The sequence below is a fragment of the Vibrio harveyi NBRC 15634 = ATCC 14126 = KCTC 12724 genome (assembly GCF_001591145.1).
In the GTDB taxonomy this organism is placed as follows: Bacteria; Pseudomonadota; Gammaproteobacteria; order Enterobacterales; family Vibrionaceae; genus Vibrio; species Vibrio harveyi.
In genome coordinates this window covers 1-57,671 of sequence record NZ_BCUF01000021.1, presented here as the reverse complement: position 1 = coordinate 57,671, position 57,671 = coordinate 1, and the positions used below count along the sequence as shown (strand labels likewise).

The 57,671-nt window shown below is 45.7% G+C and carries 44 protein-coding genes and 1 pseudogene (1 of these 45 running past the window's edge); 32 read left to right on the top strand and 13 right to left on the bottom strand.

The annotated features are described in order from the left end of the window. The 5 genes from VHA02S_RS12575 to VHA02S_RS12555 form a co-directional block, all read left to right on the top strand. Positions 1-854: the 3' portion of an isochorismate synthase gene (locus VHA02S_RS12575; protein WP_050567809.1), read on the top strand. It extends 367 nt beyond the left edge of the window; 854 of the gene's 1,221 nt are visible here — the last part of the coding sequence; the start codon falls outside the window, past its left edge; its stop codon occupies positions 852-854. Next, complete coding sequence (locus VHA02S_RS12570) at positions 851-2,470, top strand: (2,3-dihydroxybenzoyl)adenylate synthase (protein ID WP_038898582.1); 1,620 nt, start codon at positions 851-853, stop codon at positions 2,468-2,470. Before VHA02S_RS12575 ends, VHA02S_RS12570 begins: the two co-directional genes overlap by 4 nt. Positions 2,471-2,536: 66 nt before the next feature. Further along, on the top strand, positions 2,537-3,427 hold the full coding sequence (locus VHA02S_RS12565; RefSeq protein ID WP_009703624.1) for an isochorismatase: 891 nt from the start codon (positions 2,537-2,539) through the stop codon (positions 3,425-3,427). Between the two features lie 33 nt (positions 3,428-3,460). Further along, a complete protein-coding gene (locus tag VHA02S_RS12560; RefSeq protein ID WP_038898581.1) occupies positions 3,461-7,408 on the top strand; it encodes an enterobactin synthase subunit F in 3,948 nt (1,315 codons plus the stop codon). Continuing rightward, entirely contained in the window at positions 7,401-8,342 is a 942-nt protein-coding gene (locus tag VHA02S_RS12555) for a hypothetical protein (RefSeq protein ID WP_038898580.1), read from the top strand. Before VHA02S_RS12560 ends, VHA02S_RS12555 begins: the two co-directional genes overlap by 8 nt. A 15-nt stretch (positions 8,343-8,357) precedes the next feature. On the opposite strand, the gene VHA02S_RS12550 is transcribed toward VHA02S_RS12555, so the two are convergent. Then, positions 8,358-9,230, bottom strand: coding sequence for a 4'-phosphopantetheinyl transferase family protein (locus VHA02S_RS12550; RefSeq protein ID WP_038898579.1), 873 nt, complete (start codon positions 9,228-9,230; stop codon positions 8,358-8,360). Here VHA02S_RS12550 and VHA02S_RS12545 point away from each other — a divergent pair. Further along, entirely contained in the window at positions 9,205-11,166 is a 1,962-nt protein-coding gene (locus VHA02S_RS12545; protein WP_029788631.1) for a TonB-dependent receptor domain-containing protein, read from the top strand. The two genes, VHA02S_RS12550 and VHA02S_RS12545, sit on opposite strands and share 26 nt — an antisense overlap. 62 nt (positions 11,167-11,228) lie before the next feature. On the opposite strand, the gene VHA02S_RS12540 is transcribed toward VHA02S_RS12545, so the two are convergent. Beyond that, positions 11,229-12,551 carry a hemolysin family protein gene (locus VHA02S_RS12540; RefSeq protein WP_038898578.1) on the bottom strand — a complete coding sequence of 441 codons (1,323 nt, stop codon included), beginning with the start codon at positions 12,549-12,551 and terminating at the stop codon, positions 11,229-11,231. Positions 12,552-12,748: 197 nt separating this feature from the next. On the opposite strand from VHA02S_RS12540, the gene VHA02S_RS12535 reads away from it, so the two are divergent. The 8 genes from VHA02S_RS12535 to VHA02S_RS12500 all read left to right on the top strand — a co-directional run bounded on the left by VHA02S_RS12535 (position 12,749) and on the right by VHA02S_RS12500 (position 24,627). Further along, on the top strand, positions 12,749-13,984 hold the full coding sequence (locus tag VHA02S_RS12535; protein ID WP_009702403.1) for a DEAD/DEAH box helicase: 1,236 nt from the start codon (positions 12,749-12,751) through the stop codon (positions 13,982-13,984). A 338-nt stretch (positions 13,985-14,322) separates the two neighbouring features. Beyond that, positions 14,323-14,985 (top strand): potassium channel family protein, encoded by a 663-nt coding sequence (locus VHA02S_RS12530; RefSeq protein ID WP_005446558.1) that lies wholly within the window; start codon positions 14,323-14,325, stop codon positions 14,983-14,985. Further along, on the top strand, positions 14,982-16,349 hold the full coding sequence (locus VHA02S_RS12525) for a TrkH family potassium uptake protein (RefSeq protein ID WP_005446560.1): 1,368 nt from the start codon (positions 14,982-14,984) through the stop codon (positions 16,347-16,349). Before VHA02S_RS12530 ends, VHA02S_RS12525 begins: the two co-directional genes overlap by 4 nt. A gap of 231 nt (positions 16,350-16,580) precedes the next feature. Then, complete coding sequence (locus VHA02S_RS12520; protein WP_038898596.1) at positions 16,581-19,574, top strand: M6 family metalloprotease domain-containing protein; 2,994 nt, start codon at positions 16,581-16,583, stop codon at positions 19,572-19,574. Positions 19,575-19,790: 216 nt separating this feature from the next. Further along, positions 19,791-21,260, top strand: a complete 1,470-nt coding sequence (locus VHA02S_RS12515) for a protein adenylyltransferase SelO (RefSeq protein WP_038898577.1) — start codon at positions 19,791-19,793, stop codon at positions 21,258-21,260. A gap of 214 nt (positions 21,261-21,474) precedes the next feature. Continuing rightward, on the top strand, positions 21,475-22,470 hold the full coding sequence (locus tag VHA02S_RS12510; RefSeq protein WP_005446563.1) for a TRAP transporter substrate-binding protein: 996 nt from the start codon (positions 21,475-21,477) through the stop codon (positions 22,468-22,470). 120 nt (positions 22,471-22,590) lie between these two features. Continuing rightward, positions 22,591-23,262 (top strand): TRAP transporter small permease, encoded by a 672-nt coding sequence (locus VHA02S_RS12505; protein ID WP_005446565.1) that lies wholly within the window; start codon positions 22,591-22,593, stop codon positions 23,260-23,262. Positions 23,263-23,265: 3 nt separating this feature from the next. Next, positions 23,266-24,627: a TRAP transporter large permease gene (locus VHA02S_RS12500; RefSeq protein WP_038898576.1), complete on the top strand. Its 1,362-nt coding sequence runs from the start codon at positions 23,266-23,268 to the stop codon at positions 24,625-24,627. Positions 24,628-24,684: 57 nt separating this feature from the next. On the opposite strand, the gene VHA02S_RS26350 is transcribed toward VHA02S_RS12500, so the two are convergent. From VHA02S_RS26350 to VHA02S_RS12485, 3 genes are all read right to left on the bottom strand, one after another. Next, positions 24,685-24,867: a hypothetical protein gene (locus VHA02S_RS26350; protein WP_026000132.1), complete on the bottom strand. Its 183-nt coding sequence runs from the start codon at positions 24,865-24,867 to the stop codon at positions 24,685-24,687. Between the two features lie 78 nt (positions 24,868-24,945). Then, on the bottom strand, positions 24,946-26,283 hold the full coding sequence (locus VHA02S_RS12490) for a sigma-54-dependent transcriptional regulator (protein WP_005446569.1): 1,338 nt from the start codon (positions 26,281-26,283) through the stop codon (positions 24,946-24,948). 15 nt (positions 26,284-26,298) lie between these two features. Further along, positions 26,299-28,092, bottom strand: coding sequence for a sensor histidine kinase (locus tag VHA02S_RS12485; protein WP_038898575.1), 1,794 nt, complete (start codon positions 28,090-28,092; stop codon positions 26,299-26,301). A 39-nt stretch (positions 28,093-28,131) separates the two neighbouring features. On the opposite strand from VHA02S_RS12485, the pseudogene VHA02S_RS26510 reads away from it, so the two are divergent. The 8 genes and pseudogenes from VHA02S_RS26510 (at position 28,132) to VHA02S_RS12450 (ending at position 37,474) form a co-directional block, all read left to right on the top strand. After that, positions 28,132-28,317, top strand: a pseudogene (locus VHA02S_RS26510) (hypothetical protein). 302 nt (positions 28,318-28,619) lie between these two features. Next, positions 28,620-29,924, top strand: a complete 1,305-nt coding sequence (gene tig, locus VHA02S_RS12480) for a trigger factor (protein WP_009698344.1) — start codon at positions 28,620-28,622, stop codon at positions 29,922-29,924. Positions 29,925-30,029: 105 nt separating this feature from the next. Further along, positions 30,030-30,656: an ATP-dependent Clp endopeptidase proteolytic subunit ClpP gene (gene clpP, locus VHA02S_RS12475; RefSeq protein WP_005430931.1), complete on the top strand. Its 627-nt coding sequence runs from the start codon at positions 30,030-30,032 to the stop codon at positions 30,654-30,656. 71 nt (positions 30,657-30,727) lie between these two features. Then, positions 30,728-32,008 (top strand): ATP-dependent protease ATP-binding subunit ClpX, encoded by a 1,281-nt coding sequence (gene clpX, locus VHA02S_RS12470; protein WP_038898574.1) that lies wholly within the window; start codon positions 30,728-30,730, stop codon positions 32,006-32,008. 130 nt (positions 32,009-32,138) lie between these two features. Then, positions 32,139-34,490 (top strand): endopeptidase La, encoded by a 2,352-nt coding sequence (gene lon / locus VHA02S_RS12465; RefSeq protein WP_005446574.1) that lies wholly within the window; start codon positions 32,139-32,141, stop codon positions 34,488-34,490. Positions 34,491-34,681: 191 nt separating this feature from the next. Then, positions 34,682-34,954, top strand: coding sequence for a non-specific DNA-binding protein Hbs (gene hbs, locus VHA02S_RS12460; RefSeq protein ID WP_005430934.1), 273 nt, complete (start codon positions 34,682-34,684; stop codon positions 34,952-34,954). Between the two features lie 215 nt (positions 34,955-35,169). Beyond that, entirely contained in the window at positions 35,170-37,029 is a 1,860-nt protein-coding gene (gene ppiD / locus VHA02S_RS12455; RefSeq protein ID WP_009698342.1) for a peptidylprolyl isomerase, read from the top strand. Between the two features lie 145 nt (positions 37,030-37,174). Beyond that, a complete protein-coding gene (locus tag VHA02S_RS12450) occupies positions 37,175-37,474 on the top strand; it encodes a ComEA family DNA-binding protein (RefSeq protein WP_005446580.1) in 300 nt (99 codons plus the stop codon). Positions 37,475-37,626: 152 nt separating this feature from the next. Here the strand turns inward: VHA02S_RS12450 and rrtA are convergent, their stop codons facing one another. Further along, positions 37,627-38,178, bottom strand: a complete 552-nt coding sequence (rrtA, locus tag VHA02S_RS12445; RefSeq protein WP_005446582.1) for a rhombosortase — start codon at positions 38,176-38,178, stop codon at positions 37,627-37,629. 3 nt (positions 38,179-38,181) lie between these two features. Between rrtA and VHA02S_RS12440 the strand changes: the two genes are divergently transcribed. Further along, positions 38,182-38,799 carry a tRNA-uridine aminocarboxypropyltransferase gene (locus VHA02S_RS12440; protein ID WP_038898573.1) on the top strand — a complete coding sequence of 206 codons (618 nt, stop codon included), beginning with the start codon at positions 38,182-38,184 and terminating at the stop codon, positions 38,797-38,799. Between the two features lie 36 nt (positions 38,800-38,835). Here VHA02S_RS12440 and VHA02S_RS12435 read toward each other — a convergent pair whose 3' ends face one another. From VHA02S_RS12435 to VHA02S_RS12425, 3 genes are all read right to left on the bottom strand, one after another. Next, positions 38,836-40,170, bottom strand: a complete 1,335-nt coding sequence (locus tag VHA02S_RS12435) for an anti-phage deoxyguanosine triphosphatase (protein ID WP_045490409.1) — start codon at positions 40,168-40,170, stop codon at positions 38,836-38,838. Positions 40,171-40,173: 3 nt separating this feature from the next. Then, positions 40,174-40,758, bottom strand: a complete 585-nt coding sequence (gene yfbR, locus VHA02S_RS12430; RefSeq protein ID WP_026000131.1) for a 5'-deoxynucleotidase — start codon at positions 40,756-40,758, stop codon at positions 40,174-40,176. A gap of 83 nt (positions 40,759-40,841) precedes the next feature. Next, the gene (locus VHA02S_RS12425) at positions 40,842-42,056 is read right to left on the bottom strand and encodes a pyridoxal phosphate-dependent aminotransferase (protein ID WP_005446588.1); all 1,215 of its coding nucleotides are present in this window, start codon (positions 42,054-42,056) and stop codon (positions 40,842-40,844) included. 217 nt (positions 42,057-42,273) lie between these two features. On the opposite strand from VHA02S_RS12425, the gene VHA02S_RS12420 reads away from it, so the two are divergent. The 6 genes from VHA02S_RS12420 (at position 42,274) to menE (ending at position 49,506) form a co-directional block, all read left to right on the top strand. After that, positions 42,274-43,581 carry an isochorismate synthase gene (locus tag VHA02S_RS12420; RefSeq protein ID WP_017188355.1) on the top strand — a complete coding sequence of 436 codons (1,308 nt, stop codon included), beginning with the start codon at positions 42,274-42,276 and terminating at the stop codon, positions 43,579-43,581. After that, on the top strand, positions 43,578-45,296 hold the full coding sequence (menD, locus tag VHA02S_RS12415; RefSeq protein WP_038898572.1) for a 2-succinyl-5-enolpyruvyl-6-hydroxy-3-cyclohexene-1-carboxylic-acid synthase: 1,719 nt from the start codon (positions 43,578-43,580) through the stop codon (positions 45,294-45,296). Before VHA02S_RS12420 ends, menD begins: the two co-directional genes overlap by 4 nt. After that, a complete protein-coding gene (gene menH, locus VHA02S_RS12410) occupies positions 45,283-46,077 on the top strand; it encodes a 2-succinyl-6-hydroxy-2,4-cyclohexadiene-1-carboxylate synthase (RefSeq protein ID WP_038898571.1) in 795 nt (264 codons plus the stop codon). The genes menD and menH overlap by 14 nt, the downstream gene beginning before the upstream one ends. Positions 46,078-46,103: 26 nt before the next feature. After that, on the top strand, positions 46,104-46,970 hold the full coding sequence (gene menB / locus VHA02S_RS12405) for a 1,4-dihydroxy-2-naphthoyl-CoA synthase (protein ID WP_005446595.1): 867 nt from the start codon (positions 46,104-46,106) through the stop codon (positions 46,968-46,970). A 128-nt stretch (positions 46,971-47,098) separates the two neighbouring features. Then, on the top strand, positions 47,099-48,088 hold the full coding sequence (gene menC, locus VHA02S_RS12400) for an o-succinylbenzoate synthase (RefSeq protein ID WP_038898570.1): 990 nt from the start codon (positions 47,099-47,101) through the stop codon (positions 48,086-48,088). Further along, on the top strand, positions 48,073-49,506 hold the full coding sequence (menE, locus tag VHA02S_RS12395; protein ID WP_038898569.1) for an o-succinylbenzoate--CoA ligase: 1,434 nt from the start codon (positions 48,073-48,075) through the stop codon (positions 49,504-49,506). The genes menC and menE overlap by 16 nt, the downstream gene beginning before the upstream one ends. 50 nt (positions 49,507-49,556) lie before the next feature. On the opposite strand, the gene nagE is transcribed toward menE, so the two are convergent. Continuing rightward, positions 49,557-51,011, bottom strand: coding sequence for an N-acetylglucosamine-specific PTS transporter subunit IIBC (nagE, locus tag VHA02S_RS12390; protein ID WP_009700394.1), 1,455 nt, complete (start codon positions 51,009-51,011; stop codon positions 49,557-49,559). 156 nt (positions 51,012-51,167) lie between these two features. Here nagE and VHA02S_RS12385 point away from each other — a divergent pair, with 156 nt between their 5' ends. Together VHA02S_RS12385 and VHA02S_RS12380 are read left to right on the top strand one after the other, a co-directional pair. Further along, entirely contained in the window at positions 51,168-52,052 is an 885-nt protein-coding gene (locus VHA02S_RS12385) for a LysR substrate-binding domain-containing protein (RefSeq protein ID WP_005446602.1), read from the top strand. Positions 52,053-52,407: 355 nt separating this feature from the next. Further along, positions 52,408-52,608, top strand: coding sequence for a hypothetical protein (locus tag VHA02S_RS12380; RefSeq protein WP_005446604.1), 201 nt, complete (start codon positions 52,408-52,410; stop codon positions 52,606-52,608). Here the strand turns inward: VHA02S_RS12380 and VHA02S_RS12375 are convergent. From VHA02S_RS12375 to VHA02S_RS12365, 3 genes are all read right to left on the bottom strand, one after another. Then, positions 52,594-53,526, bottom strand: a complete 933-nt coding sequence (locus VHA02S_RS12375) for a YeiH family protein (protein ID WP_086028798.1) — start codon at positions 53,524-53,526, stop codon at positions 52,594-52,596. The two genes, VHA02S_RS12380 and VHA02S_RS12375, sit on opposite strands and share 15 nt — an antisense overlap. A 133-nt stretch (positions 53,527-53,659) precedes the next feature. Next, complete coding sequence (locus VHA02S_RS12370; RefSeq protein WP_017188348.1) at positions 53,660-55,534, bottom strand: MFS transporter; 1,875 nt, start codon at positions 55,532-55,534, stop codon at positions 53,660-53,662. A gap of 13 nt (positions 55,535-55,547) precedes the next feature. Continuing rightward, positions 55,548-56,138: a TetR/AcrR family transcriptional regulator gene (locus VHA02S_RS12365; RefSeq protein WP_005446609.1), complete on the bottom strand. Its 591-nt coding sequence runs from the start codon at positions 56,136-56,138 to the stop codon at positions 55,548-55,550. 256 nt (positions 56,139-56,394) lie between these two features. On the opposite strand from VHA02S_RS12365, the gene VHA02S_RS12360 reads away from it, so the two are divergent. After that, positions 56,395-57,267 (top strand): Tim44 domain-containing protein, encoded by an 873-nt coding sequence (locus VHA02S_RS12360; RefSeq protein ID WP_005446611.1) that lies wholly within the window; start codon positions 56,395-56,397, stop codon positions 57,265-57,267. Positions 57,268-57,671: the final 404 nt, after the last annotated feature.

Sequence of the window (57,671 nt, the reverse complement as noted above, 5' to 3'; positions counted from 1 at the left end):
TCCCGACGCCTACTGAATACATGCATAGTGTTGAGCTTGCCACTCATCGTTGCAGCCAAGAAAATATCGCTCTTGATAAAGTGGTGTTGTCACGCACGATGCAAGTGGATACACAAGATGAAATCGATCGAGCTCGCTTCCTCAAAACCTTACTCAAGCAAAATCCTGGTGGTTATACCTTTTCTACTCGTATCGGCGGTGGTCATTCTGACGCTTATTTGATGGGATCCAGCCCTGAATTACTGGTATCCCGCAAAGGTCCTCATGTGTGCTCAAATCCTCTGGCAGGTTCTCGTCGACGTTGTGAAAATGCATCAATGAATCAGCAGCAAGGCGAGCTCATGATGGAGAGTAGCAAAGATCTTCATGAGCATGCGGTAGTGGTCGATGCGGTAGAAAAAGCGCTTCAACCTTGGTGTCATAACCTTTATGTGCCTATGGTGCCGTCGGTTATTGAAACCAAAGCCATGTTGCACCTTTCGACTCGTATTGAAGGGACGGTTTCCGATGCCAATACCAGCGTTCTGAAATTGGCGAGTGCGCTTCACCCAACGCCTGCCGTGTGTGGCTATCCTACGGCTCAAGCTTACGATTTCATCAGTCAAGTGGAGCCCTTTGATCGGGGCTATTTCACGGGTCTTGTTGGTTGGGTAGACGCTCGTGGTAATGGCGAATGGGTTGTTGTGATCCGCTGCGCTGAAGTTGAGAAGAAGCGTATTCGAGTTTATGCCGGAGCTGGGATCGTCTCCGGATCTGAGCCACAAAGTGAGCTTGAAGAAACAGGAAATAAAATGCGCACTGTATTGAACGCTCTGGGTATTGAAATCCGTGAGAATATGGAGGTGGTTCAATGACTTGCTTAAGCATGAATGCCTCTGGCTTTACACCTTGGTCAGAAGGTTTAGCAAAGCAATACCGCCAAGCGGGCTTTTGGACAGAGCAAACCATTCCAGAGATGCTTGAGGCAAGCGTCTCTATTTCTCCTAACCATGTTGCTCTAGTTGACGGGGAGCGACAGTGGACGTATCAATCGTTACTTGAGCATGTTGATAAGTTAGCTGCTGGTTTCCAATCGACTCTGAATCTTAAATCTGGCGACAAGGTCGTTTTGCATTTGCCTAACATAGGCGAGTTTTACATTAGCTTTTTTGCACTGCTTAAAATTGGCGTTCAACCTGTGCTTGCGTTACCCGCTCATCGTTATTCGGAGATTCGATACTTTTGTCATTTTACACAGGCAAAAGCGTTAATCACTGCTCCTCAACTCGGCGTCGATACGGCTGATATTGCGCTGCAAGTAGCGTCTGAATTACCAGGCTTAAAGAACATCGTTTGGGCGGGTGACATGAGTGCCATGCCGATTGGTTGCGTAGCCCTTAGAGCGCTCTTGCTAGACAATGTTGAACCTCAAGTTCATCGCGGTGAAGATTTTGCCTTTTTCCAATTATCGGGTGGTACGACTGGCACACCTAAGCTTATTCCTCGCACACATTACGACTATCTATACAGTGTGCGAGCGAGCAATGAGGTTTGCCAATTCTCGCCAAATACGCGTTACCTTTGTGTTTTACCGGCCGCCCACAATTTCCCATTGAGTTCTCCCGGTGCGTTGGGCTGTTTTATGGCGGGTGGCACCGTTGTACTTGCTCCAGACGCAAGCCCTCAAACTGCCTTTTCTTTGATTGAAAAGTACCGAATTACCGTAGCCGCTTTAGTGCCACCGTTGGCACTATTGTGGCTCGATGAAGCCGCAAGAACTCGACATGACCTTACTTCATTAGAAGTGCTGCAAGTTGGGGGGGCTCGTTTTAGTGAGGAAGCGGCAAAGCGTATCAAACCTGAACTTGGTTGTACCTTACAGCAAGTATTTGGCATGGCTGAAGGGCTAGTTAACTACACCCGTCTAGATGATCCTGAGTCCGTGATTGTCACGACGCAAGGTCGCCCAATGTCACCTGCTGATGAACTGTTGATACTCGATGAAATGGGTAACCCTGTCCCGCAAGGTACGGAAGGTATTTTGTTCGTGCGTGGACCTTATACCATTCAAGGTTACTACCGGGCTCCAGAGCACAATCAGCGTTCATTCACCGAGCAAGGCTACTACCGTACTGGCGATGTGGTACTGCTGACTGAAGAGGGCAATTTGAAAGTTGTTGGTCGCGACAAAGATCAGATTAACCGAGGGGGTGAAAAAATCGCAGCAGAAGAGGTCGAGAACCATTTGCTGGCGCACGATTGTGTCCATGATGCTGCTGTTATTGCCATCCCAGATGATTACCTTGGGGAGCGCAGTTGTGCTGCCTTAGTTTGCCCGCAGCAAGCCCCGAAACCGATCGAGATAAAGCGTTTCTTACGAGGGCGTGGGCTGGCTGATTTTAAGATCCCAGATATGGTCGTTTTTGTTGATGTATTACCCAAAACGCCAGTAGGTAAAGTGAATAAAAATAAATTACTCGAACTCGTTTAACCAAGGTCGAAACACCAAGGTTGATTTGGTGTGCTTGGCATTTTGATTACTTTGGAGATAAGCCCAATGGCCATTCCATCTATCTCTGGTTACTCACTAACGAAAGTGAAGCCAGAAAATCGCGTTAACTGGTCAGTAGAACCACATCGTGCCGTGTTGTTAATCCACGATATGCAGCAGTACTTTCTCAATTTCTACGATGCAGACAGCGAGCTGATTCAAACGTTGACTCGCAACATTCAAGAGATCAAACAAGCATGTATTGATGCCGGCATTCCAGTGGTTTATACCGCGCAGCCCGGTGACCAACGTCAAGAAGATCGCGCTTTATTGACCGATTTTTGGGGCCCCGGTTTAAAAGCGGATGACAACATTACTCGAATCTCCCCAGCACTTGCGCCAACGGAGCAGGACACCGTTTACACCAAATGGCGTTACAGTGCGTTTCAACGCACGCCACTTAAATCCATGATGGATGAAACGGGGCGTGATCAGCTAATTATCGTGGGTATTTATGCTCACATCGGTTGTTTACAAACAGCGGCAGAAGCGTTCATGACAGACATTAAAGCTTTCATGGTTTCCGATGCCGTTGCTGACTTCTCAGCGAGCGATCATGACATGGCGCTCAACTATGTGGCGGGTCGATGCGGTTATGTCTTGGACAAGCAGCAATTGCTCGAACAAGTGGCAAGTGCGAACGAACTCGCAGCTGGTGATTTTGTGATTCCTCAGTCGCAACCGCAACTTACTCAACAGTTAGCGGCGCTGTTAGAGGTAGCTGCCGATGAGATGACGCCGGAGGATAGTTTGCTTGATTTTGGTTTGGATTCGGTACGCATGATGTCGCTGGTCGGAGATTGGCAACAGGCGGGCCTTGATGTGAGTTTTATGGAATTAGCAGCGAAACCGAGTTTGCAGGATTGGTGGAGACTGATCGAGAAGAAGCTGACCTAACAGCCAAAGCGGAAGAATGACAAAGGAATGAACATGTACGATTTACCTTATACGGCAGAACAATTGTTGCCGCTTACGGATGCCCAAGCAGGGATTTGGTTTGCTCAGTTACGTGACCCTGAAAACCCAATTTATAAGACTGGCGAATACCTGGTTATTGAAGGCGAGGTGGATGAGCCTTGTTTTGTTGAAGCAGTCAAAACGGCAATTTATGAAGTCGACTCGTTGCACGCTAAGTTTGTTACCACCACCGAAGGACCGCGAATGGTGATAGATAGACAAACCTGGCAAGTCGAACGTATCGACTTTTCGCAACACGTTAAACCGCTTGATGCCGCTGTGACTTGGATGAAAGATCAGTTAAAGCAACCTGTCGATTTGGAACAAGGTCCTTTATTCATCATGGCATTGCTTAAGCTCTCCGATGATCAATACGTTTGGTTCCTTTCACTGCATCACATTGCGATAGACGGTTACAGCATGTCGCTGGTCGCGGGGCGGGTGGCGCATGTTTATGGTCAGTTGGTCAAAGGAGAGCACTTTGAGAAGCTTGAATTTGCAGACCAACAGGCTCTTTTGAAAGAAGATGACGACTATAAAGCTTCTGAGAAATACCAAAAAGATCGCGCATTTTATTTACAGCGTTATGCCGACCATTCTGACACTGTAAACCTTGCGGGTAAGCCGACAGTGACTTCAGACCATTTCCTTCGCCTAAAAGGTGCAATGGCAGCCTCTGACTTTCAGAGAATGGAGTCGTTAGCTAAACAGTGCAGAACACACTGGTATAGCGTACTTATCGCATCTATCGCGGCTTATGTACACCGTATGACACGCTCCAATGAAGTGGTGATTGGTGTGCCTCTGATGGGGCGTTTGGGCTCGGTAGCCATTCAAACTCCGGCGATGCGCGTCAATATTCTTCCTGTACGAGTCAGTTTTGAATCAGGACTGGATATCAAAACGTTGGTGAAGCAAGTTAACCAAGAATTTGCATCGGTTCGCCGTCATCAAAGCTATCGCTATGAAGAGCTTCATCGCGAGCTAAATTTGGTAAAAGATCATCGTAATCTATTTGGTCCATTGGTGAATATTATGCCGTTTGAGTACGAGCATAAATTCGGTGACCTCACTTCAAAAGCACACAACTTATCAGCCGGACCGGTCGATGACATTTCTTTCTATTGCTATGAATTAGCTGGGCAATTACACATCGATATGGATGCGAATCCAGAGCTGTATTCAGAGAAAGAGATTCATGAGCATCAACAACGCTTGTTCCATTTTATGAGTGACTTTTTTACAAGCGCAGAAGCTCAAGATCCTTCTCATTGCCAAGTGAGTGATGTCAGTATTTTACTGGCTGGTGAGCGAGAGAAGGTTGTCGAGACATGGAACGATACCGCTCGCGAAGTGCCGGAAACGACGCTGTCCGCCATCATGGCTCGCCAACGTATTTTGACACCACACGCTCCGGCTTTGATCTTTGAAGGTCAGAAGTTGAGTTACGAGCAACTGGCTCGCAAAGTGTATTCACTCACCAACTGGTTAACAGCGCAAGGCGTTGAGCTTGGTGACCGCATTGCTGTGTGTGTCCCAAGAAGCGAAGAGCTGATTGTAGTACAGCAAGCCATTTTAGCGGCTGGCGCGGTTTATGTGCCTGTGGATCCTGACTACCCCGAGGGGCGTATCCACTACATGCTCGAATCTTCTTCACCGAAATTTGTTTTCTCAACCAAGACGCTTCAAGACAAACTGCCGCAAGAGGTGGATGTAAAGCTAGTGGATGATGAGACGCTGCCTACGATATACAAAGTAGTAGAACCGCTGCCTCCTCAAGTTAAGCCAGAACCTCATTCACCAGCTTATATGATTTATACCTCGGGCTCGACCGGGAAACCAAAAGGCGTCGTCGTTACGCATGATGCGATTGTCAATCGACTCTTGTGGATGCACGACCAATATCCAATTGATGCGAAAGACCGGGTATTACAAAAAACGCCAGCAGGGTTCGATGTTTCAGTATGGGAGTTCTTCTGGCCAATGATGGTCGGATCGTGCCTTGTTATTGCGAAACCAGACGGACACAAAGACCCAATATACCTACAAGATTTGATTCATAAAGAGCAGATCACCACCTTGCATTTTGTGCCTTCAATGCTGCAAATTTTCGTACAACAAGCAGATGCCAGATTGTGCCAAAGTCTACGCCAAGTCTTTTGTAGCGGGGAGGCGTTGCCAATGGAGCTAGTCAATCACTATTACCAAGAGTTTGATGCACCATTGCATAATTTGTACGGTCCGACAGAAGCTGCGGTGGACGTAACTTACTGGCCAAGTGAGGCGAATACCCAAGGGAATTCGATTCCTATAGGTCGTCCTGTATGGAACACGCAAATCTATATTCTTGATGATGAACTTAATCCTGTACCTCCTGGTGTGGTGGGTAACTTATACATTGCAGGTCGACAGTTGGCACTGGGCTACCATGGTCAGCCAGAACTGACTCAAGAGCGCTTTATCGACAATCCCTTTGGTCCACAAGGTAGCCGAATGTACTTGTCTGGTGATTTAGCGCGCTGGCGCGAAGATGGTGCGATTGAATACTGTGGGCGAAGCGATTTTCAGGTCAAGATTCGTGGTTTCCGAATCGAGTTAGAAGAGATTGAAAATGCCTTAGCAAACCACCCAAGTGTTGCGCAAGTTGCCGTGTTAGCTCAGGAATATACTGAGAATGATAAACGCCTTGTTGCTTATGTGTCGGCAGAGGATCTTGAGCAGGGAATTGATACTAATGCACTGCAAAAGTACCTTGCTGAGCCATTACCGGATTACATGGTGCCAAGCTATTTTGTTGAGCTTGAAAGCTTCCCTTTAACACCGAATGGTAAATTGGATCGTGATGCGCTACCCAAGCCAGATTTGTCTGCTCAAGTGAGCACAAAAGGACCAAGTAACCTTGTTGAAGAGCGTTTATGCAAACTATTTTGCCGCTTACTTGATTTACCGGCGGTTGGTGTGGATGACAACTTCTTTGAATTAGGCGGACACTCGTTGCTTGCTGCTCAGTTGATTGCTCATGTGAAAGAGATCATGGGAATTGAGCTATCGCTTGCGGCGGTGTTTGAGTCTCCGACGGTTTCCGGTATTGCCGCCAAGTTAAATGGCAGTGAAAGCGATGAAGCACTCAATATCTTACTGCCTCTGCGAAAACGAGAGGGCAAGCCAGCTATTTTCTGTGTCCATCCTGCTGGTGGCTTGAGTTGGTGCTATGCGGCTTTGACTCCGATTATTCCATCCAATGTGCCTCTTTACGGCGTACAAGCGAAAAACCTCGGTGACCCTTCTTCTCCGCTGCCTAAATCAATGACCGAAATGGCTGAGGATTACGTGGCGGCGATTCGAGAAGAACAACCCTTTGGTCCATATCACCTACTAGGCTGGTCTATTGGCGGCATGATTGCGCATTTAATGGCGGGTATCTTACAGCAGCAAGGTCAAGAAGTTGGCTTAGTCACCTTGTTGGACTCTTACCCAACGGAGCAATGGCAAAGTATGCACCCGCCTGGCGAAGAGAAAGCGCTTGGCGCCTTAATTCGTATGGCTGGGGTAGAGTTTGATGAATCGTTGCATTCTAGCCTAACGCGACCTGAAGTGATCGACATTTTACAAGATGCAGGATCATCAATGGCGCACCTGAGTGCTGAAACCATTACGGCAATGGTGGAAGTGGTCATTAACAACAATCATCGCGTACGCGATAGCGTCGATTATCAGTATCAAGGGGATGTGTTGTTTTTCAATGCGGAGAAGCCACCGGAAGAGGCATTTCTTGATCGCAATGGATGGTTCAAATACATGGATGGCGAGCTCAAAGTGATCGATGTCGCGTGTATTCACCGTGAAATGATGCGCCCAGATATGCTGCGTTTGATTGGTTCACATATGGTTGAAGAACTGAGAGAGAGATTTGATGTTTGATACCTCAACCAAAGCAAAAACTAAGGATTTGTTGGAGGGGGCGGTTTCCCCTCTGGCTTTTCTCAAAAGCAAACTTAACGCTGGCAGTGTAGTTGCCATCGGTGAAGCTCATTGGTTTAGCGAACTGTTCGAGAAGATAACGGAAGCCTTACTTGCACCTGAATTGGATGGCTCGTTTTCTCATTTGTTCATTGAATTTGGGAATGCCAAGCATCAAGCATTACTCAATAACTACTTATCGGGAGAGACGGTTACCCAAGCTGAATTAGCGGCGGTGTGGTTGGACTCAGTCGCATTTCCCGCTTGGTTGCATCCTTGTTACGGTGCTTTCTTTGAGCGAGTTCGTGCTGTAAATAGCACGCGTAAGGTGCCGATCAAGATAGTGTTGACCGAACCATCGTTCAGCTGGGAAGACATCCAACATTCGAAAGAGTTAGCAAAGCTCAGTGCACAACGTGATCAAGCTTTGGCAGAAGGAGTAGAAAAACAAACGTCGAAATGTGGGCTTGGTGTGGTGGTGTTAGTTGGTGCAAGACATATTCTAAAGTGCTCGCCAACGCTGGGCTTTATGGCAAAACACAGCACCTTCGGTGAGCTAGCGAAACACAAGTTTGGTGAGCAGTATGTATCAGTTTGGCCACACATCTTATCTAGCGAACTGAATGCCCCTGAACATGGCATTTACCCGACGGATCAGCCTTTACTAAAACAGCGCTCGTTTCTTGAACTGATCCCGAAAAAGCCTCCCGTGAATCCATATGCTTTTACCTGCTTAGATGAATTGGTTGATGCTTATTGGTACTTGGGTCCGCAGGCAAGGCAACTCGATACAGTAGGTATTTCAATCCCACAAATGTGGAAGTGGCGTTTAGAGCAGCGCTTACCGCTGGTTAATGAACGACAGCAAATGGTGATCAAAAAGGTCATCGAATAGAAATGAATGACGACTTCATGAGGAGAAATAGCACAGTGAGAAAATAAACTGCTTGTTGAAGCAGTAGTAGCCATGAAATGGAAGGTCGGGTAATTTGGCGGTTAAAGAGGTTTGGTTATTTCCAATCAGCTCGAAGCGAAATTGTCCTGAGTTTTTACTCTCAGGCAGCAGCATGATTTGTGCTTCTAGAAAATCGAAATACACCTGAACAAAGGGGAAGCAGCATTTAAACAAGCTCTCTTTGATGCTGAATATCAGAGCATCAGGTAGGTGGCTAGACGATTTGATTAAGTTCTGTTCGTCACCTGTGTAGATGCTTGTAAAAAGGTGTGAGGCGAGGGGGACATTGCGTTCTACGTCGATCCCTAAGCTTGCGATGTCACTTTTTAATGCACAACCCGCGAGGCAAATACCATCAGTGTGACTGATGCTGCCACTGATTGGCTGAGGGAATAAAGGCTCTCTGGATTTCCCCGTCAAAATGAGCGGGGAGTTCCCGTTATCTTGGCTTAAGGAGAGCATTTGTATGGCGGCACGAGCCGCGTTGCGTCCTGCTCTGAATTCTCGCTGGCGTTTAGCTATCGACTTATGAATTTGTTGCTCTTCCTCGGGAAAGCCCAATTTGGAATACATCTCCGGTGTGGCTTTTACGATGTGAACCCTTGGACTGACACTTTCTAATTGAAGACAGAAAGGGTCGAGAATGTTACCCAGCTCGGTGCTTTTCAATGTGTTGCAGTTCAAAAATATAGCCCAGCTCAAATCTAAATGTAAATACGAGTAGTAATGATTGTCATTTATACATTCGTTTATTAGAGTTTGCGAGCTCAATTTATTTATAAAATAGATATAAGGATATGCAGTGAATAGTTTAGTTAAAAAGCCCACATTTATGCCGACAGTGCTTGCCGGTGCACTTTTGACGGCACTCAGTGGTCATGCAGTTGCTAACGATAAAGATGATGTTGTGGAAATGGAACGCATGGTCGTGACAGCGTCTTTAACACAGCATTCAGAGTTGACTGCACCGGCATCAGTGTCGGTAATTACCGCTGACGATCTCGCTAAGATGCCGGTAAAAGACATTTCAGAAGCGGTGCGTAGTGCTACCGGGGTGAGTGTGTTGAGTAGTACAGCTTACGGTCGTAACACCATTCGTATTCGTGGTCTGGATTCTAAGCACACCTTGGTTTTGATTAACGGTCGTCGTATTAACTCTCAAGATGCTTTGATTCGTGGTAACGATTTTGACTTATCAAGCATCCCACTGACTGCGGTTCAGAGAATTGAAGTGGTTCGCGGTCCGGTTTCTTCCCTGTATGGGTCTGAAGCGATGGGTGGTGTGGTCAACGTTATCTTGAAGTCGCCAACCAAAGAGACATCAGGTTCTGTTGGTTTGGAATACGAAAGCATTCTTGAAGGCGACGGTGGTGATGGTGTTAAAGGTCATGCTTACGCTAGTGGTGAACTCGCACAAAACCTTGAAGGCAGCATCATTGTTGAAAGCTCTTCAAGAGATCCGTGGCGTACCGATACTAACCCGACCTTTGATGCATTAGAAAAGAAAGACACCACCAATGTATTTGGTGAGATGGCTTGGCAGCTTACTGATGAACAGCGTTTGATCGCCGATGTGATTTACACCAACGATGAGCGTGAAGCGGATTGGGTCCATCCTCGTTCGGGTGCGCAAACAAATTCTCAAGACTCAACGCGTTGGAACTACGGACTGACGCATGAAGGTGCATGGGAGTCTGTGGATACACAAGTACGTTTGTATGGCGAAAATATGAAGCTTGATGATGCAAGTACGGCATACACCAATGGCGCTGCTGATGTTGAGCTACAAAACAACACGCTTGATTTTAAAGTTTCTGGTTTGTGGCGTGACTCACATGAGTGGGTGTTTGGTGGCGAATACCGTACTTCTGAATTGGAAAACAGCCGAGATGTACCATCAGGCGACATCGATAACTATCAAGGCGCGGTTTTTGTTCAGGGTGAGTTCGATCTCGATAAATTGGCGCTGACACTTGGTGGTCGTCAAGACTTCCATGAAGTGTATGGTAGTCACTTCAGTCCAAGAGCATATGCAGTTTATAGCTTCACCGATGAATTTGTGTTCAAAGGTGGTGCGGGTGGTGGTTTCCGTGCGCCGGGTATGATGGAAAGCAGCGATCAAGTACGTGTAATCAGTTGTGGTAACCGTTGTTGGTTAACGGGTAACGATGATCTAAAACCTGAAGAATCAGAAAGCTACGAAGCCGGTTTTGCTTATGAGTCCACGTCTATGGGTGTTGGTTTGATGTACTACTACACGGACTTTAAGAACAAGATTGAACGCGACCTAACCAAGCCAGTTGGTGCGGTTGGTAAAATGCCTATCTTCACTTACCAAAACATCGGTAAAGCAGAGATCAAAGGTATCGAGCTTGAAGGTTGGTATGATATTACTGACAGCATCAACCTAAAGGGTAACTACACCTACACGGACGCGAAAGACAAGAGCACGGGTGATACGCTCATGAAGACGCCAGAGCATCTTGCAAATCTTGATTTGAACTGGGAAGTGTTTGATGCATTCACTACGTTTGCGCGAGTAAACTACGTTGGTGAACAGGTGATCACAAACCAAAGCCGTGAGAACAAAACAGTAGATGGCTACACGCTTGTCGGTCTTGGTGTTGCTTATGACTTCCAACAGCTCAATCTTAAAGCTGGCTTGAACAACATCTTTGATGTCGAGCTTGATGATGAAGACGACTACTACGGTTATTCAGAGAAAGGTCGCAGTGCATACGTAAGTGCAACTTACCTATTCTAAAGCGAATACTGGTTTGATCTAACAAGCAGCCTCCTAGCCGGAAGCTGCTTTTTTATTCCGCTTTAATCGCTTTTCATTTCGCTGAGCGACTCGGTGACTTTGACTTGGACAATGCGATTATTCTTCACGTGTAGTATCTCAAATTGCCATTGTTGATATTCGACGGTTTCTCCTTGAGTCGGCACGCGCCCAATTAACCACGTCAGAAAACCATTCAATGTTTGGAATCCTTCTATTTCTTCGCCTTCAATATGGTTCAACGTTAGTTTGTACTTCAACTCGTTAAGTGGGATCAGCGCATCCATGATCCAACTGCCATCTTTCTGTTTCTTTGCCCAGAGTTGCTGTGGTGCCATGCCCAATTCACCAGCGATGGATTTAAGCAGATCGTAGTGAGTTACTAGTCCTTGCACATCGCCATATTCGTCGACGATAAACACCATCTCGGTACTGGTTTGTTGCATGTAATTGAGCAGTGGTAGACCTTTCATTGATTCGGGTACGAAGCGCGACCGTTTCAACAGCTTGGCTAAGCGAGAAATGGATAGCTCATCGTATTCATCTAATAACGCCTTAGAGGAAACGGTGCCGATAATGTTATCTAACCCTCCTTTGCAGACGGGCCAAACAGAATGCTGAGTTTGACGTAGATTCCTCAAAATCGCATCGAGAGGTAAATCTAAATCGAGATAATGGATATCGCATCTCGGTGTCATGAGTGAAAGTGCTAGTCGGTCATTAAGGTGGAGCAAGTTACGGATCATCAATTGTTCTTGAGGCTCAATAGCACCACATTCAGAACCTTCGCTAACAACAGCAAAGATGTCCTCTTCTGTGACGATTTCGCCTGCGTTGTTTTGGCGTAGAAGCTTAAGCAGTGTGTCGGTCGAAACGGTCAGTAGTATGACAAATGGCGTGGTCAGTTTTGCTAGCCAGTGGATTGGGTAGGCAACGATGACAGCGATGCGTTCGGCATTGTTTTGTGCAAAACGCTTTGGCACGAGCTCACCAATCACGATGGCGAAGTAAGTGATTATGACCACCACAATTGCCGTTGCAAGGATATTTGCTATCTCACGTTCTAAACCTTGTGCGACGAGCCAATGCCCGAATGGAACTGAGAGGGTTGCTTCACCAAAAATACCGCTGAGGATGCCAATGACGGTGATGCCGATTTGTATAGTAGAGAGAAATTGAGTGGGGTTATTCTTAAGCTCTAAAGCAAGACGAGCGGAAGAGCTGTGTTCGGCTGACTTTTTCAGTCGACCGCTTTTGGCAGTCACTAATGCAATCTCAGACATGGCGAACACACCATTGAGCGCGATTAATCCAACCAGTAATAAAATGTCCATGAAGTTTTCCAGTGATGCACACCCTAGCAGCATAACGAGGTTCAAATACAAGAAACGTGAAGTGGCGAATAAATCATCACGCTGTAACAATTGAATGACTTATTAAAAGGATAGAATTTCTTTGTCGCCACGAGTAGATTTCAGTAAGCCTCTGCTGGAGACAGATAGATTCTGTTACTTAGTTCGGATTCTGATACACTACGCGCCCATTTCTTCGTTGAGACGTTTGTATGCCATTTTCTAAGCTTGGTTTAAGTGCTTCTATCACAGATGCTGTGAAGGCGCTGGGTTACGAAAAACCGACTTCTATCCAACAAAAAGCCATTCCTATTGTTCTGCGTGGTAGCAACCTAATTGCCGCAGCACAAACGGGTACAGGTAAAACTGCCAGCTTTGTATTACCAATCTTAGAAAAACTGAGCCACGGCGAAACGCAACGTAAAAAGCGTGCACGTGCGATCATCCTAACGCCAACGCGCGAATTGGCTCTTCAGGTTCATCAGAGCATTGAAGCGTATGGCAAAAATCTACCATTGCGTTCTATGGCGATGTTCGGTGGTGTGGATTACGCACCGCAAAAACAAGCGTTGATTGAAGGCGTAGACATTGTCGTAAGCACTCCAGGTCGTTTGATTGATCTATACGGTCAGCGTGCTATTCACTTTGATGAAGTGGAAATGCTGGTCCTAGATGAAGCTGACAAAATGTTGGATATGGGCTTTATTGATTCGATTGATAAGATCATCGATTGCATGCCAGAAGATATTCAAAGCTTGCTGTTCTCCGCGACCTTATCTAACCCAGTTCGTGATTTGGCAAAGAATGCAATTGTTGATCCTGAAGAAATCACCATTGCAAAGCACAGCGCGTCTAAGTCAAACATTAAGCAATGGATCACCACAGTTGATAAAGACATGAAATCTTCACTACTGAGCCACATGTTGAATGAGAACGACTGGTCGCAAGTGTTGGTGTTCATCGAGACAAAACATGGCGCAGCGAAACTGGTTACTCAATTAGAAAAGCGTGGCATTGTGGCTGAAGCTTTCCACAGTGGTCGTAACCAACGTGTTCGCCAAGAACTGATTGAGAAGTTCAAAGCCGGTGAAATCCAATACTTAGTGGCAACGGGTGTGGCGGCACGTGGTATCGATATTGATAACTTGCCTGTCGTGATTAACTACGATCTACCTTACCCAGCCGATGAATATGTACACCGCATTGGTCGTACTGGTCGTGCTGGTGCAGAGGGCGAGGCGATTTCACTGGTATCGAAAGACGATTTCAAAAACCTGTGCATGATCGAAAGCCGCCTTGGTCATTTGCTAGAGCGTGTAGAAATTGAAGGTTTTGCACCGAGAAAACCTGTGCCAATTTCGATTCTGAACTATGTTCCGAAGAACAAGCGTAAGCCGCAAGATCAGCGTCCACGTCGCGAAAATGGTGATAAACGTAACGCTAAATAACGTTTGATAGCTCTTTTCTACATGATAAGCCGCACCTCGATGCGGCTTATTTTTTACTTTTTTCTTTTCTCTCTGGCTTTTTGTTCAACGTGGTCTCAGTTTTCTTTCTTTATTTGATAGCGAAAACCATGCACAGATGAAGTGTGAAGCATGTAGTTATTCTTTTGATTTAATTGCTAATAATTAGGAAAACTCGTTCAATGTGTCTTACGCTTTGGTTAGATCTTGCGCGAAGGTTTGAGTTAGGGTTTTGTCAATTTTTTGTCGTCATGTTTGCAGATGGTGAGGAATAGGCGCAGACTTTCGCGCCTGCTATTCAACGCATAAATGAGGCACGAATGAAAACTGGTGATAAGCAATTTGCTGTAATTGGTCTAGGTCGTTTCGGCTTGGCCGTTTGTAAAGAACTGCAGGATTCAGGTTCACAAGTTTTGGCGGTAGACATTAACGAAGACCGAGTGAAAGAAGCGGCGGGATTTGTTAGCCAAGCCATCGTAGCGAACTGTACTCATGAAGAGACAGTCGCAGAACTCAAGCTTGATGATTATGACATGGTCATGATTGCTATCGGTGCAGACGTCAATGCCAGCATCCTCGCAACACTTATCGCAAAAGAAGCGGGTGTGAAATCGGTTTGGGTAAAAGCGAATGATCGCTTCCAAGCGCGTGTACTACAAAAAATTGGTGCAGACCACGTCATCATGCCAGAGCGTGATATGGGTATTCGTGTGGCGCGTAAGATGCTGGACAAACGTGTGTTGGAGTTTCATCCACTAGGCAGTGGCTTAGCCATGACAGAGTTTGTGATTGGCTCTCGTTGGATGGGCAAAACACTTGGCGATTTAGCCTTATGTAAGGTGGAAGGTGTACAAGTGCTTGGCTTTAAACGCGGTCCAGAAATCACCAAAGCACCGGATCTCAATTCAACGCTGGAGATCGGCGATCTCATCATTGTTGTGGGACCCCAAGACAAACTTGCGAGCAAGTTGAAATCACTATGAAGCAATTTCATCAGAGAGGCGTGTTTTACGCCCCAGATGGCAAACGAGATAAAGCGAAAGGTGGCGAACCGCGCATTATATTGCTGAGCTTTCTCGGTGTGTTATTGCCTTCTGCTGTTTTGCTGACCCTGCCGGTTTTTTCTGTAACCGGGCTTTCTATCACTGACGCTTTATTCACTGCGACTTCGGCTATCAGTGTAACGGGGCTTGGTGTCGTAGATACCGGGCAGCACTTTACCTTGGCGGGTAAAGTGCTATTGATGTTCTTAATGCAAATTGGTGGGCTAGGGCAGATGACGCTGTCTGCGGTGCTGCTGTATATGTTTGGTGTTCGTTTGAGTTTGCGTCAACAAGCACTTGCGAAAGATGCATTAGGGCAAGATCGTCAAGTCAACTTACGTAAATTGGTCAAGAAAATCGTTGTCTTTGCTCTGATTGCTGAGACCATTGGATTTATCTTCCTATCTTTCCGCTGGGTGCCAGAAATGGGCTGGCAAACAGGCATGTTTTATGCGCTGTTTCATTCTATTTCAGCATTCAATAACGCAGGATTTGCGTTGTTCTCCGATAGTATGATGAGCTTTGTTAACGACCCGGTGGTGATTTTCACCCTAGCGGGTTTGTTTATCTTCGGTGGCTTGGGCTTCACCGTGATCGGTGATTTATGGCTGCATTGGCGTAAAGGCTTTCACTTTTTGCATCTGCACACCAAAATCATGTTGATCGCGACACCTGCATTGCTTGGTGTCGGTACTATTTTGTTTTGGCTACTGGAAAGACATAACCCAAATACCATGGCGTCTTTGCCTGTTGCGGGGCAATGGCTAGCGGCTTTCTTCCAATCGGCAAGTGCACGTACCGCTGGGTTTAACAGCGTAGATTTGGCTCAGTTTACCCAACCTGCTTTGTTAGTGATGATCGTACTGATGTTGATTGGTGCGGGCTCAACCTCTACAGGTGGTGGTATTAAAGTGTCGACTTTTGCAGTGGCATTTATGGCAACATGGGCGTTCTTGCGCCAGAAAAAGCATGTTGTGATCTTTAAACGCACGGTGAATTGGCAAACCGTAACCAAGTCATTAGCGATTATCGTGGTAAGTGGCGCTATCCTCACCACTGCGATGTTTTTGTTGATGATTACTGAGAAAGCCGCGTTTGATAAGGTGATGTTTGAAACCATTTCTGCCTTTGCGACGGTAGGTTTGACGGCTGGATTGACAGCAGAACTGTCGGAACCAGGTAAGTACATCATGATCGTTGTGATGATCATCGGTCGTATTGGTCCATTGACACTAGCCTACATGCTGGCGCGACCAGAACCGACATTAATTAAATACCCAGAAGATAACGTTTTAACAGGTTAATTGCATTTTAATCTTTTAATATTAATAGCTTACGCGAGAGTTTTGATTATTCGGCTCTCGCATTTTTTATAAAATTAGTGAGCGAATGCAAATAATTTCGATCTACTCCTGTCACAGCATTTCATTCCTTCTCGATTTCTGTACTATTTCATAGCTCCACTATATATAACTTGTTGTAATCATTTGCATATGAGATGCATGGCTTACACATCGAACTCATGGAGCCGTAGTTTGAAGTTAAAGACTCTCGCACTCACCATGTTGACCGCGCTGATTTCTGGTCACAGCATGGCAACCACACCCCCATCTCCTATTTGGCAACCCGTGACTCTCAGTGATGGGACGGTCAGTGAAATTCTGGTTCGCGGTACCGCTAGTTTCTACTGGCATGAAGATAAGCAAGGAAATGCATTAATCAAAGACGGTGATACTTGGTTTTTTGCTGAGATCAAGCGAGAAGCGGATCAGCCGCTACTTGTCTCGACTGGAGTAGAAAAAACACAATCTGCAATCGCTCCACAAGTATCGAAAAACCGCCCTGATGTACTATTAAAACCTTCTCTTTCTTCTTTGAGAACACTAGAACCCCAAGCTCGTGCAAACTTGATGCGCCAAGCTCAGCAAGGATACCGAGCAATGAGTTCATCGAGTGTGGTTCAACAGCCTTTGCTGGTGGTTGAGGTGTCGTTTAATAACCAGACTATGGTTAACGATTTTCAACAGTTGGTGTTTGGCGAAAATCGTCAAAGCGTGGTGGATTATTATGACAAGAACTCACATGGGAAGTATCGCGTCGTACCAGCGAAGGAAAGCTATGGCACTGCGGATGATGGCGTTATTAGTGTCACGGTGAACCAAAACCATCCTAACTGTAGCACCAAAACCAGCGGTGATGCTTGTAATACCAAGCTTAAGGCGGTTTTTTCTGAGGCGTACCAAAAGCTAGACCAATACATCAACTTAGCTCAATACGACACCGACAGCAGCGGTCGTGTCGAACCAACAGAGCTCTCGGTTATGTTTGTTTTTGCTGGTGGGGACTTGGCGGCAAACCAGCTAGATCGTCCTTCTATATGGCCGCACAAATACTCACATGATGCGGTGTCAATCGACGGAACTACCATCAGAGACTACTGTGTGTTTGCTGACTTTCAGCAGACGCATCAATCCACATTGGGGGTGATCGTCCATGAACTTGGTCACCTGATGCTTGGGTTACCGGATTTGTACTCTTACAACAGCGATGCATCTATTGGTCAGTGGGGCGTGATGGGTGGTGGGTCTTGGGCGAAGAAAGAAGGCGACCGTTATGCTGGAGATACACCGGTCAACATGAGCGCTTGGAGTAAGCATGCTGCGGGCTTTGTACTGCCGGACATTGCGCAATCCAGCGATGAATCTGCTTCGGTTGAAAATGGGCAAGTGAAGCTCGTTTATCTTGATCCTTATCTTAAAGAGTTCGGTCCTCGTATCTACCTTGAGAATAGACGGTTTGAAGGGTACGACCGAGCATTGGTATCAGAAGGGGTGTTGGCAATGTCGGTGAATATCTCAAATCGATTCAACGATGTCGGTGATATGCAGGTGCAGATCATGCAAGCTGACGGACGCAAACAATTGGAAGCCGGTTTTCCTAGCGACGATCGAGATCTTTATCCAAATGGTGGCACGAGCATTTCTGACGATTCCAACCCTAGTTTGACCGGCATAGCAGGCTTTAACACGGGTGTTCGTATCTCAAATATCTCAAGTGAATCAAACTCGGCAACGTTTTCATTAACCATGCCAAGTGAGCCAAACAAGTCGGCGTGGCAAAACTCGTTCCATCGAGGATATGTTTACCCAAGCTCTGATGACGCTTTGGCTGTCTCTTTGGATCTTAAAGTGGCTTCAGAATTGGATGGCTTGCAACTTTATGTGACACCTAATGACAATGCTGGGGTGATGAACTACAAGGTATGGCGTTTCCCACATCCTGGATTTGAATCGTTCAGTTTGCAGTTCGATCAAAATGAGGCGCAGCTTCTGCAGGAAGGCTCACTTCGTAGCAGCACTCGTATTCTGTTTGAACAGCCAAGTCGCATAGCGGCAGGTAAGCATTTGCTTGTGGTTGAAATTGAGAACGGGCGTTTTGAATCTAACTATAACTTTAGAAGCACCTTAGCGACGGAACAAGAAGCAGTGCCAACGATTTGGGCAGGAGATCGTGAACGTATTTACTCTTCAGGTTTAATGCGTCAAAACTTCTCTTACATTCCTTTTAGCGCACTGTTTGATATTGATTCAAGCAATATCGTAGAGGCTAAAACGGACACGGTGACGACGGACAAAAACGTGCCTGTAACGCTTGCGCTTACGTCGAATGACTTTATTGCCCCTGGCTATCAATTCAATGTGGAATACACGCAACAACCTACGCATGGCACATTGAGCGGCACCCAATACATACCTAAAGAAAACTTCGTGGGTAATGACAGTTTCCAATATCGTCTTGTTTCTTCAGATGGCGCACTGAAATCGCTGCCAGTGGCGGTGCAAGTGCGTGTTAATGGTCAAAATGAAGCGCCAACAGCCAATGCCAAAGTTGATTCCAGTAGCATGACAGCGAACGGGCAAGGCAGCTTGTCAGCTTCTTCAAGCTCTGACCCTGATGGTGATGCGCTTAACTATAGATGGCAGCAAACGACGGGTACTAAAGCCATTATTTCAGATGCGAATAGTGTGAACGCGAAGTTTACTGTGGCGCAAGGAACGAAGGCGGGCGAGACGCTTACCTTCCAAGTGACGGTCACGGACCCTAGTGGTTTGTCTGCAACCGCGACGGTTAGTGTTGATGTTGAGAACACGCCGCCGGTTACTAATCAAGATAGCGCCAGTGTTGAGTCTGGAAAGAGCATTATGATCAACGTGCTCGCCAATGATTCAGATTTCAATGAAGATCGCTTAGTGTTGCAGAGCGTGAGTAATCCATCCGGCGTGGGAACGGCAAGTGTGGTGGATGGAAAGATCCAATACCAAGCACCTCAAGATCAAGTGACGAATGTTCAACTGGAATACACCGTGTCGGATGGGAATGGTGGCTTGGCGACTGGCTCAGTGAATGTGTCAGTGGTGGCTTCGGTAAGCAGCTTAAGTTTTGACAATTCGGATAGTGGCGGTGGTGCTTTGTCTTACTGGGCACTATTGTTATTAGGGCTGTTTGGCTGGCGTCGTCGCGAGCAATAAGCGTCTCTTGTTCATTCATTAAAGCCACTCAGCCGAGTGGCTTTTTTATTTCTTTAGTTGTCTCGTCCCGTAGTACAGTGACGCGTTGTGAAGTCATCTCATGTTGGTCTGTCGTTATCGGTATTTCGTAAATACCCATGAATAATTCGTGGCTGAAGAGAAACCTGTTCAGCGCTTATACTCACGTTTAGGAAGTCGTTTTATTAAGGAACTACTATGTCCATCTGGGAAGGTGTTAATTTCACCCATCGCTTCAGTGACCTGCCATCTGCGTTTTTCACTTATGTCACGCCACAGCCTTTAGATAACACACGTTGGGTTGTTTGGAACGGAGAATTAGCGAAGCAATTTGGCTTACCAGAAAGCGCGAATGAAGAGTTGTTGAATGTGTTTGCAGGGCAAAACGAATTTGCATCATTTGCTCCTTTGGCAATGAAGTACGCAGGGCATCAATTTGGCGTGTACAACCCGGATTTAGGTGACGGTCGCGGGTTGTTACTGGCTGAGATGCAGCACCAAAATGGCACTTGGTTTGATATTCACCTCAAAGGAGCAGGGCTCACGCCGTACTCACGGATGGGGGATGGTCGGGCAGTATTGCGCTCTACGATCCGCGAATATCTGTGTAGTGAAGCCATGGCTGGGTTAGGCATTCCTACGACCAGAGCGCTTGGCATGATGGACAGCGATACGCCTGTTTACCGTGAGAAGATGGAATATGGCGCGCTACTGATTCGAATCGCTGAAACGCACATTCGCTTCGGTCACTTTGAGCATTTTTTCTACACCAACCAACTTAGTGAGCAAAAGTACCTCGCTGATAAAGTCATCGAGTGGTATTTCCCAGATTGTTTAGAAGTGGAGAAACCATATGCTGCCATGTTCGAGACCATCGTGGAGAAAACCTCAGTGATGATTGCGTACTGGCAAGCCTATGGTTTTGCCCACGGTGTGATGAATACCGACAACATGTCGATACTTGGGCAAACTTTTGATTATGGACCGTTTGGCTTCCTCGACGACTACGATCCTAATTACATCTGCAACCATTCGGACTACCAAGGGCGTTATGCCTTTGAACAGCAACCACGTATCGCTCTTTGGAACCTTTCGGCTTTAGCACATTCTTTGTCACCGCTTGTGCAGCGGGAAGATCTGGAGGCAGCACTAGGAAAGTTTGAAATGCGCCTTAGCCAGAAGTTCAGTGAATTGATGCGCGCCAAGCTCGGTCTTTTGACCAAAATAGAAGAAGACGGACGCTTGTTCGAAGCCATGTTTGAACTGTTGAACCAAAACAAAACGGACTACACGCGATTCTTCCGTGAGTTGTCTAACTTAGACGTTAACTCGTCCCAAGCTGTGATTGATTTGTTTATTGATCGAGAAGCTGCAAGTGCATGGGTAGACTTATATCTTGCCCGCTGTGAGTTGGAAGTGGACGAGCGCGGTGAGTGCGTATCAGCAGAAACTCGCTGTGAAAAGATGCGTCGAGCGAATCCAAAATACATCTTGCGTAACTACCTAGCTCAACTTGCCATTGATAAGGCAGAGGAAGGAGACTTCAGTGAAGTAAGCCGTCTGGCTGAATTGCTCAAGCGTCCTTATGACGAGCAGCCAGAGTTGGATGACTACGCCAAACTGCCTCCAGAGTGGGGGAAAAAGATGGAAATTAGCTGCTCTTCTTAAATGTGTCATTCTCCACCCATCACGCAGATTAGCATGGGTGGATTTAACCCCTTTTTGCTCTGGCTAACTTTTGACTTTAACTTAACTTGCTGATTTTAAATTGATAATTTAGTTGGTCTACAACTTGCTCCTTGTTGAACATCTGTACCCATCACCCTCTGCCCGTTTGGTATTCATGGAAAGGATGGGATGTGATTCAACAAGGAGAATAATAATGTTCAAGCCTCTAACCCTTTTGTCTGTATCTGCTCTAGCCATCACCAGCTTTAATGCTGCTGCAAACTGTGACCCTGGTGAAACCGTGATCAAGTTCAGTCACGTAACGAACACAGATAAACACCCTAAAGGCATTGCTGCCTCGCTACTGGAAAAGCGTGTAAATGAAGAGATGAACGGCAAAGTTTGCATGCAGGTCTTCCCTAACTCGACGCTTTACGACGACAACAAGGTGCTTGAAGCTCTGCTTAATGGTGATGTTCAACTCGCTGCCCCTTCTCTTTCTAAGTTTGAGAAATTCACCAAGAAATACCGCATCTTCGACCTTCCTTTCCTTTTTGAGGATGTGGCGGCTGTCGACCGTTTCCAAAACTCGGAATCCGGTGAAAAGCTAAAAAATGCAATGAAGCGTCGTGGCTTGCAAGGTCTGGCATTTTGGCATAACGGTATGAAGCAAATGTCTGCCAACAAGCCATTGATGTTGCCTAGCGATGCGGAAGGTTTGAAGTTCCGTGTACAAGCTTCCGACGTATTGGTGGCTCAGTTCGAACAGCTTGGTGCAAACCCTCAAAAAATGTCATTTAAAGAAGTGTATGGCGGTCTTCAAACCAAAGTTATCGATGGTCAGGAAAACACATGGTCGAACATTTACGGTAAGAAGTTCTTCGAAGTACAAGATGGCATTACTGAAACTAACCACGGCATCCTAGATTACTTAGTTGTGACATCGAACGATTTCTGGAAAAAGTTACCAGACGATCAGCGCGAACAGCTTAATACCATTATTCAAGAAGTGACGGCTCAGCGTAATGCCGAGTCAACCAAGGTGAACCTTGCGAATAAGAACAACATCATTGAAGCCGGTGGTGTGGTTCGTACTTTAACGCCTGAGCAGCGTCAAGAGTGGGTGACGGCACTGCAACCTGTGTGGAAGAAATTCGAGAAAGACATTGGTTCAGATCTTATCAATGCCGCTCTTGCTTCCAACCAATAATCAAACAGCCCAAGTTCTTTGGGCTCATAAGTAAAAAGTACTAAGCACTACGATTGGTCCTCGCGTACTCCAATATGGAGGAGGGGGACCCTTTTATCCCAATAATGACGTGATGTAATTATGGAACAGACTTTTTTTTCCAAGGCAGGACGAGTCACCGATGCGATTGAAGAAACGCTGATCGCGTTCTTTCTTGGTGCAATGACGTTGCTGACTTTTGCCAATGTTATTTTCCGCTATGTCTTTAACGACAACATCCTTTGGGCACTTGAGTTGACGGTATTCATGTTCGCATGGATGGTTCTGGTCGGTGCCTCTTACGGTGTGAAGAAGCACTTTCATATCGGTGTTGATGTCATCATTAACATGGTCCCTGAAGGCAAACGTAAGATCCTCGCACTGCTTGCTGCTGTGTGTTGTTTGGCATTTTCCATTCTACTGTTAATCGGCTCTTGGAATTACTGGTATCCGTTTGTCACTGAGCGTGCATGGTATGAAACCGACGATATTCCTATGCCTGAGATGTTTCAGTTTCTAGCGGATTGGCTCAACGAAGGGGAACGTTATGAGAAACTTCCTCGTTTTATTCCTTACTTTGCTTTACCTCTTGGTATGGCACTTCTGACTTTTCGTTTTGTACAAATCACATGGCAGATCGCGACGGGTAAGTTAGACCGTTTGATTGCAGGTCATGAAGCAGAAGAAGAGTTGGAAGCACTTAAAGAAGAACTGAGCGAAGCCGCTGATGCGATTCCAAACGGCTCTTCGTCATCAGATCGCAAGGAGCAATAAATCATGGATATTCTGTTGTTATTCTTGATGGTCATTGGCTTCATGTTGATTGGTGTGCCAATTGCTGTCTCACTGGGTCTGTCCAGTATTCTTTTCTTATTGATGCACTCAGATGCTTCTCTTGCATCGGTAGCACAAACCTTATTTAACGCGTTTGCTGGCCACTACACCTTGTTAGCGATACCTTTCTTTATTTTGGCCTCTAGCTTTATGTCTACGGGTGGCGTTGCCAAGCGCATTATCCGCTTCGCGATTGCCATTGTAGGTTGGTTCCGCGGTGGGTTAGCGATGGCATCAGTTGTGGCTTGCATGATGTTTGCTGCACTTTCTGGCTCGTCCCCTGCGACGGTGGTTGCGATCGGTAGTATCGTTATCGCTGGTATGATCAAAAACGGTTACTCCAAAGAGTTTGCTGCAGGCGTGATCTGTAATGCGGGTACGCTGGGTATTTTGATTCCTCCTTCGATTGTGATGGTGGTGTACGCCGCTGCAACTGATGTGTCGGTTGGACGTATGTTCCTTGGTGGTGTTATTCCAGGCTTACTTGCGGGAGTGATGTTGATGATCGCCATTTACATTGCCGCACGAATCAAGAACTTGCCCAAACAGCCTTTCGTGGGTTGGAAAGAAACCTTTGATGCCGCCAAAGATGCGAGCTGGGGTCTGTTGTTGGTGGTGATCATTTTGGGTGGTATCTACGGCGGTATCTTTACCCCAACAGAAGCGGCGGCAGTGGCGGCGGTGTATTCCTTCTTCATTGCCAACTTCGTTTACAAAGATATGGGTCCCTTTGCTGATAAGCAAAATAGTAAACCAGCCTTAGTTAAAGTGTTTCAGACTTTCGTTCATAAAGACACCAAACACACCTTGTATGAAGCAGGCAAGCTGACCATCATGTTACTGTTTATCATTGCCAACGCTTTGATTCTTAAGCATGTGCTGACAGAAGAACGCATACCGCAAATGATCACTGAATCTATGCTGTCGGCGGGGCTAGGTCCTATTACTTTCTTGATTGTCGTGAACGTGCTGCTGTTGATTGGTGGTCAGTTTATGGAACCTTCTGGCTTGTTGATCATTGTGGCACCGCTAGTGTTCCCAATAGCGATCGCTCTGGGCATCGATCCGATTCACCTTGGCATCATGATGGTCGTTAACATGGAAATTGGCATGATTACGCCACCTGTTGGACTTAACTTATTTGTGACTGCTGGGGTCGCCAAAATGTCGATGATGAATGTGGTTAAAGCGGCGCTACCGTGGGTGGCGGTGATGTTCTTATTCCTCATTATCGTGACGTACGTTCCTTGGGTGTCAACTTGGTTGCCAACGACGCTGATGGGACCGGAAATCATTACTAAGTAGCGGCGAGCAAGTGAACGGTGAGAGCCGAAACAGTTAAAACAAAAGAGGTGTGACGATTCACACCTCTTCGTTTATTGACTTGTAGGAAGGTCTACGAGGGTCGGGATTGACTCTGCGCTCGTAACCAAGCCACTTCTTTCTATTTTTGCGCCGATCTTCACCGGATCGCCTTTCTTCCTGATAATGCCCGTCGACCATCACGGTATCTGTGATAACGGGTATCCTGATTTTCTCTGTCATATCCATATGAACCATTAATCTCTTGCTAGTAAAAAGTATGATTCAAGTTGGATATAACAACAAACCGCAAACGGCGTTTTATTTATATAGATCTTTATCTATCTGATAGCGTTGCATTTTGTCATACAGAGTTTTTCGAGGCACATTCAATTGTTCCATCGTTTGCTTGATACTCCCGCTGTTCTCCAGTAGAGCACTCTCTATGGCTGCTTTTTCAAACTCTGCCACTTGTTCAGAAAGGCTCGATGGGGAAGTAGGTGTGCACGAAGCGTCGCCTAGCTGTATCAGTTTCCCAAGTAAAACAAATCGTTCTGCCGCGTTACGTAACTCACGCACATTACCCGGCCAATCATGTGCCATTAACTGAGCCAAATCTTGTGAGGAGAGGCTAGGGGAGGTTTTCCCATAGCGTGATGCGGCAACCAGTAAAAAGTGGTGGAATAGTGCGGGAATATCTTCCTTACGCTCGCGCATCGGCGGTAAATCCAGTGTTACCACATTGAGGCGATAATAGAGGTCTTGGCGAAATGTGCCTTGTTCAGAGGCTTGCTTTAAGTCCACCTTTGTTGCTGCAATCACTCGAATATCCAATGGCAATAACTCATTGGAACCAACCCGCTCAATCACTCTTTCTTGCAAAACGCGCAGTAAACGGATTTGTGCTTGAACTGGCATAGATTCGATTTCATCCAAAAATAACGTGCCACCCTGTGCAAATTCAAACTTACCGATGCGACGACTTTCTGCTCCGGTAAACGCCCCTTTTTCGTGACCATAAAGCTCGCTTTCGATGAGGTTCTCAGGTACTGCCCCACAGTTTACCGCGACAAAGTTTTGGTTCCGACGAGAGCTTTGTTCGTGCAGAGAGCGAGCTATCAGTTCTTTACCTGTCCCCGTTTCTCCAAACAGCAATATATCCGCATCGGTGTCAGCAATGTGAGTGATGGTTTCACGTAGCAGTTGGATACTTTCGGTTTCTCCAATAATACGTGGTCCCAAGGTTTGACTGGCTTTCAGGGATTGACGCAGTTTCTCATTTTCATTCGTCAGTTTGCGTTTCTCAATTGCGCGTTTGACGGTTTCTACCAGATGCTCAGGTGCAAATGGTTTTTCAATAAAGTCATAGGCTCCTTGATGAAGAGCTTGAACTGCCATTGAAATGTCGCCGTGTCCTGTGATCATGATGACGGGTAAATTTGGGTCGCGCTGGGTTAATGTGGTCAGTAAATCCATACCAGAAATGCCCGGCAAACAGATGTCGGTGACGACCACTCCCGAGCCTTCTCCTTGTTGCATCGCGATTAAAGCCGACTCTGCATCCGGAAAAAACTTGGCTTCTATGTCTGCCAGTTCAAAGGTTTGTTCGATCGCCAGTCTGAGATCGGCTTCGTCATCAATAAAAAACACCTGACACATAGTTCAATCCTTTTGTTATGTGGTGTGTGATGAAATAAGAGGTAAGCAAATGGAGAATCGAGCTCCGCCTTGCTCTCGATTCTGGGCGCTTAATTTGCCATTCATACCAGCTAAAATTTGTTGCGATATCGAGAGCCCTAAACCTAAGCCATTTTGCTTGGTGGTTAAAAAGGGTTCGCATAGCTGTGAAAAGGTGAACTCTCCGAGCCCCGTGCCATTATCATCGACATAAATCCATACGAGTTCGGCTTTTATATCTTTTTCGATAGACAAATGGACTTGCTTGTTTTCTTGCCCTTTGGTCGCTTCTATAGCGTTGGTCAATAAGTTCACCAGCACTTGTTCGAGTTGAATTGTGTTGATCTGTACTTCTACGTCTTGTTCTATGAGTTTGGTATTTAATGTCACTCGGGCTGATTTGAATGCCGGCTTCATCAGTTCTTTTGCGGAGGCAATAACGGGCAGAAGGTGAGTTTGCGCCAGCTCGTTCCCACTGGTCTTCTTAGCAAAAGAGCGCAGCTGCTGACTGATGTTCGCCATTCTGTCGGTCAGGGCGGATATACGCGTTAAGTTATCTTCCGTCCGTTCATATTTCTCTTTGTGCAAGAAAAGCTTACCGTTTTCAGCAAAACTGCGAATGGCGGCGAGGGGATTATTGAGTTCATGACTGATGCTTGCCGACATTTGTCCCAGCACAGCAAGTTTTGCGGCTTGCACCAGCTCGTCTTGGGTAACGCGTAAGGTTTGCTCTGTCTCGATACGTTGTGCTATCTCTGCTTGCAATTCAGCGGTGCGAGCCATTACCTGATATTCCAATTTCTGATTTGCTTCTTGCTGAATGCGTTCGATTTGTCGATGGCGCTGCTGGCGATGATAAATGAGCTGCCCAACGAGAAAGAGCACAGTAAAAACAAGCGTGAGAACAAGCAAATAGCCCATAGTGAACCAGATGACAGATTGCTTAGGAGAAAGCACTCGGATAGTGAGTTTGAGGTTTTCTAAAGGTAAGGATGAAACCACTAGTGTCCCTTTGTTATAGGGGTAGCCTTGCTTCGCTTCGGTATGCGCTAAGCTCATGTCACCGACGAATCCAAGTGAGTCGATTGTGGTGTTCAAATATTGCCTGCTTGCCCACACCTCTGCTGCAGTTGGCTCTTCGAGAGGCTGCAGGCTTTTGAACAACCAGTCATTGCGACTGCTCATAAATACAATACCGTTCGGGTCACTGGCTACGAAAACGCTGTTGGGTTGTTGCCAGTTGTCCTCTATCTTACTCAGATCCATTTTAACCACGACGACGCCGATCACCCCCCCAGCATAGACAATAGGGTAAGAGTAGTAATAACCACGCTTACCCGATGTTGAACCCAGCGCGTAATATTGGCTGCGTTGCCCTGTAATCGCTTGTTTAAAATAGGGACGAAAAGCAAAGTTGCGTCCGACGAAAGAACGTTCTTTACGCCAGTTGCTTGCAGCGATCGTTGTTCCCCATTTGTCTATTAAATAGGTGTCAGCCGCTTCAATGACGCCATTGACCGATTCTAAGTATCGATTGGTGATTTCAAGTTGTGCGCTGTTTTCTGGGTTAAGTAGCGCTTCGACCAAAGGTTCATCCTTAGAAAGCAGGTGTGGGATGTGAGCATATTTATCTAACTTATTTTGAATATGGCTAGAAAAGCGCTCCAACTGCGATTGATGTTTGTCGAGTAATGACTGGTAGCTATGGCTCCAAACCCAGTGACCACCGATGAACGCGCAGAGGAAATAGAAGGCGAAAAAAATCAGTATAATACGGTTTCTCTGCGACATCCCACGCTCCTTGACATCTTCCTTTTGTCACGTAAGAAAATGTTAATAGTTTGTAGAGATGAATAGGGATTTAGTTTCCAACTCTGTGGAGTAAAACAAGAGCAAGATCTCTTTTTAGGCTTTTCAATAAAAAAAGCTGTCGATTCTCTTGAAAAAGTCGCTATTGTCCCCATTCTAGATATGCTGACAGCGATGAAGCGGTGTTCAAATCGCATTTTTCGCTAATTTTGGGGTCAGTATTCGAGAATTTAGCGCAGACAATGTCCACATAGTGGCTATTGGCTCGACAGGGTAGCGACAGATCGCTAGAATGTCGCGTCTAAAAATTCTGTCCTGAGGCTAATAGGAGATACCTTTGGTGATGACACCGAAGATATCACTGATTAGTCCGATGTTGATTTTCAGCATCGATACTCGATTTTAAATTAGGTGTTCGGACAGGACACTACACAAGGATGAAGCGTGAACTCCGGAGAGTCTCGCTCATACGCTCGGACAAACCGAGCCACTTTAGAGGTTTATAAATAATGCAAGTTACTGTTGAAACGCTAGAAGGCCTAGAGCGCCGTCTAAACATTACTGTTCCAGCTGCAAACATCGAAGACGCTGTAACAGCTGAACTACGCAACATCGCTAAAAACCGTCGTTTCGATGGTTTCCGTAAGGGTAAAGTGCCTCTAAAAATGGTTGCTAAGATGTACGGCAAAGCAGTACGTCAAGACGTTCTTGGTGAAGTTATGCAACGCCACTTCATCGAAGCGATCGTAAAAGAGAAAATCAACCCAGCTGGCGCTCCAACTTTCGCTCCAGTTGAAAACAACGAAGGCGCAGACCTAGTTTTCACTGCAACTTTCGAAGTTTACCCAGAAGTTGAGCTTAAAGGTCTAGACAGCATCACTGTTGAAAAACCAACAACAGAAGTTAAAGATGCAGACGTAGAAGAGATGATCGAAACTCTACGTAAGCAACAAGCTACTTGGGCAGAAGTTGAAGAAGCTGCAGAAGCTGGTAAGCGTGTAAGCATCGATTTCGTTGGCTCTATCGACGGTGAAGAGTTCGAAGGCGGTAAAGCTGAGAACTTCCCACTAGAAATGGGCGCAGGTCGCATGATCCCAGGTTTCGAAGACGGTATCGAAGGTAAAACTAAAGGTATGGAATTCGAAATCGACGTAAACTTCCCAGAAGATTACCACGCTGAAAACCTAAAAGGTAAAGCAGCTAAGTTCGCAATCAAAGTGAACAAAGTTGAAGCTCGTGAACTACCAGAACTAAACGACGAGTTCGTTTCTAAGTTCGGTGTTGCTGAAGGTGGCGTTGAAGCACTTAAAGCTGAAGTTCGTAAGAACATGGAGCGCGAACTTAAGCAAGCTGTTAAGAACCGCATCAAAGAGCAAGCTATCGACGGTCTAGTTGAGCAAAACGAAATCGACGTACCAGCTGCACTTATCGACCAAGAAATCCAAGTTCTACGTCAACAAGCTGCACAACGCTTCGGTGGTAACCCAGAAGCAGCTGCACAGCTTCCACGTGAACTATTCGAAGAGCAAGCTAAACGTCGCGTAGTTGTAGGTCTTCTACTAGGCGAAGTAATCAAGTCTGAAGAGCTAAAAGCTGACGACGAGAAAGTGAAAGCGCTAATCGAAGAAATGGCAACTGCTTACGAAGATCCATCAGAAGTTATTGCTTACTACGAGCAAAACGAGCAAATGATGAACAACATGCGTAACGTTGCTCTAGAAGAGCAAGCTATCGACGCGATCATCGCTAAAGCACAGGTTACTGAGAAAGAAGTAAGCTTCAACGAGCTACTTAACCAACAACCTGCTGCTTAATAAGCAATATCTTGCGTAGAAGGTTGACTTAACGTCGACTATTCTGCTAACAATGGTCCGTATGATACACATCATCCGGGCCATTTATTTTAGGGACATAAGAATATGAGCTACCAAGAAAAAAACGCAATGTCGCCAATTATTGACGCGCTAGTGCCAATGGTGGTTGAACAAACTTCCCGCGGCGAACGCTCTTACGACATTTACTCACGCTTGCTTAAAGAGCGCGTGATCTTTTTAACTGGTCAAGTGGAAGACCACATGGCAAACCTTGTCGTGGCTCAGCTACTTTTCCTAGAATCTGAAAATCCAGATAAAGATATTTTCCTATACATCAACTCGCCAGGCGGCAGCGTGACTGCAGGTATGTCTATCTACGACACAATGCAGTTCATCAAACCAAATGTAAGCACAGTATGTATGGGTCAAGCTTGCTCTATGGGTGCGTTCCTGCTTGCAGGTGGTGCGCCAGGTAAGCGTTACGTTCTGCCTAATTCACGTGTGATGATCCACCAACCACTAGGTGGCTTCCAAGGTCAAGCTTCTGATATCCAAATTCATGCTCAGGAAATCCTGACTATCAAGCAGAAGCTAAACAACCTATTAGCAGAACATACTGGCCAGCCTCTTGAAGTGATTGAGCGCGATACTGATCGTGACAACTTCATGTCGGCAGATCAGGCAGTAGAATACGGTATTGTGGATGCAGTGTTGAGCCATCGCGGCGAGTAATTTAGCCAGCGCATTTTGGCTAAATTTGATATACACTCATTCATAAAGAGTAAAGGCTAAGAGGTTAGCGAATGACAGATAAAAGCAAAGAAAGCGGCAGCGGCAAATTGCTGTACTGCTCTTTCTGTGGCAAAAGTCAGCACGAAGTTCGCAAGCTAATCGCAGGTCCGTCAGTTTACATTTGCGACGAGTGTGTCGACTTATGTAACGATATCATTCGCGAAGAAATCAAGGATGTTCTCCCTAAGAAAGAATCTGAAGCGTTACCAACGCCAAAACAGATCCGTGAACACCTTGATGACTATGTGATCGGACAAGATTACGCGAAAAAAGTGCTCGCAGTTGCGGTATATAACCACTACAAGCGTTTACGCAATGGTGATACAACGAGCGAAGGTGTGGAACTTGGTAAAAGTAACATCCTTCTAATTGGTCCTACTGGTAGTGGTAAAACACTGCTTGCTGAGACACTAGCTCGATTCCTGGATGTGCCATTTACAATGGCTGACGCTACCACACTAACCGAAGCTGGTTATGTTGGTGAAGACGTTGAAAACATCATCCAGAAGCTTCTGCAAAAATGTGATTACGATGTAGCGAAGGCCGAACGCGGCATTGTATACATTGACGAAATTGACAAGATTTCTCGTAAAGCTGAAAACCCATCAATTACGCGTGACGTATCTGGTGAAGGTGTTCAGCAGGCGCTACTAAAACTTATCGAAGGCACGGTTGCATCGGTTCCACCACAAGGTGGTCGTAAGCATCCACAGCAAGAATTCCTACAAGTGGACACGTCTAAGATCCTGTTCATCTGTGGCGGTGCATTTGCTGGTCTAGATAAAGTGATTGAACAACGTGTAGCAACAGGCACAGGTATTGGTTTTGGCGCAGAAGTGCGCTCGAAGAACGAAACCAAAACCGTTGGTGAACTATTTACTCAGGTAGAACCTGAGGATCTAGTGAAGTACGGTTTGATCCCTGAGTTCATTGGTCGTCTGCCTGTAACAACAACACTGACAGAACTTGATGAAGAAGCGCTAATTCAGAGCCTATGTGAACCGAAGAACGCGTTGACCAAGCAATATGCAGCATTGTTCGAACTAGAAGACGCAGAACTTGAGTTCCGTGAAGACGCGTTGCGTGCTATCGCTAAAAAAGCGATGGAGCGTAAGACGGGTGCTCGTGGTCTACGTTCAATCTTAGAAAGCGTTCTGTTAGAAACCATGTATGAACTGCCATCAGCGACTGACGTAAGTAAAGTCGTGATTGATGAATCAGTAATTAACGGTGAATCAGAACCATTGCTCATCTACAGCAATGCCGATAATCAGGCAGCTGGAGCAGAATAAATTCAGCCATAAATAAAAAGGAGGTAAGTAATTACCTCCTTTTTTTATTTCTTTTATTGAATCCAAATAATTAGCCCCCATATACTGCCTTAAGTAATACGTTAAACGTGAAAGCGGAAGAGAGAATTATATGAACTTGGAACGTTCCGAGCGTATCGAGATCCCGGTATTACCTCTACGTGACGTAGTGGTATACCCACACATGGTTATTCCATTGTTTGTTGGTCGTGAGAAATCGATTAGCTGTCTAGAAACAGCGATGGAAACAAACAAACAAGTTCTGCTTGTGGCACAAAAGCAAGCTGACACTGACGAGCCGACGGTTGAAGACCTATTCGAAGTAGGTACAGTTGCAACCATTCTTCAACTTCTTAAGCTACCTGATGGCACAGTAAAAGTGCTCGTTGAAGGTCAGCAGCGCGCTAAAATCAACCATTTCAAAGAGAGCGAATTCTTCCTTGCTGAAGCGGAATTTGTGGTAACACCTGAGTTGGATGAGCGTGAGCAAGAAGTGATTGTTCGCAGTGCGATTAACCAATTTGAAGGCTTCATCAAACTAAACAAAAAAATCCCACCAGAAGTACTGACTTCTCTAAGCGGTATTGATGAAGCTGCGCGTCTAGCAGATACCATTGCTGCGCACATGCCTCTTAAGCTGGTGGACAAACAACAAGTACTTGAAATTATTGATGTAACTGAACGTCTAGAATTCCTAATGGGTCAGATGGAATCAGAAATCGATCTTCTTCAAGTAGAAAAGCGCATCCGCGGTCGCGTTAAGAAGCAGATGGAAAAGTCTCAGCGTGAGTACTACCTGAATGAGCAAATGAAAGCGATTCAGAAAGAACTTGGTGAGATGGAAGATGCGCCTGACGAGTTTGAAACGCTGAAGCAAAAGATTGAAGAATCGAAAATGCCTCAGGATGCACGTGAAAAGACAGAACAAGAGCTGCAAAAGCTTAAGATGATGTCTCCAATGTCGGCAGAAGCGACAGTTGTTCGCAGCTACATCGATTGGATGGTAAGCGTGCCTTGGAACAAGCGTTCTAAAGTGAAGAAGAACTTGGCGAAAGCCGAAGAGATTCTAAACGAAGACCATTACGGTCTAGAGCGTGTGAAAGAGCGTATTCTTGAGTACTTAGCGGTGCAGAACCGTATCAACAAGCTGAAAGGTCCAATCCTTTGTCTTGTAGGTCCTCCTGGTGTTGGTAAAACGTCTCTAGGTCGCTCAATTGCAGCGGCAACGGGTCGTAAATACACGCGTATGGCATTGGGTGGTGTACGTGATGAAGCGGAAATCCGTGGTCACCGTCGTACTTACATCGGCTCTCTGCCGGGTAAGCTAATTCAGAAAATGTCGAAAGTTGGTGTGAAAAACCCGCTGTTCCTTCTGGATGAAATCGACAAAATGTCTTCAGATATGCGTGGTGACCCATCATCAGCACTATTAGAAGTTCTAGACCCAGAGCAAAACAATGCGTTTAACGATCACTACCTAGAGGTAGATTACGATCTTTCTGACGTTATGTTCGTTGCTACATCGAACTCGATGGACATTCCTGGACCGCTATTGGATCGTATGGAAGTGATTCGTCTTTCTGGCTACACAGAAGACGAGAAACTAAACATTGCAAAACGCCACCTTGTTGATAAGCAAGTTAAGCGTAATGGTCTGAAACCAAACGAGATTACCATCGAAGATTCTGCAATCATCGGTATCATTCGTTACTACACGCGTGAAGCGGGTGTACGTAGCCTAGAGCGTGAAATTTCTAAGATCTGTCGTAAAGCAGTGAAGAACATCCTGCTTGATTCAAGCTTGAAGTCAGTGACAGTTACGATGGATAACCTGAAAGAATACCTAGGTGTTCAACGTCATGACTTTGGTAAGGCAGATGACAGCAACCGTATTGGTCAAGTAACTGGTCTCGCTTGGACTCAAGTGGGCGGCGATCTACTGACGATCGAAACGGAAGCGATGCCAGGTAAAGGTAAGTTGACGCAGACAGGTTCTCTTGGCGACGTAATGAAAGAGTCTATCCAAGCGGCGATGACGGTTGTACGTTCACGTGCTGAGAAGTTGGGTATTAATTCAGACTTCTACGAGAAACGTGATATTCACGTACACGTACCAGAGGGTGCGACACCAAAAGACGGTCCAAGTGCGGGTATCGCAATGTGTACTGCGCTAGTTTCTAGCTTGACAGGTAACCCTGTGAAAGCAGAAGTGGGTATGACGGGTGAAATCACTTTACGTGGTGAAGTTCTACCTATCGGCGGTCTAAAAGAGAAGTTACTTGCGGCACACCGTGGCGGCATCAAAACGGTACTGATTCCGAAAGACAATGAGCGTGATTTGGAAGAGATTCCAGAAAATGTTATCGCGGATCTGAAGGTTATCCCGGTACAGTGGATCGACGAAGTTCTTAAAGTTGCACTTGAGCGAGACCCGACGGGCGTTGAGTTTCAGTCTCAAAAATAGTGATGTGTAGCAAAAATAAGTAAAACTTTACGCTGATAGGCTTAAAAAGGCTTGTCAGCGTTTTTTTTGGACGCTAAGTTAAGTTCGATAGCTTCCAGCCCTTGAAGGATAAGGGTTGAAGCATATTTTTTTAATTATGGAACGAAAGTCATCACAAAAATAATCACAGATGACACAAAGGGGAAATCACAGTGAATAAAACTCAACTAGTAGAACAAATCGCAGAAAACGCAGACATCTCTAAAGCATCAGCTGGTCGCGCTCTAGACGCATTCATCGAAGCAGTTAGTGGTACGCTTCAGTCTGGTGACCAAGTTGCTCTTGTTGGCTTCGGTACATTCAGCGTACGTACTCGTGCAGCACGCACAGGTCGTAACCCAAAAACTGGTGAAGAAATCCAAATCGCAGAAGCTAAAGTACCTTCTTTCAAAGCTGGTAAAGCTCTAAAAGACGCTTGTAACTAATTTTTTGTGTCGAAGACACAAGAGCTGGTTCAGCTAACGGCCATTGCATAACTTTTGTCCAAATAGTCAGATTTGAACAAAATTTTACAAACTAAGAGCCGAACTTTCTTAAATTATGCGCATCCTACTGATGCGCATTTCTTTTTCTGATATTATCGCGACATTACATTTTCTATTAGAAGCAGTCGGCTTCAATTGTGGAGAGCAGTTAAATTATGATGGATCGACTACGCGAAGGCGTGAACAGCATCGCGGTCAAAATTATCCTTGGACTTATCATCCTTTCTTTCGTTTTTGCTGGTGTAGGTAGCTACATTGTTGGCGGTAACAACAACGCGGCAGCGAAAGTAGGGAACACCGAGATTGCTCGTGGTGAGTTTGAGATGGCATACCAAAATGAGCGTAACCGCATGCAAGCTCAATTGGGTGATTACTTCTCTCAAATGCTGGCTGACCCTGCATACGTTGAATCGTTCCGCAAATCTGTTCTAGACCGCATGATCAACGATGTGCTACTTGACCAACAAGCTGAAGCTCTAGGTCTACGCATTAGCGATGCACAAGTTCGCAGCATGATTCTAGACATGCCTCAGTTCCAATCTAACGGTAAATTCGACCAAGAGATCTACCAAGCGTCTCTACGTCGCGCAGGCTTCTCTCCAGACTCATTCGCAGAGTACATGCGCCGTGAATTGGTTCGTGAGCAACTGCTGAACGCACTGCAAACAAGTGAATTCACGCTACCTGGCGAAGTTCAGGCAGAAGGCAAGCTGTTCACTCAAACTCGTGACGTTCGCACAATCACTATCGATTTGGCTGAGTTTGCTAAGAAAGTAGATCTTACTGATGAAGAAATTCAAGAGTACTACAAAGCAAACCCAGATAACTTCACTCGTCCTGAGCAAGTTAAAGTTGCTTACATCGAGCTTTCTGCTGAAGAGCTTAAGAAGCAAATCCAAGTTTCTGACGCAGAAGTTAAGAAATACTACGACGAGCACCTAGATAAGTACTCAACAGAAGAGCAACGTCGCGTAGCACACATCCTAGTTGAAGGTGATGATGAAGCGAAAGCGCAAGCAATTCTTGACGAGCTAAACGCAGGTGCTGATTTTGCTACACTAGCAAAAGAAAAATCGGAAGACTTTGGTAGCGCTGAAAATGGCGGTGACCTAGGCTGGATCGAACGTGATGTAATGGACCCATCTTTTGAAGAAGCGGCATTTGCACTTAAGAACCCAGGTGATATGACTGGTCTAGTGAAGTCAGATTTCGGTTACCACATCATTAAGCTTGAAGAGCTAAAAGGTGCAGTGGCGAAACCATTCTCTGAAGTTGCAGCTGAAATTAAACAAGAAATGGTAGACCAGAAAGCGGTAGATCAGTTCTATGAACTACAAAACGAACTTGAAAAAGTAGCGTTTGAATACCCAGATTCGCTAGATGACGCTTCTAAAGCGGTTGGTCAAAAAGTGAAGACGACAGACTTCATTTCTCAAGTTGATGCGCCAGAAGTTCTTAAGAACCAAGCTGTGATGCAGGCAATTATGAGCCCAGAAGTGAAAGAAGATGGTCTGAACTCTGAAGCAATCGAAGTGGCGCCTGAGCACATCATTGTTGTTCGTGTCGAAGATGCTCGTGACGAAACAGTGCTTCCACTAGCTGAAGTGAAAGATCAAGTGGTTGCAGAACTGTCTCGCGTTAAAGGCGAGCAAGGTGCGATCGAACTCGGTACGAAAGTTGTTGCTGCTCTGAAAGAAGGCAACACGGCTATTCTTGCTGAAAATGGTTTGGCGTTTGGTGAGCAAGAGTCTGTTGATCGTCGCTCTCCACTAGCAGCAACAGTATTTGCAATGGCGAAACCTGTTGATGGCAAGCCAGTGTTTGGTCAATCTAAAGATCTAGAAGGCAACATTGTTGTTGTTGAGCTTGATGCTGTTCATGCTGAGCTAGACAGCGCATTGGAAGAGCAAGTTGCGATGCAAATGCAACGTGCTTCTGCTCAACAAGATCTTACTTCGGTAATCTCTGTACTACGCGCAAACACTGACATTGAGTACTTTGTTGTGAGCAACTAAGCATTACTGATGTAATTTGCATGTTAACTAAAACGGGTCGCATTCGCGGCCCGTTTTATTTTTGTTTGAATAAACTTCAACATAAACAGCGCTTTGCATAGAGTAGTTTTCGTTTTAATACAAAAACTCAAGGGAGGGTGCTCAAATGAAATGGATGTTAACACTGTGCTTATTACTCTTAGCACCGATGAGCTGGGCAGAAGAGAGTAAGTCGGCTAACACAAAAGCAGCTAAGTACGAAGGTATCGAGATTACGGTAAACGTAAATACAGCTTCAGCGCAAGAGATTGCCACCATGCTAAAGGGTATTGGTGAAAAGAAAGCGAAAGATATCGTCGAATATCGTAATGAACACGGTCCTTTTAAAACCGTTGCGGATCTGACCAAAGTGAAGGGCATTGGCGATGCCACGGTGAAAAAGAATGAAGAGCGTATTTTGTTGTAATCAACGTTCTTGCCATTAAAAAGCGAAGTTTCTGTTTCCTATTACTGCTTTCCCGAACCAATCTTCTTTAATGGTTCGGGATTTTTTTGTTTGGTTAGCTTAAATGCGAAAATGGAGTGTGAAGAGCTCTTTTTAGCGTTTTGCCAAGGGAGCTAACCAAAGAGACGACGGTGTAGCAATTTTTCTAACCCAGCCATACCTAGACCACCAATTGCGCCAAATAAATGCGCATCAACAGCAACACGAGCCCCAATCATTGCAGCTGTACTAGTCGAAGGACCGTAGAACTGTTCCCAGGCGATTTTCGCAATTAGACCACCAACGAGCAGCATGCTGCTTCTTCTGCCATCAAAAACTTCACTCAGAGCCCAGAAACCGAACAATCCGTGCAGTACCCCTGATAAACCAACGTAAACCGACATATTAGTGAACAAGTTCATTGCACCAACAAAGGCGCACAAGACAATGAACACAATGAGAAAGTTGCGCACGGTAGGGCGGAAAATAAAACCAATAATCCATAGACCAGCTAAGTTCATACCAAGATGAGCAAAGTTGGTATGCGTCAAATTTCCTGTTACGATTCGCCACCATTCACCATGGCGTATATTGTATGCATGCCATTCAGTTAGACTTGCCATTGGCTCGAATTGAAGTATTAAACAGATGACGCTGATGATGCTCAGCAATGTATAAAGGTTCACTCTATGTCTCGTTATTGTTCTCAGTGTGGAAAATCGCGCAAAGCTTGTATCTGCCAATGGATTGTATCGCTAGCAAACGAGGTTGAACTTATCATCCTTCAGCATACGAGTGAAGAGCATCGTCCTCTCGGTACGGCACGGATTCTCAATTTAAGCTTAAATCATTGTACTTGCTTGATTGGTGAAGATTTTTCTGACGATTCAGTTTTAAATGCCTTGCTTGAGGATGCAACGTACCAGCACTTTATTCTGTATCCTTCAGATCAGTCGTTGTGTCTTTCTCAGTTGGCAGATGAACGATCTGATACTACTAAGAAAACTCGTTTGATTTTACTTGATGGGACATGGAAGAAAGCTTACAAGATGTGGCAGCTTTCGACCAATTTACAGTCTATCCCCACGGTGAAGTTGCCGGAAAATCTACAAGGTCACTACACCATTCGTAAAGCACCGTCTGAAAACAGCTTATCGACGGTAGAAGCTGGGTATCATGCGTTAAGCTTGTTAGAGCCAAACCAAGATTTCACACCTTTATTGGCGGCGTTTGAGAAGATGATTGAGTTCCAAATCGCCCAGATGCCTCCGGGCGTATTTGAAAAGAACTATCTGAAAGCTCGTTAAGCTGAAAGGGGATTAAGGTTCAGCCGTCCTTTTCGGTTAGAGCACGATTGAAGAAAACAACTGACGGTGTAGCTTTTGTGCATGCCCGTCAGTCATCGCCGAGATGTAATCTGCTATCACTCGCATTTTTGCGCTCTCGGTGGTGGCAGTTTGCCACAAGGTTTGGGTGTGTGTAGGAAGTAAGCGTTCAGGATCGGCACTTAATGCCTCAAACAAATCCATGATGATCTGTTGACCCTTATACTCAACAATCTGCACCTGATGCACTTGAATCACATACTTACTAACAAAGTGTTTGAGGACTTCAAGCGCTTTTGCCATCTGTGGTTCTAAGCAGGCGTTCCAAGCCAGCAGCGCATTGTTAAATGGTTCATCGACGACTTTAATTGAGATACTGGTAAGTAGCGCATTGACCATACCGCCGATCGCATCTTTGCGTTCATGATGTTTGCCACTAAACAACATCTGCCCGATTGACCCAATGTGCTCTTCAAACCACGGGTCACCACAATCCGCCAGTTGGCTTGCTGCTCCTTCTTGCCATTGTTGGCGAGTGACCATTCCCAGCACAATTGCATCTTCCAAATCATGTACGCCATAAGCAATGTCATCGGCGAGTTCCATGATGGAACAATCGAGTGACTTGAAGCGAGTTTTACAGTGCTCGAAGTCTGATTCTGGGCGACAGCGCATTTGGCTTAACAAGGCTTTGTCGTTGTCGGTTAATGGTGCAATGACCCAATCGAACAAATCCTTATCGCAGTCGTAGATCCCCTTTGCTGGGCACCAGTCTTTGGCTTTTAGCTTGCGTTGGTGTTCGACTGGGTCAGGTAAGCAGACTGCACGAGTTTGGCTAAGTAGCGCAGGGTATTTGATCAAACCAAGTAGCGCGCGTCGCGATAAGTTCATACCAAAGTGCTCAGTATATGGCTCTAGTTTGGTGACGATACGAAATGTTTGAGCATTCCCCTCAAAACCTCCATGCTCACGCATCATGTAGTTGAGGGCTACTTCACCACCATGTCCATAGGGAGGATGACCAATGTCGTGTGCTAAACAGAGAGAATCGATCAAGCTGTCAGACGGCAGAAGATCTCGAAACTCTGGTTGCTTTTTCTTGAGCTGCGCTACGATACCCGTTCCCAATTGCGCGGCTTCGAGAGAGTGGGTTAAGCGAGTTCGGTGGAAGTCTTCTAAGCTGTTGCCGTGGACCTGAGTCTTCGCCTGTAAGCGGCGGAAAGCCGCAGAGTGCAAGATGCGCGCACGGTCACGCTGATATGGGCTGCGATGATCGTCACGGCGGATCTTATGTTCATCGTCATGGCGCTCTTGCCATGAAGTATCTAATTCAAACGACACGTTTCTCTCCATCAACTAACTGATTTCATCCAGCGATAATTCAAAACTTGGGGCAAAGATATGAAGGAAGTATTCCATTTCCGGTGTTTTACGTTCTTGCAAAGTGATGTCGAGACGCTTCTTGGCGAGAGCAAACTCGTGATTACCTGCACTAAGTTCTTCGAGACATTTTAAATATGCACAGATGGAATCAGCTTGTTTCACGATCAATGCATCTTCTTCATGCGCAGAGTGCGACAACAGGTAGGGAGCAAAATCGTCTTGAAACTCCTCAGGCAACATGGACAGTAACTTTTGTTCCGCAGCTGCTTCGATCTTCTTATATTCTTTGGAGATTTCTGGGTTGTAGTATTTTACAGGAGTTGGCAAGTCACCAGTTAACACCTCACTGGAGTCGTGGTACATGGCTAGAATTGCTATCCGTTCAGGATTGAGGTTGCCGCCAAACTTCTTGTTTTTGATTAAGGCGAGGGCATGAGCGACAAACGCGACTTGCAAGCTGTGTTCAGAAACGTTTTCCGGTGATACCGAGCGCATCAAGGGCCAGCGTTGGATGAGCTTCATTCGTGCCAAGTGGGCGAAAAAATGGCTTTCTTTCATTGCTGTCTCCAATTTTGATTCTGATACAAAAAAAGGAGCTCACTAGGAGCTCCTCTAAGCATATGAGAGTTCAGTAGTAATTACTACTGGCTATACGTTGTTAAGAACCGCTCAAAGCGACTAATCGCGGTTTCGAGATCTTCTACGTGGGGTAAAGTCACGATACGGAAGTGATCGGGTTTTGGCCAGTTGAAGCCAGAGCCTTGTACCAACAATACCTTCTCTTGTTTTAAGAAATCCAAGACCATTTGTTGGTCATTTTTGATGTTGTACATCTTGGTGTCGATTTTCGGGAACAAGTACATCGCGCCTTTTGGCTTCACACACGAAACCCCAGGGATCTGATTGATCAGTTCGTAAGCGCGGTTTCGTTGTTCAAGAAGACGACCACCTGGCAGGATTAACTCATTAATACTTTGGTAGCCGCCTAACGCGGTTTGGATTGCATGTTGCATTGGTACGTTGGCACACAAACGCATTGAAGACAGCAGTTCGAGACCGTTGATGTAGCCTTGAGCCAAATGTTTAGGACCCGTTAGGAACATCCAACCACCGCGGAAACCACAAACACGGTATGCTTTTGACAGACCGTTGAAGGTCATTACCAATACATCGTCAGTAAGTGTTGCGACAGAAGTGTGTGTTGCACCGTCGTAAAGTACTTTGTCGTAGATTTCGTCGGCGAAGATCATCAACTTATGTTGACGCGCAATCTCAATCACTTCTAAAAGGAAATCACGGCTGTAAACCGCACCCGTTGGGTTGTTCGGGTTGATGAGAACAATACCGCGTGTTTTTGGCGTGATTTTCTTTTTGATGTCTTCTAGATCTGGATACCAGTCCGCACCTTCATCACATAAGTAATGAACAGGCTTACCACCTGATAGCGCAACAGATGCCGTCCACAATGGGTAATCCGGTGCTGGGATCAGCATTTCATCGCCATTATTCAATAGCGCTTGCATTGCCATTACGATGAGTTCGGAAACACCGTTGCCTACGTATACATCTTCCACATCCAGAGAACGGATGCCTTTACGTTGGTAGTGCTGCACGACGGCTTTACGTGCTGAGTAAATACCCTTGGAATCACAATAGCCTTGAGAAGTTGGTAGATTACGGATTACATCTACTAGAATCTCATCAGGGGCGTCAAAACCAAATGGGGCGGGGTTACCAATGTTTAGCTTTAGGATTTTATGCCCTTCTTCCTCCATGCGTTTAGCATGTTTGAGTACAGGACCCCTAATGTCGTAGCAGACATTGTCGAGTTTTGACGACATCCCGATATTTTGCATTGTTTAATTCCTAAAAAATCGTTAATTTCTTTATTAAAATACAATAATTTGTTTTTTATTAGAATATAAATCTGTAAATTATCCGTTTAGTGGCTAAGTTTTGTCCTGTCGCCATCACAGGATTTTGCAAAAGATCGCGTACGACCTTGATTTGCTTTGGGTCTAAACTTAGAGTAGCCGTCAGTTACCACTAATCCTCACATATTTCGAGGTTGATTTGTCACAGTTCCATCAAGCCGTAAATAGAATTATCGAGCGAGTTCAGCAAACGGAAGGCAATCAAACACGTTTAGTCGAGCCACTCAACGAGAAACCAAATTTTGCGTTTATTGATTGGCTTGAAGCACAACCACTTTTTCCCAAGTTTTACTGGCAGTCCCGTGATACTCGTGAAGAAGTTGTTGCCCTAGGTCAGCTCCATTCTTTTGTTGAGCCGGGACCTGCATATACGATCCTTGGAGAAGGTCAACGTGTATGGGGTGGTCGTTCATTCGATGGTCAGCACGAGAAAAATCGTCGCTGCATGCCATCTTTCTTTTTTCTTCCTCAAATCGAGTTGATTCGCTTCGATCAACAATGGTCGCTCGCAGTCAATATCTCAGAAGATAAAACCCGTACATTAGCAGGCTTAAAAAAGCTGGTTTGTGATGTGCCTAGCCTTGCGCCTATTTCTTCTCATATTCGATCTATTGACCACGCGCCAACTGAGCCTGAGTGGAACACGCTAGTAGAAAAAGTGCTGACAGGTATTGAAAACGATGATTTCAAGAAAGTGGTTTTGGCTCGCAAAACAGTGGTTCAACTAGATTCGACACTTTCTGCTGCGCAGTTACTTAAAGCAAGCTACTTAAATAATCACCACAGCTTTCATTTTCTATTGAGTCTAGACAGTAAACACAGTTTTATGGGGTCAACGCCTGAGCGTCTTTATTCACGCGTTGGTCATGAGCTTCATACCGAAGCTTTAGCCGGCACTATTGGTCGTGGCGATAATGCAAAGCAAGATATGGAGCTAGCAAACTGGCTATCTCAAGATTCTAAAAATCTGAATGAAAACCAATATGTAGTGGATGACATTATCGATCGTTTGTCGCCGCATTCAGAAAGCGTTGAGGTCGAAAACGAGCCTCGCTTAGTACGTTTAAGAAAAGTTCAGCACTTGAAGCGTAATATTCACGCTGAACTGAAAGCTGGAATCAATGGGGTTCAGCTTCTTTCCGCTTTACAACCAACCGCTGCAGTAGCGGGTTTACCACGCAAGGAATCGATGCAGTTTATTCTGGATAACGAACCGTTTGCTCGTGGTTGGTATGCAGGTTCGATGGGTTATATTAGCCATGAACGTGCAGAATTTTGCGTTGCGATCAGAAGTGCTTTGATCTTAGGGGATCAAGTTCAACTGTTTGCTGGCGCGGGTATTGTTCCAGGCTCCATTGCAGAACATGAATGGGCCGAGTTAGATAAAAAAATGTCGACGTTACTTTCTCTTATTTCAGATCACCCACCGCTTGGGGTTGCATCATGAGTGCCGATCAAGCTGTTTTAAATCGCATCTGGTCTGAAACCATCCTGACAGAATTGAACCGCTTCGGTGTGAATCACGTTTGTATTGCGCCTGGTTCTCGCTCTACACCTTTAACAGTAGAAGCGGCAGATAACCCCAATTTTACTATTCATACTCATTTTGATGAGCGTGGATTAGGCTTCATGGCGCTCGGACTTGCTAAAGCAAGCAAAGAGCCGGTCGCATTGATTGTGACTTCTGGCACTGCCGTGGCGAACTTATTGCCTGCTATTGCTGAAGCAAAGTTGACTGGTGAAAAGCTGGTGGTACTTACCGCTGACCGCCCTGTTGAATTAGTAGGTTGCGGTGCAAACCAAGCCATCAACCAATTGGGTATTTTCGCTGAGCATGTATCGGACAGTTTAAACCTTCCGAGCCCGACATTATCAACGCCTCTTAATTGGTTGCTGACTTCTGTTGATGAAGTGATGTTTACGCAACGCCTAAGAGGCAGTGCGGTACACATTAACTGTGCCTTTCCCGAGCCTTTGTACTCGAACACTGAAAAGAGTACGTACCAAAGCTACTTGGACACGGTTGCAGGTTGGAGAGACAGCAAAGTCACGTATTGTCAGCGATTTAACCCTAAAACCAGCAGTGCGATCCCAAGTTGCGGCGATAACAAAGGCGTGGTTGTCATCGGAAGCTTGCCATTAGTTCAAGCGCAAGCGGCTCGTGTATTTGCGGAGCAGATGGGGTGGCCGATACTTGCCGACCCACAAAGTGGAGTGAGTTCTGATTGGGCGCACTTTGATTTATGGCTACAAAACCCAAGGTTGGCAAGCCAGCTTGATGACTGCGATTTGATTGTTCAGTTCGGCAGCCGAATCATTTCTAAGCGTTTTAATCACTGGTTAGAGAGACATGTTTCTCGCAACCAGCATGGTAGGGATATTCAATATTGGTATGTCTCTCCACGGTTGGATCGTGACAATCAAAGCCACTTGCCTCAATGGCATTGGGCAGAGCAGCCAAGCGCGTGGGTAGAGCGTACTTCAGAGTTTGAATCGGAGTATTCCGGCTGGGCAGATGACCTTGCTGCTGACATCAAACAGGTGACTCAGCATGCGAAAGGTTTGTTTGTCTCCGATCCTAAGAGTGAATTGAGTGAAATTGCTTTGGCAATAGATGTTGCGGAGCGGTCTCAAGGGGTGGACTTGTTTGTTGGTAATAGCTTGTTTGTTCGCCTAATCGATATGTTTGGCAAACTGGACAATACCGAAGTCTTCACTAACCGTGGCGCTTCGGGTATTGATGGATTGTTTGCTACGGCAAGTGGTGTGCAACGAGCTCGTCAAAATCCAATGTTGATGTTCCTTGGCGATACTTCTGCTCTATATGGATTGAACTCACTAGCGCTGTTTACACACAGTGAATTACCTTCGGTTTTAGTGATCACGAATAACGATGGTGGTGCGATTTTTGATTTACTGCCAGTGCCACAAGAGCATAGGGAGTCTTTCTACCAAATGCCCCATGGCTATGAGTTTGAGCATGCCGCTAAGCAGTTTGGATTAGAATACAGTAAACCAAGCACGCTGGCAGAGTACCAAACGTTAGTAGCACAACATTTGGCGACAGGTCGTGGAGCATTGGTGGTCGAAGTGCAAACGCCGTCAAATCAAGCGGTAGAGCATCTTAAATCCTTCAATAAGAATCTACATGCTCTATTCTGAACACTTTACTGCAACGGAAAAACACCAAGGTAGCGCATTACCTACGTTGGTGTTTTTGCATGGTTTGCTTGGCAGTGGTGAGGATTGGCAAACGTGTATGGCAGCTTTGCCACAGTATGACCGAGTAACGATTGACTTACCCGGGCATGGGCATAGCCAATCTATTTTTTGCCGTGACCTGAATGATTGCTGCAAACTGCTCCATTCCACACTATCTTTACAATTTCCCTCACAACAACCGTTTATTCTGATTGGTTATTCAATGGGTGGGCGCATTGCTATGCATGGTCTTGCGCACCAGTGTTTTCTGGATCTCAATATTTGCGGTGCGATTATCGAAGGGGGAAACTTCGGGCTGCAAAGCGAGTCAGAAAAACAAGCACGGTTTCGCAACGATGCGCATTGGGCAAGACGCTTCAAAACAGAGCCTCTTGCCTGTGTTTTGAACGATTGGTACCAACAGTTGGTCTTTTCTTCACTAAACCATGAGCAAAGACAAACATTGATTGAGAAACGAAGTGCTAATCTTGGTTCAGCAGTTGCGGACATGTTGCTTGCGACGTCTTTAGCAAAGCAATCTTACTTGCTGCCTGCGCTGCAACAACAAACCATTCCGCTGTATTACATTTGCGGTTCAAAAGACAAAAAATTTAGTCAACTGGCTGAGAGTAGCGGGTTGGCGTATCGACAAGTTGAGGGGGCTGGACACAATGTCCATCAAGAGCAACCACAACAATTTGCGATGCACATTAATCAAATATTTCATTCTCACTTTGGGTGAGAGCAACGAGAACAATGGGAATCACCATGGCTAAAACAGTAGGCATTTCTGAAGAAGAACTTTACGCTCCGGTTCAATGGAAAGATTGCGGCGAGAAATACGAGGACATTCATTACCACAAGTCTGAAGACGGTATCGCGAAAATTACTATTGCACGCCCACAAGTGCGTAATGCGTTCCGCCCTCAAACGGTGAAAGAGATGATTGATGCGTTGGCAGATGCACGCTACGACTCTGGTGTTGGCGTGATCATTCTAACGGGTCTAGGCGAAGACGCTTTCTGTTCTGGCGGTGACCAGAAGATCCGCGGTGATTACGGCGGCTATAAAGACGACCAAGGCACTCACCATCTAAACGTATTGGATTTCCAACGCGACATCCGTACTTGTCCAAAACCAGTGATCGCATCGGTTGCAGGTTGGGCTGTCGGTGGTGGTCATGTTCTTCATATGATGTGTGATCTAACGATTGCAGCTGACAATGCACAATTTGGTCAAACGGGTCCTAAAGTCGGTTCATTCGATGGTGGCTGGGGTGCATCTTACATGGCTCGCATTGTTGGTCAGAAGAAAGCTCGCGAAATCTGGTTCCTATGTCGCTTCTACAATGCACAAGAAGCAGTAGATATGGGACTAGTGAACACAGTTGTGCCACTAGAAGACCTAGAAAAAGAAACCGTTCGCTGGTGTCGTGAAGTTCTACAACATAGCCCTATGGCGCTACGTTGTTTGAAAGCGGCACTCAATGCAGACTGTGATGGTCAAGCGGGTCTGCAAGAGCTTGCTGGTAACGCGACAATGATGTTCTACATGACGGATGAAGGCCAAGAAGGTCGTAACGCATTCAACGAGAAACGTCGCCCAGACTTCGACAAATTCCCTCGTAACCCATAATCCGTATAAGAAGAGGAGCCATGCGCTCCTCTATTTCGTTTTCGTCCTGAGCGCCTCGCCCTCTGGGAGGCTAGCGGGTTTTCTCGCTAAAGAGCTCAGAATATACGGCATTACATAGGATTCGAATTATGCGTAAAGCGAAGATTTATCGTTACTGCTTGCCAATGGACAGTGGCGTGATATTGCGTGATAACAAGTTGACGGAACGTACAGGTTACATCGTTGAACTGTCCGAAGGCGATAAAATCGGTCGTGGTGAAGTCGCTCCACTGGTTGGTTTTAGCTTGGAAGGTGTGGAAGAAGCCGGTATTCAATTGCAAGCTCAGGTTGAACGCTGGGTTGCGAACTTACCTTTGGATTACAACCACATGTATCCATCGGTTGCGTTTGGTTTGTCGATGGCTCAACTGGATCTTGAAGGTGGTTTACCTGCGCAAGGTAAGCACCAAGTCGCGCCTTTGTGTAACGGTGACCCAGACGATCTGATCCCAAAACTGAACGAAATGGAAGGCGAAAAAGTCGCGAAAGTAAAAGTCGGTCTGTATGAACCGATTCGTGACGGTATGCTGGTGAACTTGTTCCTTGAGTCGATTCCACAGCTAACGCTTCGTCTTGATGCAAACCGTGCTTGGACGCCAGAAAAAGCGCAGCAGTTTGCAAAATACATTGCACCATCACTACGCCAGCGCATCACCTTCTTGGAGGAGCCATGTCGCTCTCCTGGCGACAGCCTGTCTTTTGCAATCAATACGGGGATCGCTATCGCGTGGGATGAGACGTTGCAAGATGCGGTTCGTCGTGAAGATTTCAGCTTGGAAGATCTTACTGGTGTGAAAACCATCATCATCAAGCCAACGTTAATCGGCTCGGTTGATTTCTGTATTAAGCTGATTGAAAAGGCGAAGACGCTGGGCATTAAAGCCGTGATCAGCTCAAGCATTGAATCGAGCTTAGGTCTCAACCAACTTGCGCGCTTAGCACAATGGCAACTACCAAATGAGATCCCAGGTTTGGATACCATTGGTTTGTTTAAAGCGCAATTAGAGCAGGGCTGGCCGAAGTGCGATCTTCCAGTTATTCCGCTGTCAGAGCAGGAGTTAGTGTGGCATTCAGCGTAGATGATATTGCGATTGCACCTTGGAAATACTGGGCTCAAGTGAGCCCTTTTTCTATTGCGCTTGAAACAAACAAAGCGTCGCTCAATTGGCAGCAATTAGCGGCACGGATTAGCCATTATGTTCATTCCCTGCAACAGCAAGGTGTGATGAATGGAGATGTGGTGACGTTAGTCGGTAAGAATCAAGTTGAAACCCTGTGGTTTTATCTTGCCGCTCAGCAGTTAGGAGCGACTGTTGCTTTAACCATGCCGCAGCCTTTTGAGGCTCTGTCTGGCAAACTAACGACATTATACAAACCGAACCAGCAACGCTTTGTTTGGTTTGCTGATGGTGCCGTTGGTTTGTACTCTGAAAATCAGTTATCACAACTTAGTGCTACCTTGTTGTCGATTCCAGACACTAACACCGATGATGTATCAGTGCTCTCTACTGACGGATACTCGCATGATGGATTCGCATCTATCGTATTTACCTCTGGTTCAACCGGTACGCCCAAAGCGGTTGTTCATACACATAGACAGCACCTTTCTTCAGCTCAAGGTCTGTTGGCTGAGTTTCGGTTCGACCAACAAGGTACGTGGTTACTCTCTTTGCCGCTTTATCATGTTTCTGGTCTTGCCATTGTGTATCGCTGGCTGTTCGCTGGTGCAACCATTAAGGTCGGAAGTGGAAGCTTTACGGACGATATTGTTGGTGTCTCTCATGCTTCTTTAGTCTCGACCCAGCTTAAGCGTTTGCTGGACGAACAAGTTGAATTGTCTCTCACGCATGTATTACTGGGTGGTAGCCACGTCGCACATGAGCTCGCACTACGAGCGACACAACAAGGCATTGAGACTTGGCTAGGCTACGGCATGACGGAAGCCGCTTCAACGGTGACAGCAAAGCAAATAGACAGCATCAGCAATGCAGGTCACCTATTGCAAAATCGAGATATTAAGCTGGAGGAGCAACGCATTTATATTGGCGGGCTCACTCTCGCAACTGGCTACTTCAATCAAGGAAGTGTTACTTCTCTGCTTAATGATGATGGTTGGTTCGACAGTAAAGACTTAGGTGAGTGGCAAGGCGATGAACTTAAGATCATTGGACGAGCAGACAACCAATTCATCTCTGGCGGTGAGAATGTTCACTGCGAAGAAATTGAAGCAGTACTGAACCAAATCGAGGGTATTTCGCAAAGCATTGTTGTGCCAGTAGAAGATGCGGAATTTGGACACCGACCAGTGGCTGTGATTCAAACTGAATCGTTATTGAGCAAAGTACAGTACGAGCAATACCTAAAAACTAAGCTAGAGAAATTCAAATGGCCAGTAGCGTATTACGCAATGCCTCAAACTCTGTTGGGTGGTGGTATTAAAGTGTCGCGCAAAGCAGTGAAAGACTGGCTAAAAAATGAAGTGCAAAACGGTGACTAAGCGTTATTGCACTTCAGGGGGATGTGGTGATGGTGAGTCACCACAATTCTTTAGTTAGCGAGCGCGACTTTCATCTGCTCAGCCACTTTATCTACTTTGCCCAATCCGATAATCACTTGTAAGCCGCCTTTACCAATCATAACTACGCCAGCAGCACCTAGTTGTTTTAGCTTAGCTTCATCGGCTAGAGAAGAGTCTTTTACAGTCAAGCGAAGGCGAGTAATACAATTGTCCACCTCGAGAATGTTATCTGCACCACCAATCGCTGCGATGTAGTCTTTCGCCAATTCACCAATGTTCTCAGTGACTTCTTTTTCCATATCCTCGCCGCGACCGGGTGTACGTAAGTTGAACTTAATAATCGCAAAGCGGAATACGCTGTAGTAAATCGCGAAGAAAACTAAACCTTGTGGGATCAGCATGTACCATTTGGTCGCCAGCGGGTTTTGGCTTGATAGTACGAAGTCAACGAAGCCTGCAGAGAAGCCAAAACCTGCCATCCATTGCATGCTTGCCGCAATGTACATTGAGATCCCCGTTAATACTGCGTGAATCAGGTACAACACTGGCGCTAAGAACATGAAGCTGAACTCTAGAGGTTCTGTGATACCAGTGAAGAAAGACGCCATCGCAGCAGCCAGCATGATAGAAAACACTTTGGTTTTGTTTTGCTTATCAGCGCAGTGATAAATCGCAAGAGCGGCACCTGGTAGGCCAAACATCATAATTGGGAAGAAGCCAGCTTGGTACATACCAGTTTTGCCGATCACAGCCGTACCATTGGCAATAGACTGTGCGCCGCCTAAGAAGTTTGGAATGTCGTTGATGCCAACCACATCAAACCAGAAGACTGGGTAGAGCGCGTGGTGCATGCCGATTGTCAGCATCAAACGGTTAAAGAAGCCAAAGAGACCTGCGCCTAACGCCCCCATGGATTCGAGCTTAGTCCCGAAAATAATTAATGCATCGTAAATCACAGGCCATACGTAAAGCAGGACAAAAGCCAAAGCCATGCCAGCGATAGAGGTTAAGATTGGAACCAGACGCTTGCCACTGAAGAATGCCAACGCCTTTGGTAGCTCAACACCAGAGTAACGGTTATAGATTTCTGCTGAGATCACGCCAACTAGAATACCGATAAACTGGTTGTTGATTTTGTTGAACGCATCAGGCACTTCGTCAGCACTAATATCCATCAATTGAGTAACGGCACCCGGTGCTAGTAATGTGGTTAGCACCATAAAACAGATAAAACCAGATAAAGCGGCAGAGCCATTCTTATCCTTGCTTAATCCGAAAGCGACACCAACGGCGAACAGTACCGCCATGTTATCAATGATGGCTCCACCGGATTTAATTAGGAATGCCGCTAAAACACTTTCAGAGCCCCAACCGACCGGATCAATCCAGTAGCCAATCCCCATTAATATTGCCGCAGCAGGTAGGGTCGCCACGGGTACCATTAATGCCTTACCGACTTTTTGCATATAGCCGAGTATATTCATATTTGCCCCTATAATTTTAATGCCACCTAAAACATGATCTATGTTTGAAAGTGGCGTTTTTATTTAGTTTCTAGAGACTATTTGAAACTTAATTATCGACGCAAACAAACGAAATCACTACTATCATGAATTAATATTTTTAATGCATGGTGCGTTATGGCTAACCAACAGTTACTGCTTAGAAACCTTCATACCTTCAGTATCGCAGCGAAGCACCTCAGCTTTACGCAGGCAGCGAAAGAGTTGCACCTCACTCAAGGCGCTGTGAGTCATCGCATCAAAGTGCTAGAGCAGGAGCTTGGTTTTTCTCTGTTTGTGCGAGGTACGCGGAAGTTAGATTTGACCGCAGAAGGGTACCGATTCCAAAAGACATTATCATCGTCACTGAGCACCATTTTTAATGAAATTGAAGAAATAAAATCAACGGATTTAGTTGGTGAACTGAACATCGCTGCATCTCCGGGATTCTTAAATGGATGGTTGATGCCACGTATTGCGGATTTTAAACGTCTTTATCCGGGATTTAACCTCAACCTGTTTGCACAGGAAAACCAATTAGATTTAGTGACTAATCACATTGATGCTGCGATTTTTTATGATACGGAGCATTTGGTTGATGTGTATCGCCAAAGACTGTTTGGTGAAAAGTACATCCCGGTCTGTACACCTGAGTACATGAAAGAACAGAATATTTTAGAGGATGGGATGGCATCACTTCATCGTATCAACTTTATCCATGCATTGGGTTCGGATGTATGGCAACGATGGATTGCCCATGTGGGACTTGATGTTGATATCTTTGAGCATTTTTATTGTGTTAGCCATCGAGATATGGCGGTGCTCGCGGCGAGAAATAGTGTTGGTGTGGCGATGGGGCGGTATCGATTCGTCAAAGATTTACTGGATAAAGGAGAATTGGTTAGCCCTTATCCGACAATGGATACGAACTTGGGGTACGATTTAATTTGTCCATCTGGCTATGAACATCGACCTAAAGTGAAAACCTTTATTTCATGGATAGAAAGTCATATACCCAAGTAACCTCAAAATGCTTGGTTCAGCGAGAATGACTTGGTTTGAAGGCGAGGCAACAATTTGAAGATCTAGTGGTTCTAAATCAAAAGTTGTTAACGGAGCATACGAACCAAGGCAACTCGCCCTTTGGGAGCGTGTCACTGAAACAATTTCATCGTCAAACAACTTGGAAAGAGCTTGCTATTACGCTTCGTTGTTTTCCTTGAACTTGAATCAGTGACAGCGCTCTGAATCCAGCACCTTGAAGTCACTTGGTTATAGTTGATTTCGCAATGAATTAGTCGAAAAGGTAATTTCGTATCCTTATAACTCTGAATCATAATCATGCTCAAAGATAAAGGAATAAGGCATAAGGTTCAGGATGATCAAATTAGCGTTAGCAGCGGCGGTATTATTGCAAATCGGTGTAGCTGTCAGCAGTGAGGGGTTAATGCGTTCATTGGCTGAGTTAACTGCCTTTCTGGTTGCAATAGCTTTAGTGTTGGTACACAAAAGTCAAAGCACGCGAAAAGTCGAGCCAACCCAGCCTCAGAAAATCGATCAAGGTTTAGCTGAGAAGTAACCAGCCTAGAGACGTAGTAGAAATCAGTACCCACAATGTGACGCCAAACAGTAATGGCTTTGCGCCTGCTGATTTGAGTTTTGAGACTGAAATACTGCAACCAATCAAGAACAAACAAACCACAAGAGCTTGCTTAGCAATGGCAAAGATGCCTTGATATACCACTTCAAATTGTGGGAAAAAATCGCTGAATGCAATTGCAGCACAGTACCAGAAAATGAAGTAAGGAATCACTAACTTACTTTTGCCTTCCTCTCCATTACCTCGAGAAAAGATCACAGCACTGATCAGTGCGACAGGGATAATCCACAATGCTCGGGCGAGTTTCAATGTTGTTGCTGTCGTAAGTGCTTCTTCGCCGTAAGCAGACGCGGCCCCCACAACTGAAGAAGTGTCGTGAATCGCAATCGCCGCCCATGTTCCGAACGTATGCTGATCCAAGCCTATTGCGTGACCAATCACTGGGAAGATAAATAGCGCTAATGAGTTCAGAACGAAAACCGTTGCAAGTGCAAGACCGATTTGTTCATCCTTCGCTTTAATCGCTGGAGCGACAGCGGCAATTGCACTGCCACCGCAAATTGCAGTGCCAGAAGCGATTAAGTAAGCGGTCGTTCGTTCTAACTTAATCATCTTCGCGATCGTCATACCGATCACAAGCGTACCAAGAATGGTGGCGATGATAAGACCAATGCCGTCAGAAGTGACTGCTAGAGCCTGCTCAAAGTGAATACCGAAGCCTAAGCCAATGATTGAATAGGAAAGCAACTTCTTGGTAAAAGAGGCAATAGGAAGTTCTGTCGGTACTAGGCTAAAACTCGCCAATAGAAAACCGACCACAAGCGCAATAGGAGAGGACACGAAAGGGGTTAAACAAAACAGCAGTGCCAATCCAAAGGGGATATTCTTTGTATTCAAGGGTGTCGTTCGTTGTTATGAGTTAAAGCGTGGAGTATACAGTAACGCTTTTGGTCAGAAAGTCTTAATGAATTGAACATGCGTTCAGTTAAACTAAACGCATGTTCAAGAATATGAAAGTGCTGCTCTGAGTTTAACGCCAGTCGCCTCGAAGTGCTCTTACTTTTTCAAACATAACTTGCGCGCTGGCTTGTTTTGGATCGACGGGTGTTCCTGCTTCGATTTCTAATTTAGACCAGAAACGGGTTGGTAACCCCTTACATGCGCGACCTTTTGCACGGCTGAAATAGCTGCCCCACAAACCTTTCAGTGCCATTGGTATAACAGGGACAGGGCTGCGGCGAAGGATGATATCGATACCACGCATAAACTCGTTCATCTCACCATCTGACGTTAAACGTCCCTCTGGGAAGATACACACAATATGACCCTCACTCAGTGCTTTCTCAACATCATTAAATGCGCGGCGAATCGATGTTCGATTGCTAGCCGAGATGGGGATCACGCCTGCTCGGCGAAGGAATCGTCGCAAAGGAGGAAGGTTCGCATAGTCTTCTTCCATCACAAATCGAATGAGACGAGGACAAACGGCACTTAATAGCAGTGAGTCCATATAGCTGACATGATTGCAGACGATCAATGCCCCGCCGTGTTCTGGTAGGTGGTGTAAGTTCTTGTGCTTCACTCGGTAAATGGTATGAGTGACCACCCACATTGCAAAGCGCACCACAAAGATAGGAATCTGCAAAAAAATGTACGTTGCAACGAGGAAGTTAAGCACCGCCAGAAGAGCAAATAATTGAGGAATGCTCATTTCAAGTACGCTTAAACAAACAATGCCTAATACAGCGCTGCCTACCATGAATAGAGAGTTAAAGATGTTTAAGCCTGCAATGACCTGCGCTCGTTCCGTTTCTTTAGCTCGGTGTTGCATCAAGGCATAAAGGGGGACGATAAAGAGACCGCCGGATACACCTATCATTAATAAGTAGAAGAACAAGGACCAGAATGCATCGTAGCTAACAAACTCAGCGAAAGTATGGAAGCGAGGCAGATCGGTCGGAATCGATGTTGCCATCAAGAAACCGAAGATTGTGATACCCAGAGCACCAATCGGCACGATGCCGACTTCAATACGATGATTTGAGAGCCAATTACATGCCATGGAGCCAACAGCAATGCCAACAGAGAATAGCGCTAGAAGGAAAGAAACCGCGCTTTCGGTACCGTTTAAATACACCTTGGTGAAGTTTGGAAATTGAGTCAGATAAGCCGCACCTAGGAACCAAAACCAGCTGATTGCCATGATGCATTGGAAGACAATACGATCAGACTTAGCAATCGCGAGTGTGTGCTTGGTCTGTTTATATGGTTGCCATTTGAATTGAATGTCCGGCGCGCTGGCTGATGCAAACGGAATAAAGCGACTAGATAGGTAGCCCAAAACAGCAAAGATGACAACGCAGAAAGCAGCAAGATATTTGGCACTCTCTGCTGAGGCAATAATACCGGCACCGAGAGTACCGACCAGAATTGCGATAAACGTACCAGCTTCGACTAATGCGTTGCCAGGGACGAGTTCTCTTTCATTAAGTTGTTGAGGAAGTAGGGCATATTTGACTGGTCCAAAGAACGCCGATTGGGTACCCATCAAAAACAGCAATAAGAGCAGGACGCCATAGCTTTCGGTGATAAAACCAATTGCGCCTAATAGCATGATGCCGATCTCGAACAACTTTACCTTTCGAATAAACCATGACTTCTCGTACTTATCCGCGAGCACCCCAGCTGATGCAGAGAATAAGAAGAATGGAAGAATAAACAAGCCTGCCGCTAAGTTAATGAAAAGGTTGCTAGAAATTGGTAACGCGCTTGACCCAGCAAAAGCCACAAACAGCAGCAGTACGTTCTTAAATATGTTGTCGTTGAAAGCACCAAAAAACTGGGTAATAAAGTAGGGGAGGAACTTTCGCTGCCTAAGCAAAGACGACTGGCTGTCTGATGACATGAACAATCCTTTATTACCAGCTGATCAGGTAGTTTGAAATCAGGTTATCGATAAGCTCTTTACCATCAATAGGTTCGCTTGAGAAAAATTTGTCATCGACACTCAGAAGTGTAATGCCGTGAACACCTGACCATAATACTCGACTCGCTTGTAATACTTCAGATTCAGTACGATGGGGAGCGATTTGTGCCAATAAGGATTCCAACATTCCTGTCATACCATCGATGCGCTTCGCGTGCCACTCTGGAAGCTCAGCACCATTCATGTTGTGCTCAAATACCAGTTGCCAGCGGTAAGGGTGTTTTTGCGCAAAGTCATGGTAGCAGTATGCCAGTTCAAAAAGTGCTTGATGAGCATCCTTACTGTTTTTGGTCGCGGTTACTGCTTCTTGTTGCAACTCATCCAATGTCTGTGCAACGGCATGTAAAAGCAGTAGGTTATAGTTGCCAAAGATATTAACGAGAGTACTTGGCACGTAACCTATCATATTAGCGATCTTGCGAAGGCTCAGGTCGTGGTAAGAGTTTTCGTCTAAAAAGTCTTTGACTGTGGTAAGAGTCAAATTGACTAACTCTTCTCTAGTGTGATCGTTTCTGCGCGCCATAATTTAAAACTACTTATTGAACAACGTTCAATATGATAGTCAGCTACTGATTGACCGTCAATAACGCAAACAAGTCAGAAACCTGTGGGTTGGCAATATTCTGATACATGTCTTCTATTACGGATTGTTTCATTGTTGAATCCGACGGAGTATGATGGACACATCTCATATTTAGCGTGCTACTGATATTAGATGCTCGTTCATTTCACTATCATGCAGCGCGATTAAGTACATATCGTCAATTTTAAGGATAACGATGAAACGTTTATTTTCGATTGTCGCCCTACTGATGTTTACTGTTGCTGTAACGCCTATCGCGGAAGCGAAAAAGTTCGGTGGTGGTAAGTCTTTCGGTAAGAGTTATAAAACAGCCCCTGCTCCTAAACAGCAGCAACAAAACACAAACACCATTGGTAAAGAACAAGGTGCTAAATCATCAAGCAAAAAAGGTTTGATGGGCGGCTTACTTGGTGGTCTTCTTGCTGGTGGTTTGTTAGCAGCATTCTTTGGTGGTGCATTCGAAGGTATCCAATTTATGGATATCCTAATCATCGGTTTGATTGCATTTGTTATCTTCAAATTGATGCGTGGCATGCTTGGCGCTAAACAGGGCAGTATGAATCAGCATCGTCAACAGCCAGCATTTGGCGGTAATGCTTCTAAGTTCGAGCAACCAAACATGCAGAATTTTGAGCAACAGCCAAATACAAACGCTGGTGGTTTTGGCGGTTTCGGTGCTCAAACTGACATCCCACATAACTACCCACCGGGTTTTGACCAAGCTGCATTCATCAATGGCTCTCGTGAGCACTACCGTATCTTGCAAGGCGCATGGAACCATAACCAACTTCACACGATTGAAGAGTATGTTTCACCAAGCCTATTTGAAGATTTGAAAGCAGAACGTGCGAAGCTAGATGGCGAGCAACACACCGATGTGATGTATGTAGATGCTGAAATCGTTCGCGCTGACTACGATGCAAGTAAAGCACAGCTTAGTCTGCAGTTCAGTGGTCGCTACCGTGATGCAGCAGAAGGCATTGAAGAAGATATCGAAGATATCTGGCACCTAGAGCGTGACCTAACGGTACCAAACGCACCTTGGTTGATTGTTGGTATTCAAGGTTAATCACCAACAGCGTTCAATTTAGTCTTAGTAAAATCCCGCTTTCGAGCGGGATTTTTTATGTCTGGAAATCAGAGAATCGAAACCTATCGATATAATTTCGAGTGGTTAAAGTCGAGCAAATAGGATCCTTACAAGGGAAACGATGAGTCACACATAGGGAATGGTGAAGATAGAGCTAATAAGATGATCTATGGCTTGATTCCATTGACCTAAAATAAACCAACTGACACTTTGATTCCCTCTCAAGCAGAGCTAGTTAAAAGTATCTAGGTGTCGTACTACTTAACGAAAGATCACTAAAAATCGCGCTATGAGTGAGACTAGATTTGGCCAGATAGTGGGGTAGTCATTGAAAATTGATAGGTATAGAACGAAAAAAGCCAGCTCAATGAGCTGGCTTCTTC

Bases quoted from the DNA above. Each gene is read 5' to 3' on its own strand.
- VHA02S_RS12570 (WP_038898582.1), top strand. From the start codon at position 851: ATGACTTGCTTAAGCATGAATGCCTCTGGCTTTACACCTTGGTCAGAA.
- VHA02S_RS12565 (WP_009703624.1), top strand. From the start codon at position 2,537: ATGGCCATTCCATCTATCTCTGGTTACTCACTAACGAAAGTGAAGCCA.
- VHA02S_RS12560 (WP_038898581.1), top strand. From the start codon at position 3,461: ATGTACGATTTACCTTATACGGCAGAACAATTGTTGCCGCTTACGGAT.
- VHA02S_RS12555 (WP_038898580.1), top strand. From the start codon at position 7,401: ATGTTTGATACCTCAACCAAAGCAAAAACTAAGGATTTGTTGGAGGGG.
- VHA02S_RS12540 (WP_038898578.1), bottom strand. From the start codon at position 12,551: ATGCTGCTAGGGTGTGCATCACTGGAAAACTTCATGGACATTTTATTA.
- VHA02S_RS12535 (WP_009702403.1), top strand. From the start codon at position 12,749: ATGCCATTTTCTAAGCTTGGTTTAAGTGCTTCTATCACAGATGCTGTG.
- VHA02S_RS12530 (WP_005446558.1), top strand. From the start codon at position 14,323: ATGAAAACTGGTGATAAGCAATTTGCTGTAATTGGTCTAGGTCGTTTC.
- VHA02S_RS12525 (WP_005446560.1), top strand. From the start codon at position 14,982: ATGAAGCAATTTCATCAGAGAGGCGTGTTTTACGCCCCAGATGGCAAA.
- VHA02S_RS12515 (WP_038898577.1), top strand. From the start codon at position 19,791: ATGTCCATCTGGGAAGGTGTTAATTTCACCCATCGCTTCAGTGACCTG.
- VHA02S_RS12510 (WP_005446563.1), top strand. From the start codon at position 21,475: ATGTTCAAGCCTCTAACCCTTTTGTCTGTATCTGCTCTAGCCATCACC.
- VHA02S_RS12505 (WP_005446565.1), top strand. From the start codon at position 22,591: ATGGAACAGACTTTTTTTTCCAAGGCAGGACGAGTCACCGATGCGATT.
- VHA02S_RS12500 (WP_038898576.1), top strand. From the start codon at position 23,266: ATGGATATTCTGTTGTTATTCTTGATGGTCATTGGCTTCATGTTGATT.
- VHA02S_RS26350 (WP_026000132.1), bottom strand. From the start codon at position 24,867: ATGACAGAGAAAATCAGGATACCCGTTATCACAGATACCGTGATGGTC.
- VHA02S_RS12490 (WP_005446569.1), bottom strand. From the start codon at position 26,283: ATGTGTCAGGTGTTTTTTATTGATGACGAAGCCGATCTCAGACTGGCG.
- VHA02S_RS12485 (WP_038898575.1), bottom strand. From the start codon at position 28,092: ATGTCGCAGAGAAACCGTATTATACTGATTTTTTTCGCCTTCTATTTC.
- tig (WP_009698344.1), top strand. From the start codon at position 28,620: ATGCAAGTTACTGTTGAAACGCTAGAAGGCCTAGAGCGCCGTCTAAAC.
- clpP (WP_005430931.1), top strand. From the start codon at position 30,030: ATGAGCTACCAAGAAAAAAACGCAATGTCGCCAATTATTGACGCGCTA.
- clpX (WP_038898574.1), top strand. From the start codon at position 30,728: ATGACAGATAAAAGCAAAGAAAGCGGCAGCGGCAAATTGCTGTACTGC.
- lon (WP_005446574.1), top strand. From the start codon at position 32,139: ATGAACTTGGAACGTTCCGAGCGTATCGAGATCCCGGTATTACCTCTA.
- ppiD (WP_009698342.1), top strand. From the start codon at position 35,170: ATGATGGATCGACTACGCGAAGGCGTGAACAGCATCGCGGTCAAAATT.
- VHA02S_RS12450 (WP_005446580.1), top strand. From the start codon at position 37,175: ATGAAATGGATGTTAACACTGTGCTTATTACTCTTAGCACCGATGAGC.
- VHA02S_RS12440 (WP_038898573.1), top strand. From the start codon at position 38,182: ATGTCTCGTTATTGTTCTCAGTGTGGAAAATCGCGCAAAGCTTGTATC.
- VHA02S_RS12435 (WP_045490409.1), bottom strand. From the start codon at position 40,170: ATGGAGAGAAACGTGTCGTTTGAATTAGATACTTCATGGCAAGAGCGC.
- yfbR (WP_026000131.1), bottom strand. From the start codon at position 40,758: ATGAAAGAAAGCCATTTTTTCGCCCACTTGGCACGAATGAAGCTCATC.
- VHA02S_RS12425 (WP_005446588.1), bottom strand. From the start codon at position 42,056: ATGCAAAATATCGGGATGTCGTCAAAACTCGACAATGTCTGCTACGAC.
- menD (WP_038898572.1), top strand. From the start codon at position 43,578: ATGAGTGCCGATCAAGCTGTTTTAAATCGCATCTGGTCTGAAACCATC.
- menH (WP_038898571.1), top strand. From the start codon at position 45,283: ATGCTCTATTCTGAACACTTTACTGCAACGGAAAAACACCAAGGTAGC.
- menB (WP_005446595.1), top strand. From the start codon at position 46,104: ATGGCTAAAACAGTAGGCATTTCTGAAGAAGAACTTTACGCTCCGGTT.
- menC (WP_038898570.1), top strand. From the start codon at position 47,099: ATGCGTAAAGCGAAGATTTATCGTTACTGCTTGCCAATGGACAGTGGC.
- nagE (WP_009700394.1), bottom strand. From the start codon at position 51,011: ATGAATATACTCGGCTATATGCAAAAAGTCGGTAAGGCATTAATGGTA.
- VHA02S_RS12385 (WP_005446602.1), top strand. From the start codon at position 51,168: ATGGCTAACCAACAGTTACTGCTTAGAAACCTTCATACCTTCAGTATC.
- VHA02S_RS12380 (WP_005446604.1), top strand. From the start codon at position 52,408: ATGATCAAATTAGCGTTAGCAGCGGCGGTATTATTGCAAATCGGTGTA.
- VHA02S_RS12370 (WP_017188348.1), bottom strand. From the start codon at position 55,534: ATGTCATCAGACAGCCAGTCGTCTTTGCTTAGGCAGCGAAAGTTCCTC.
- VHA02S_RS12365 (WP_005446609.1), bottom strand. From the start codon at position 56,138: ATGGCGCGCAGAAACGATCACACTAGAGAAGAGTTAGTCAATTTGACT.
- VHA02S_RS12360 (WP_005446611.1), top strand. From the start codon at position 56,395: ATGAAACGTTTATTTTCGATTGTCGCCCTACTGATGTTTACTGTTGCT.